Source organism: Turicibacter sp. GALT-G1 (assembly GCF_025594995.1).
In the GTDB taxonomy this organism is placed as follows: domain Bacteria; phylum Bacillota_I; class Bacilli_A; order MOL361; family Turicibacteraceae; genus Turicibacter; species Turicibacter bilis.
In genome coordinates, this window is sequence record NZ_JAMQUS010000044.1 from 57,672 (window position 1) to 108,253 (window position 50,582).

Annotated in this window: 42 protein-coding genes, 1 tRNA gene, 3 other RNA genes and 1 other annotated feature; of the genes, 8 read left to right on the forward strand and 38 right to left on the reverse strand. The window is 33.8% G+C overall.

Going from position 1 to position 50,582, the window contains the following annotated elements; genetic code table 11:
* The first annotated feature begins 432 nt into the window (after positions 1 to 432).
* From ssrS (NEH74_RS08100) to NEH74_RS08125, 6 genes are all read left to right on the forward strand, one after another.
* A non-coding RNA gene (gene ssrS, locus NEH74_RS08100) (6S RNA) lies at positions 433 to 621 on the forward strand.
* Between the two features lie 103 nt (positions 622 to 724).
* A non-coding RNA gene (gene ssrS, locus NEH74_RS08105) (6S RNA) lies at positions 725 to 916 on the forward strand.
* A 378-nt stretch (positions 917 to 1,294) separates the two neighbouring features.
* A non-coding RNA gene (gene ssrS / locus NEH74_RS08110) (6S RNA) lies at positions 1,295 to 1,484 on the forward strand.
* A gap of 159 nt (positions 1,485 to 1,643) precedes the next feature.
* Positions 1,644 to 2,198, forward strand: a complete 555-nt coding sequence (locus tag NEH74_RS08115) for a transposase family protein (RefSeq protein WP_070099790.1) — start codon at positions 1,644 to 1,646, stop codon at positions 2,196 to 2,198.
* Between the two features lie 27 nt (positions 2,199 to 2,225).
* Positions 2,226 to 3,020, forward strand: a complete 795-nt coding sequence (locus NEH74_RS08120) for an ISL3 family transposase (RefSeq protein ID WP_070099789.1) — start codon at positions 2,226 to 2,228, stop codon at positions 3,018 to 3,020.
* A gap of 602 nt (positions 3,021 to 3,622) precedes the next feature.
* Entirely contained in the window at positions 3,623 to 4,396 is a 774-nt protein-coding gene (locus NEH74_RS08125) for a hypothetical protein (protein WP_055274762.1), read from the forward strand.
* Positions 4,397 to 4,790: 394 nt separating this feature from the next.
* On the opposite strand, the gene NEH74_RS08130 is transcribed toward NEH74_RS08125, so the two are convergent.
* The 17 genes from NEH74_RS08130 to recJ form a co-directional block, all read right to left on the reverse strand.
* The gene (locus NEH74_RS08130; RefSeq protein ID WP_055274761.1) at positions 4,791 to 5,645 is read right to left on the reverse strand and encodes a beta-1,6-N-acetylglucosaminyltransferase; all 855 of its coding nucleotides are present in this window, start codon (positions 5,643 to 5,645) and stop codon (positions 4,791 to 4,793) included.
* Positions 5,646 to 5,656: 11 nt separating this feature from the next.
* On the reverse strand, positions 5,657 to 6,127 hold the full coding sequence (gene pssE / locus NEH74_RS08135; RefSeq protein ID WP_055274760.1) for a PssE/Cps14G family polysaccharide biosynthesis glycosyltransferase: 471 nt from the start codon (positions 6,125 to 6,127) through the stop codon (positions 5,657 to 5,659).
* Positions 6,124 to 6,588, reverse strand: a complete 465-nt coding sequence (gene pssD / locus NEH74_RS08140) for a PssD/Cps14F family polysaccharide biosynthesis glycosyltransferase (RefSeq protein WP_055274759.1) — start codon at positions 6,586 to 6,588, stop codon at positions 6,124 to 6,126. The genes pssE and pssD overlap by 4 nt, the downstream gene beginning before the upstream one ends.
* A 14-nt stretch (positions 6,589 to 6,602) precedes the next feature.
* The gene (locus tag NEH74_RS08145; protein WP_055274758.1) at positions 6,603 to 7,577 is read right to left on the reverse strand and encodes a glycosyltransferase family 2 protein; all 975 of its coding nucleotides are present in this window, start codon (positions 7,575 to 7,577) and stop codon (positions 6,603 to 6,605) included.
* Positions 7,577 to 9,160, reverse strand: a complete 1,584-nt coding sequence (locus NEH74_RS08150) for an O-antigen ligase family protein (RefSeq protein ID WP_055305461.1) — start codon at positions 9,158 to 9,160, stop codon at positions 7,577 to 7,579. The genes NEH74_RS08145 and NEH74_RS08150 overlap by 1 nt, the downstream gene beginning before the upstream one ends.
* Positions 9,154 to 10,338 carry a glycosyltransferase gene (locus NEH74_RS08155; protein ID WP_238580535.1) on the reverse strand — a complete coding sequence of 395 codons (1,185 nt, stop codon included), beginning with the start codon at positions 10,336 to 10,338 and terminating at the stop codon, positions 9,154 to 9,156. The genes NEH74_RS08150 and NEH74_RS08155 overlap by 7 nt, the downstream gene beginning before the upstream one ends.
* Before the next feature lie 132 nt (positions 10,339 to 10,470).
* On the reverse strand, positions 10,471 to 11,433 hold the full coding sequence (locus tag NEH74_RS08160) for a glycosyltransferase family 2 protein (RefSeq protein WP_055305460.1): 963 nt from the start codon (positions 11,431 to 11,433) through the stop codon (positions 10,471 to 10,473).
* 14 nt (positions 11,434 to 11,447) lie between these two features.
* Positions 11,448 to 12,455, reverse strand: a complete 1,008-nt coding sequence (locus NEH74_RS08165; RefSeq protein ID WP_055305459.1) for a glycosyltransferase family 2 protein — start codon at positions 12,453 to 12,455, stop codon at positions 11,448 to 11,450.
* Positions 12,456 to 12,523: 68 nt separating this feature from the next.
* Positions 12,524 to 14,056 carry a hypothetical protein gene (locus tag NEH74_RS08170; protein ID WP_055305458.1) on the reverse strand — a complete coding sequence of 511 codons (1,533 nt, stop codon included), beginning with the start codon at positions 14,054 to 14,056 and terminating at the stop codon, positions 12,524 to 12,526.
* A 163-nt stretch (positions 14,057 to 14,219) separates the two neighbouring features.
* Positions 14,220 to 16,181 (reverse strand): LCP family protein, encoded by a 1,962-nt coding sequence (locus NEH74_RS08175; protein WP_055305457.1) that lies wholly within the window; start codon positions 16,179 to 16,181, stop codon positions 14,220 to 14,222.
* A gap of 13 nt (positions 16,182 to 16,194) precedes the next feature.
* Positions 16,195 to 16,881 carry a hypothetical protein gene (locus NEH74_RS08180; RefSeq protein WP_055305456.1) on the reverse strand — a complete coding sequence of 229 codons (687 nt, stop codon included), beginning with the start codon at positions 16,879 to 16,881 and terminating at the stop codon, positions 16,195 to 16,197.
* Between the two features lie 280 nt (positions 16,882 to 17,161).
* Positions 17,162 to 18,919 (reverse strand): aspartate--tRNA ligase, encoded by a 1,758-nt coding sequence (aspS, locus tag NEH74_RS08185; protein WP_055305455.1) that lies wholly within the window; start codon positions 18,917 to 18,919, stop codon positions 17,162 to 17,164.
* Positions 18,920 to 18,934: 15 nt separating this feature from the next.
* Positions 18,935 to 20,338 carry a histidine--tRNA ligase gene (hisS, locus tag NEH74_RS08190; protein WP_055244479.1) on the reverse strand — a complete coding sequence of 468 codons (1,404 nt, stop codon included), beginning with the start codon at positions 20,336 to 20,338 and terminating at the stop codon, positions 18,935 to 18,937.
* A 119-nt stretch (positions 20,339 to 20,457) separates the two neighbouring features.
* Positions 20,458 to 20,672 (reverse strand) — a binding site (T-box leader).
* Between the two features lie 41 nt (positions 20,673 to 20,713).
* Positions 20,714 to 21,154, reverse strand: coding sequence for a D-aminoacyl-tRNA deacylase (gene dtd, locus NEH74_RS08195; RefSeq protein WP_055244477.1), 441 nt, complete (start codon positions 21,152 to 21,154; stop codon positions 20,714 to 20,716).
* Positions 21,155 to 21,168: 14 nt separating this feature from the next.
* Positions 21,169 to 23,361: a RelA/SpoT family protein gene (locus NEH74_RS08200; protein WP_055305454.1), complete on the reverse strand. Its 2,193-nt coding sequence runs from the start codon at positions 23,359 to 23,361 to the stop codon at positions 21,169 to 21,171.
* A 249-nt stretch (positions 23,362 to 23,610) separates the two neighbouring features.
* On the reverse strand, positions 23,611 to 24,123 hold the full coding sequence (locus NEH74_RS08205) for an adenine phosphoribosyltransferase (protein WP_055244473.1): 513 nt from the start codon (positions 24,121 to 24,123) through the stop codon (positions 23,611 to 23,613).
* Positions 24,113 to 26,338: a single-stranded-DNA-specific exonuclease RecJ gene (gene recJ / locus NEH74_RS08210; RefSeq protein ID WP_238581288.1), complete on the reverse strand. Its 2,226-nt coding sequence runs from the start codon at positions 26,336 to 26,338 to the stop codon at positions 24,113 to 24,115. The genes NEH74_RS08205 and recJ overlap by 11 nt, the downstream gene beginning before the upstream one ends.
* A gap of 82 nt (positions 26,339 to 26,420) precedes the next feature.
* On the opposite strand from recJ, the gene spoVB reads away from it, so the two are divergent.
* A complete protein-coding gene (gene spoVB, locus NEH74_RS08215) occupies positions 26,421 to 27,947 on the forward strand; it encodes a stage V sporulation protein B (RefSeq protein ID WP_055305452.1) in 1,527 nt (508 codons plus the stop codon).
* Positions 27,948 to 28,026: 79 nt separating this feature from the next.
* Here spoVB and NEH74_RS08220 read toward each other — a convergent pair whose 3' ends face one another.
* Positions 28,027 to 28,620 (reverse strand): DUF421 domain-containing protein, encoded by a 594-nt coding sequence (locus NEH74_RS08220; RefSeq protein WP_238580533.1) that lies wholly within the window; start codon positions 28,618 to 28,620, stop codon positions 28,027 to 28,029.
* Positions 28,621 to 28,809: 189 nt separating this feature from the next.
* Between NEH74_RS08220 and NEH74_RS08225 the strand changes: the two genes are divergently transcribed.
* The gene (locus NEH74_RS08225; RefSeq protein WP_055244466.1) at positions 28,810 to 29,187 is read left to right on the forward strand and encodes a TIGR04086 family membrane protein; all 378 of its coding nucleotides are present in this window, start codon (positions 28,810 to 28,812) and stop codon (positions 29,185 to 29,187) included.
* A 109-nt stretch (positions 29,188 to 29,296) separates the two neighbouring features.
* Here NEH74_RS08225 and yajC read toward each other — a convergent pair whose 3' ends face one another.
* The 20 genes from yajC to tnpB form a co-directional block, all read right to left on the reverse strand.
* Positions 29,297 to 29,560 carry a preprotein translocase subunit YajC gene (gene yajC / locus NEH74_RS08230; protein ID WP_055244465.1) on the reverse strand — a complete coding sequence of 88 codons (264 nt, stop codon included), beginning with the start codon at positions 29,558 to 29,560 and terminating at the stop codon, positions 29,297 to 29,299.
* A gap of 105 nt (positions 29,561 to 29,665) precedes the next feature.
* Positions 29,666 to 30,802 carry a tRNA guanosine(34) transglycosylase Tgt gene (gene tgt, locus NEH74_RS08235; RefSeq protein WP_055244463.1) on the reverse strand — a complete coding sequence of 379 codons (1,137 nt, stop codon included), beginning with the start codon at positions 30,800 to 30,802 and terminating at the stop codon, positions 29,666 to 29,668.
* 31 nt (positions 30,803 to 30,833) lie between these two features.
* On the reverse strand, positions 30,834 to 31,865 hold the full coding sequence (gene queA / locus NEH74_RS08240) for a tRNA preQ1(34) S-adenosylmethionine ribosyltransferase-isomerase QueA (RefSeq protein WP_055244462.1): 1,032 nt from the start codon (positions 31,863 to 31,865) through the stop codon (positions 30,834 to 30,836).
* A 76-nt stretch (positions 31,866 to 31,941) separates the two neighbouring features.
* Complete coding sequence (gene ruvB, locus NEH74_RS08245; protein WP_055244460.1) at positions 31,942 to 32,943, reverse strand: Holliday junction branch migration DNA helicase RuvB; 1,002 nt, start codon at positions 32,941 to 32,943, stop codon at positions 31,942 to 31,944.
* Positions 32,944 to 32,959: 16 nt separating this feature from the next.
* On the reverse strand, positions 32,960 to 33,151 hold the full coding sequence (locus tag NEH74_RS08250; RefSeq protein ID WP_055244458.1) for a hypothetical protein: 192 nt from the start codon (positions 33,149 to 33,151) through the stop codon (positions 32,960 to 32,962).
* A gap of 18 nt (positions 33,152 to 33,169) precedes the next feature.
* On the reverse strand, positions 33,170 to 33,730 hold the full coding sequence (ruvA, locus tag NEH74_RS08255; RefSeq protein ID WP_055244457.1) for a Holliday junction branch migration protein RuvA: 561 nt from the start codon (positions 33,728 to 33,730) through the stop codon (positions 33,170 to 33,172).
* 147 nt (positions 33,731 to 33,877) lie between these two features.
* Positions 33,878 to 34,672, reverse strand: coding sequence for a formate/nitrite transporter family protein (locus NEH74_RS08260; protein WP_055274747.1), 795 nt, complete (start codon positions 34,670 to 34,672; stop codon positions 33,878 to 33,880).
* A gap of 275 nt (positions 34,673 to 34,947) precedes the next feature.
* Positions 34,948 to 36,330 (reverse strand): transposase, encoded by a 1,383-nt coding sequence (locus NEH74_RS08265; RefSeq protein WP_055305451.1) that lies wholly within the window; start codon positions 36,328 to 36,330, stop codon positions 34,948 to 34,950.
* Positions 36,331 to 37,114: 784 nt separating this feature from the next.
* Complete coding sequence (locus NEH74_RS08270) at positions 37,115 to 37,981, reverse strand: patatin-like phospholipase family protein (protein WP_055245259.1); 867 nt, start codon at positions 37,979 to 37,981, stop codon at positions 37,115 to 37,117.
* A gap of 118 nt (positions 37,982 to 38,099) precedes the next feature.
* The gene (locus NEH74_RS08275) at positions 38,100 to 39,182 is read right to left on the reverse strand and encodes a hypothetical protein (RefSeq protein WP_055305450.1); all 1,083 of its coding nucleotides are present in this window, start codon (positions 39,180 to 39,182) and stop codon (positions 38,100 to 38,102) included.
* 73 nt (positions 39,183 to 39,255) lie between these two features.
* Positions 39,256 to 39,549, reverse strand: coding sequence for a hypothetical protein (locus NEH74_RS08280; protein ID WP_055305449.1), 294 nt, complete (start codon positions 39,547 to 39,549; stop codon positions 39,256 to 39,258).
* A gap of 210 nt (positions 39,550 to 39,759) precedes the next feature.
* Positions 39,760 to 40,707: a carbohydrate kinase family protein gene (locus NEH74_RS08285; RefSeq protein ID WP_055305986.1), complete on the reverse strand. Its 948-nt coding sequence runs from the start codon at positions 40,705 to 40,707 to the stop codon at positions 39,760 to 39,762.
* Positions 40,708 to 40,721: 14 nt separating this feature from the next.
* Positions 40,722 to 42,194: a glycoside hydrolase family 32 protein gene (locus tag NEH74_RS08290; protein WP_055305985.1), complete on the reverse strand. Its 1,473-nt coding sequence runs from the start codon at positions 42,192 to 42,194 to the stop codon at positions 40,722 to 40,724.
* 97 nt (positions 42,195 to 42,291) lie between these two features.
* On the reverse strand, positions 42,292 to 43,731 hold the full coding sequence (locus NEH74_RS08295) for a sucrose-specific PTS transporter subunit IIBC (protein WP_055305984.1): 1,440 nt from the start codon (positions 43,729 to 43,731) through the stop codon (positions 42,292 to 42,294).
* Positions 43,732 to 44,132: 401 nt separating this feature from the next.
* On the reverse strand, positions 44,133 to 45,125 hold the full coding sequence (locus NEH74_RS08300) for a LacI family DNA-binding transcriptional regulator (RefSeq protein ID WP_055274742.1): 993 nt from the start codon (positions 45,123 to 45,125) through the stop codon (positions 44,133 to 44,135).
* A gap of 63 nt (positions 45,126 to 45,188) precedes the next feature.
* Positions 45,189 to 45,279 (reverse strand) — tRNA-Ser (locus NEH74_RS08305).
* Positions 45,280 to 45,363: 84 nt separating this feature from the next.
* Positions 45,364 to 46,638 carry an aspartate aminotransferase family protein gene (locus tag NEH74_RS08310; RefSeq protein WP_055245144.1) on the reverse strand — a complete coding sequence of 425 codons (1,275 nt, stop codon included), beginning with the start codon at positions 46,636 to 46,638 and terminating at the stop codon, positions 45,364 to 45,366.
* A gap of 13 nt (positions 46,639 to 46,651) precedes the next feature.
* Positions 46,652 to 48,577 carry a peptidase U32 family protein gene (locus NEH74_RS08315; protein ID WP_055305983.1) on the reverse strand — a complete coding sequence of 642 codons (1,926 nt, stop codon included), beginning with the start codon at positions 48,575 to 48,577 and terminating at the stop codon, positions 46,652 to 46,654.
* Between the two features lie 247 nt (positions 48,578 to 48,824).
* A complete protein-coding gene (gene tnpC, locus NEH74_RS08320; RefSeq protein WP_262941261.1) occupies positions 48,825 to 50,267 on the reverse strand; it encodes an IS66 family transposase in 1,443 nt (480 codons plus the stop codon).
* Between the two features lie 213 nt (positions 50,268 to 50,480).
* On the reverse strand, positions 50,481 to 50,582 hold a 102-nt coding region (gene tnpB / locus NEH74_RS13700), incomplete at its 5' end, for an IS66 family insertion sequence element accessory protein TnpB (protein ID WP_411040506.1).

Here is a 50,582-nt window from a genome sequence, read left to right on the forward strand (position 1 = left end):
GTTTTTTTATTTTCTAAACTAATTTAAAATCTAAATATATAAGTTCAGATAAGTTTTTTACATGGTAAAAACTTTTACACTCCTAGCAAAGGAAGAATAGATTTCTTTCAGAAATCGACAGGGAACTCTCAACCTACTTCGGTTCGAAATGGCATAGGAAACCAGTATTAAATTTTATTACCAACTAACACTGATGTAGAGTTGTAAAATACATTTCTGTTTCTATGTACAACCACTCCTATCAATCTGTTAGATTCATATTAACTTCCAGATATCACCTGATTGCTTTTAATTCATTCTCGTGTTAAGATAGCTTTCCTGCCTCTGATAGAGAGGATTACTTTCTTTATCAATAAGGATTCGGTTTTCCAAGCATTCCCTTGTTGATTTCAATTCTCTTTCATGTTAAGATAGCTTTCCCCATGAAAAAGGTTATTCCTGAATGGTACGTAAAGTGACTAACTTTTTAAATCCGAACATTTCTAATAAGGGAATCTGATTCTCACATTCAGTGTTGAATGCCTAGCTTTTTCTACCTAGGACTCCTAAAGAATTTGATAAGATACCCACCTGCTACTTAGCGGGTTTATACTCTAGCACTTACGGCCATTTGGGTATCATTCATAACCTGCCCATTAACTAAGACTTTCCAGAACCAATCATATTGATTTTGTTGGCACGACATGTTAGGATATGTATCCGGTCATGAGTGACCCGAATCCAAAACATCCTGGACTGTACGTAAAGTGATTAGTTCTTTAAATCCGAACATTTCTAATAAGGGAATCTGATTCTCAAATTCGGTGTTGAATGCCTAGCTTTTTTTTCACCTAGGACTCCTAAAGAATTTGATAAGATACCCACCTGCTAATTTAGCGGGTTTACATCCTAACACTTACGGCAATTTGGGTCATTATATTCATTTAGATTACCTATAGATTAGATATGATGAAGCCACCAATTAAAAATGAATTTCGCTTAATGATCATACAATTTAGAGAAGTTTTTAAAATATTAAATTAATAGTTGATTAATATTCATGAACATGATAAAATTAAAATCCAAATTGATTGAACTTTATTATTTTTTATGAATAAACACACACACATTTTAAACTAGTTTATCTAATATAACCATTCATCATGTCCCCTAAACATGATAAAAAATGGCCCTAGATAATCTAACAATCTGCAATCAGATTGTCGATCAATTTGGTGCCATGATAAATCAATGAATCATGAGATTTATTATTTCAGGTTATTGTCTTTTTACCAAGAACATGATAAAATCTAATCAAAATCTGAGATATGCGTAAGGTGATTAGTTCTTTAAATCCGAACACTTTTGATAAGGGAATCCGATTCTCTAATACCGTGTTGAATGCCTAGCTTTTTCCACCTAGGACTCCTAACGTATTAGATACGATGCCCACCTGCTAATTTAGCGGGTTTATATCCTAACACCTACGGTATTTTGGAGAAACACAAGCATTTGCTTGTGTTTTTTTTAACTTAAAAGGTTCTATAATATTTGGTGTTGCTGAGTAAGCAGCACTTTTTTCATGGCATCAAAAAAAAGAGACCTCAAGTCTCAATCCTGTTACAATGTTATCGGCTAAAACAATATTGAAAGGATAAGATTTGATGTCTCACTCATATTTTACTAGAAAACTTTTAAATATTAAAGATAAAAACATTACATTTCCGGACGATTATCTTGAAGAAGTGAAATTAAACGGAATTACTAGCTTTATTTTTAAAGGAATCCTCTCGTATCAACCGACTCATTGTCAAAAATGCGGAACTCTATTTGATTCAAAATTTAAGAAACATGGATTTAAAACCTCTCGAATTGTCATTCCAAAAGTCTCACTCCATGATACCTATTTAGAGTTAAAAAAACAGCGTTATTATTGTGGCCATTGCCAATCTACCTTTACACTAAACACTTCAATCGTTGAAAAGAACTGTTATATTTCTTATCACACGAAACATGCCATTGCGTTAGACGCTCAAAATAAGATTTCAGAATGCGATATTGCCCGTCGTCATCAGGTCTCTCATTCAACTGTCAATCGGATCATCCATAGCTTTTATGAGGCTCAAACTTTGAACTTTAATTACCTTCCTGAAAATCTTTGTTTTGATGAGTTTAAGTCCGTTAAGTCTGCCGAGGGTCACCTAGCATGCGAAGCATAAATCCTCCACTGCTAGGGAATGGGTCACATGTCTTTTATCTTTTGCGATGCAGATACCAAACAAATCATTGATATCATTGAAGATCGTCGTTTAAGCTCACTCCCAACCTATTTTCAGCGGTATACCAAAGAAGCACGGGCTCGAGTGAAACATATTGTCATCGATATGTATGCTCCTTACATGAGCTTGATTAAGGAGCTTTTTCCCCATGCCAAAATGATCATTGATAAATTCCATCTAGTTCAACATCTTTCTCGTGCACTCAATAAAACTCGTATTCGAATCATGAAAAAATTTAAGAAACACAGTCGTAAATTCAAACGTTATTGGCGATTATTTTTAAAGTCTCACACGCTACTTAACACCACTAATTATCGAACAGTTTACTGTTTTAAACAACCCATGCGTGAAATAGATATCCTCAACTTCCTACTTGATTTATCACCTGAATTAAAAGCAACTTATGATCTTTATCAAGATTTACTTTTCGCTATTCAAACCAAAAACATCAATCGCTTGAATCACTTACTTGAAACAGAACATCCGCTTATTTCTCCTGAACTTCAAACAGCTTTTCAAACCTTTAAAACGTATCAAGCTTATATCAAAAACACATTAACGACTCCCTATACAAATGGTCCAATCGAAGGAATTAATAATAAAATTAAAGTCATTAAGCGTATTGCCTTTGGATATCGTAATTTCTATCATTGGGTCACCTGCCATGCGAAGCATGTTTCCTCCACTAGTAGGGTAATTAAATCACGTATTCTTATGATTCAAAATTTAACTAAACCTAAAAGAAAAATCCTAGCAGCATAGCCGCTAGGATTTCAATTTAGTCTTTCACTGTAATAGGTCACCATTTAATCAGCAACACTATTTGACAAAGTTCCACTTAAAAAAGCTATACGATAGAACGTCAACAGTTTCAGTTTTGGGGTTGAAAAAATCAAATTACATTAATTTTTGCAAAGAAAAAAGCAGCCATTTTTACAATGGTTGCTTTTATTGTATTATCAATGTTTTTAGACATTTTAAATCAAATAAAATGTTATTTTTTACACCTGTTTTTACATAGCTAAAAATTGTGGTAATAAATTTATGACCGCTATTTTCATGTGTGTAAAACTTAATGTAAAAGCTTTTGTAAATTAAGCTGTAAAACTGATTGTAATTCTTAATATAAAAATGATGATTTCAGAGAGCTCCCCTTTGTTAAGAAATCTCTCCCTGTCTTGTTTTTGTCATTTATTTTTGACAGTTACTATTTTACTATATAACCCTATATTTGTAAATAATTGGTTATAATAGTCTTTTAAAGAGAGAAGCAAAGCCTTAATTAAGCCATAATTTTAATAAATGATATTTAATCCATTTTATAGTATAATATAACAAAGCCAATAATTAAGGGGGGATAGTTAATGAAGAAAACATCTTTTTTTCTGGGAGTCTTCATTTGCTTCATTACATTAGGGTGTTCGAAACAAGGAGCAATGGACCTTCAATCTTTAGAGGATGCGTATTTTGAAGTAGCACAAAACACAGTGGACGAGCCATTAAGCGTTGTTGAGTTAACGGAAATGTTATCAAATTATGCTCCTAAGGAAATGGTAGATGGTAATCAAAAAATCTACACATTTGCTACTGATAACGAAGAGTTAATGGTTTCAGAACCGAAAGACCAAGAGGGGATAACAGACATTTTATATACAAAGCATCATGACTCAAATTCATTATCAGTGGCGTGCCATATCTCTTCTAACGGAGCAGATACATCAGCATCGTCTCTCGTGTTAAATACCGTTGATATGGATTTATTCAAAGTATTTGCTGCTAAACTCAATCAAGAACCATCTAATCTGTTTGATGATTATCTAAGTATGAGCGAGAAAATGTTAGGAGATAAACCAGTGACCCTAACTGAAATACAGAAATCTATTAACTTAGAACCAAACCTTCAAGAAAGAGGTACAGATGTAAAATACTATTCATTTGAAGATACAGATTTAGGTGATGTGTTAGGCTTTTATGTCACTTCTACTTCTGAAACGATTAATCAATTGTTTTATAAAAGTAATGCCACAGGCGTGCTCTATAATACAACGATGGCAAATAATGCTGTCATGTTTAGTCTTTCAACAGAGGAAGCTACGCTTTCTAATCAAAAAGAGGTTATGTCTTTATTTGATAAATAATTAAACATCCATTCTTTAAAGCAACCTATTGGTTGCTTTTTAAATTCATCTTGTTAGGGATATAAACTCTCTTTATGGGAGACATGAACTGTTGGCGATAAAAGGGTAAAAAAAGAGAAGTAGTCTTAACTTAGACTACTTCTCTTTTTGTTGTCTCTATTTGACATAAATATTGGTGATTTAAAGCATTTAAACGACTCGTTTATCATGAAGCCGTTTAAACACGAAGGGATTGCAAATACCTATTGAAAAAATGTTTTGTTTTTTTACGCTTAAAATACTATTTTTTTAGATGATAATGACACTGTATTTTATATAGTAAAAAACAATGTATTTTTGTTTTTTCAACCCCAAAACTGAAACTGTTGATAGAACGTCGTATAGCTTTTTCTTATTATTCTTTTATATACTGATATACTTTTTTAATAATTTCATTATCTACTTCTGAATCAAATTTACGTGCAAATAATGCTTCGCTCTCACAGATTAATTGATAATCTTCAAGTGTGTATGTTTTAGGGTTTGGTCCACCATTCCACTGAATTTCACGTAGTGTATTATGAACTACCGTATTTTTAAATGGAGAATTTAAAATCAAAGTTTGGAAAAAATGTTCGTCTGCACAAATCGTATACTTATAGTCTCTGATATATTCAGGATGCTCTTTTAAATAATTTAATATATATTCAACACAATCTCCAGACAGTGTAAACCAGTTAGCACCTTTATATAATTTATATCCCTTAAAATTAGGGCGAAGAGGATATTTTCTATAAAACTTTGAAAGGAAGTTATTAATGATGTAAACCGGTCGTGTTCGATTATACTTACTATCACTAAATAAATAATAGCCTTTGATTCGCCATAGATTTTCTTCTATGTCTAAAGTTTCAAGAAATTGACGTCCTTTATTCTTTTTTAAAAATGACGATACTTCCTTCTTAGTCTTAATAAATAAATCCTGTCCACTTATTAAATGATAAAAATCATAGCCTCTATTACTCGCCTGTTTTAATAATTGAATTGTTACTAATACTTGAGACAGCCCCCCCCAATTAATGCTCATTCGTTGCTCTAAGAAAAAAACAGTGTTGAAGGATTGGAAATATTGTTTGAGTTGATTAAATAGGCCGTCATTCTTCTGATCAATATGAATATAGACATGGTGATCCTCATCTGCAATAAATTCAATTAATTGCTTTGTTTGTTCAAAATTTTTATGTGCCACAATTAAAAAAGCTTGCTTCATTTTATCTCACCTTATTTTAAATATTTTTCTAAACTCTGATCGATTAAGCCTTCAATATTTCCTTTTTGATTAAAAGGAAGCGGATTAAATGTTTTAGCTTTCTCGTATAAGGAGATAAAATCTTCTCCATCCTGATATGCCAAAATACATCCTAATTGTTCTAATTTAGTCGCTAGCTCAATTTGATGATCATTGACATGTTCATGATATTTCTTTAAACGAGGTACTGCAATAATTTTTTTATGATTTTTAACACCTTGAAGAATAGAACCAGCTCCAGCATGAGTCACAATCAGACTGGCTTGTTGATATAATTTTTCCATTTCATCATTAGGAATAAAACTAAATAATTTCATTTTATCAGTTTCGTAATGATTATGGCCCGCTTGAATAATGACTTCCTCACGATCTGCGACCTGTTCAACAAGACGCATAAGACGTGTAAAATCTTGTTTTTGTGTCCCACATAGAACGAGAATCAAAATAAACACCCTCCTACAATAGCATTTGGGTAAACTTCTAATAGCTCCTCCCATTGAATATAAAACTCATTAGCTATTTTATACATTAATTTCCCACTAACTGATGGCGTATGAACATTTGCAACTGTTTCAATATAAATCACTTTTCTACCAAATAAACGCCCATAAACACACATCGGAATCGTTGAATGAACACCTGTAGAAATAATAACCTTAGGATTATACTTGATAAAATAAATGAACGAAACTAACCATACATAAAGATATTCAAAAATATAGATCCATCCATCATTTTTAGAGCAATACATTAAATACTCTGTTGGAAACTCTGTCTCTTTTGAAATCTTCGTTTTTTCAGTAATAATAACTCCATTATACTTCTTAATAAGATGGCGTAACTGTAATAATTCCGTGTAATGCCCTCCTGCACTAGAGCAAAATAAAACCTTTCCTTTTTTCACGTTTAATCATCACCTTATTTCTTAAGTTTAACTTTCATGATATAAATTGCATTCGCTAATGCATTATAGATTAATTTATTGGTGTATCGATAATATAGATGCTTCTTATCCTTTTGAGATAATAAATATTGATTTTTTCTCCACATTGGAAATCTCTTATTTAATAAGTCCCAACCTTCTTTTAGGATAGCCTTTCGAGTATTCTTATCCTGAATTTGTGCAGCTCGTAAGAAAGAACTTCCTAAAAAATATTTTAATGTTAAATACTCTAATTCACTCTGATATTGATGGTATAAATTATGTTTTTGATAAAATTCAAAAATATCATTAAAGACTGTTAACATATCACCAACTTTGGAGTTTTGAGTATAAGTAATTGAATCTTGACGTTGAACATAATAAACAAGTGGTTCATTTACATAAGCTAATTTTCTAATAAATGGAGCTAATCGAATGGAAAAGGAACTATCCTCATATCTTAAGCCTACTGGAAATTTGATATCTAATGAATCAAACCAACTTTTCTTATATAGCTTATTCCAAACTGTCGGCATCATCTTCGTTAATAACTCTCTCTCATTTGTATAAGGTCCATCAGTTGCTCTTTGTAAACGATTCGGATAAGTCCAATAAAAATCACACGTTGTAACATCAGCCTCTTCCTGAGTTGCCCGTTCGTATAATTTTTCAAACATCGAATATTCAACGTAATCATCACCGTCTACAAATCCAAAATAATCTCCCTTCATCTTACTCATACCATAATTTCTAGCATCAGAGAGCCCCCCATTTGGCTTGATATAACTGAATACCTTATTTGGGTAAAGATTCATATATTTATCAATAATAATTTGTGATTGATCAGGTGTTGAGTCATTAATCACAATAATCTCAATTTCTTGAAGAGTTTGATTGACTAATGAATCAAGACAACGATCTAAATATTTTTCTACATTGTAGACTGGAACAATGACACTAACTTTTGGCATTATTTCACCTTAACTTTCCTATAATCCTTTTTACTTAATGTCGTATTAAGGAACAATGTAACTGTGATAAATCCTAAATATAAGTTCGTAAACAATTCATCTAAGACGTGTCCGCTATAATAAGCAGCTCCTAAACCGACACCAATTGATAATAATAGCATTAGGTTACTAAAATTAACAATAGTTTTAAACTTTCTTAACGCATTAATTGTTGAGGCTAGGACTAAGACAAGATATGGAGTAATAAAAATAATTGCTCCGATAATTCCCATCGTATAGATTTGACGCCATCCATCTTGCTCAATAATTAATTGACCTTCACTTAATGTCGAAAACCCCATACCAAGCATTTTTTCTTTAGTATCCATTAAATCCCACTTATATTCTGAGAATAATTTTTGAAGCTTTCTCCCATCACTACGTTTTTCAAAGGGTTGATTAACAACAAAGTTCCAAAACTCAGGATCAAATTCTATCGGATAAATTTCATCGTAATAAATGGATGGGAATGTTAATAACTGAGCATTTTCTCTTAAAACCGCTATTAATACAGCCTTCTTACCATCGTCATCCTCAATTTTCTGTTGTAGCAACTCTAATTGTGTTGACATCTGATTAACACTATCATTCTTTTCTTCTTCTTCTTTTAAATTTTTAATTAACTGGGTGTTAAACTCTTGATACTTAATGGCTGGAGTATTTGGATAGATTGCCAAGGCTAAGAAAATAATAATCCCCAAATTTAATAGAAAATTAAGATTAAACTTTGTTAAGCGAATGACACTACATCCAATATAAGTTCCAAGTGCTGCTATAGCAATAAGAATGACACCAAAGGTAGCAACTCGTGTTCCAATCATCATCATACATAACGAATGAAGTAAAATCAGTAAGAAGATTGGCCATTTTCTTTTGATCTCATATAACACTTTATATAATAATGGAAGCAACATAAAAAGCAAAGCCCCTAGAACATTTGCTGCATGATATAATCCTTTAGACATCAATAACTTTGGGTCTTGGAACTGTTCATATCCTCCCGTAAACCATGAAAAGAAATTAGCTTGGGTTGTTCCTCCATAACTACCAAATGAGATAGCAAATAGATCAGTAATAAAGATGACACTACATGTAATTACCGAGGTAATTACAATAATTTTATTAAATGTTTCATTACTAAATTGGGCCAGATATGTACAATACATTAAAATAAATGGTAATGTCATGATTAAGATATATTTTAGTTCGATTTTAATATCTGTTCTAAACGTTTCAGGAAGATTTAAATTTAATTGTCTGATTTCAATAAAGTGCAAAATAGAATAAGCCCCTAAGATTAATCCTAAAAATACTATCATCCAAAAAGATTTCCTTTTATTTTTATCAAAAAATAAAAATCCAATAATCGCTAATAATGGAATTCCTAAGAATCTGATAAATGTTGATGGAACAATTAAATGATATTGTTTCAAAAAATCATTTAATAGATAGTCTAAATCAACGATAGGTTGAATAATTAAAAAAACAAAAATTAATAACGTATAAAACTTTGGATTATTAAGTTTTTTAAATTTATCTAGCATAAATCCCCCTCCACTAAATTACTGATTTGAGTAATAATCGTTTCATTTTGATAGTGATAATCCTTTAATTTATCTTTCATCTTTTCTAATTTTTCAGGATGCATAATAATCGTCTTCATCGCTTCATAAAAATCAGATTCATCATTGTTTACAACTAAACCATAGCTACTATCCTTTAACTGTTCTTCAATACCCGCCACTTTTGTTGCTATAACAGGTATTTGACAAATTAAAGATTCAAAGACAACAGTCGGTAATCCTTCATAACGAGAAGGTAATAAAAAACAATCTGCTAATTTAAAATAAGCAAATGGGTTTTCTCGATATCCAATCAGTTTAAAGGTTTCTTGACAGTTATTCTTTTTTATTTCATTTTTTAAGGTTTGCTCATCTTCACCGTTACCGATAATCATAATATTATGTTTAAATCCTTCATCAATCAGGCGACGGTGAATCTTTATTAAACGATCATATCCTTTTTGTTCGACTAATCGTCCTACACTAATAAATGTTAAATCTTTATTTTTAAAGAGTCTTAAATCATCTGAATTAACAGATTGAGCAAACTTCTCTTTTATTAAATCAGATTGAATAATATTATGAATGACTTTAACATCCTCTTTTAAATCAAAAACTTCCTGATAAGATTGTGCTGCCACTTTAGAAACAGCTACATTTACATCAATTAACTCAAGCATCTTCTTCATTAGTGGCATATGATTCGATGAGAAGTTTTGTTTCTTATAATCTAGATGAACCCAATTTACTTTTTTACCACTAGAACCATTAGCAACAAAAATCGTACAAAATCCCTCTTTAAATGCAATTTCAACATCATACGATGAAAGTTTCATTTTTTTACGTTCAGATTTAATTTTTCGTCCAATCCATCCTGTCTTCATTAAACATAACAAATATAATTTATTAATTAATAATGAAATATTTTTACTTTTAATAATTTGACTTAATGGTAAATCAATCACTCTAAAAAACTTTGATCCCTCAATAATATTAACTCCAGATGGAACATCTTTAAGCATTTCACCATGTTTGTGTAATACAAGTAAATCAATCTCATAACTAGTTTGCTTCACTAATTCCTGCAATAAGTTATTTAATACCCGAGAAACGCCCCCCAACGTCATCTCATCGGTTACAAATAAAATTTTCTTTGACACAATCTCACTTCCAATCGTTTCAACATAATATTAAATTCACTATTCAATAGTCATTTAACTTAGAAGACTCTTACTTTTAACGCCTATATTCCCTTCATAATATACCCTATACTAATAAAAATAAATTACTCATTATTTTAATCGTCGTAATGTTTTTTTTAAAGATAATAATTGTCGGACCATGTTGAATTGCTTCTTACTATATAACCATAAAATAAAACGATCTTTAGCTGATAAATTTTTGACATATTCATTTTTTAGCCATGATGAGAAGTGGTTTCTCATAAAGTCTACAGCATGATTAATATAACGATCACCATTTTCAACTGTTAAATTACGAGAACATCCATATAACATTAAATTTTTAATATATAGAAACTCAATCTCTGACTGATAATTTCCTTTAAAATTATCTTCTATTAACTTCAAGGCTTTATAAATATCTAAACTCTTCTCAGAGTAAGTATTCATAATTGATCCTTCTCTTTGAAAATAATTATAAAAAGCTTCATTGACTTTGACAATTTTTTGAGCTTTAGATAGAACAATAGGAATACATCCTAAATCTTCATACCAAATCCCTACCGGGAATTTAACATCATCAAATAATGTTTTCTTAAATAACTTATTACATGCACTATTATCGATGGTCAAAACCGAAGGTAATGTTTCAACATTTCCAACTTTAAAATCGCCGCATGAAATATAAACACTTCGCCCATCTTCATAAACATTTTTAATATCGCAGACGACTAAATCTGCACCTTCTTGATGAACTACCTGATACATCTTTTCACACATGTCTCTTTCAATCCAGTCATCACTATCAATAAAAAGAACATATTCACCTGTGACATAATTTAGACCATAATTTCTTGCATCAGCTAATCCTCCATTTATTTTTTGAACAGAGATTACTTTTCCTGGGTAATCTAGTGTAAACTGATCAATAATCTTTTGTGATTGATCAGGACTCCCATCATTAACACAGATAATTTCAAGATCTTGAAATGTTTGGTTTACTAATGAATACAAGCAGCGCTTAAGGTATTTCTCTACATTATAGATAGGAACAATAATGCTTATCTTTGCCATTTTAACTCACCTTCTTATTTAAGAACTCGTTTCAACTGTCGGATTTGATAATAAATTTTTAAACGATACGGTTGTTCATAAATCCAGACACGATATTTATTCATAAAATTCATTTCTTGATATAATGATTGATAATATTTATTTTTTCTCCAGGTTGGAAAATTATTTTCAATAAACTGATAAAACTCATTTATAATACGAATTGCCAGTTCTTTATCAGTAATATAGATAACTTTATGCAACTCATACTGAATTTGCTTAATAACTAGCATCTCTAATTCTTCTTCAAATAATTGTTTAAGATTGTATGTTTCATAACTAGTTATAATTTCTTGTAGCGCATTAAGTGTATGTAAAACACGTTCATCATTTGCACTTGACACATTATTCATTCGATTCGCTAAATAATAATATAACGGTTGATGAACAATGGCTAACGTTTTACATTGTGCTAATAATTTTAAGGTAAAGACGAGATCTTCACTACGATAATTTAATGGAAACTCAATTTTATGTTCCTTTAAAATAGAAGTCTTAATGAGTTTATTCCAAGGAGCGGGCGTTATTTTAAATATTAAATCTTTTTGCTCCTCAACGACAAGCAAATCTGTTGATTCAACTGGAATGGTCATTAAAGTCTTGTCTGTGCTTTGTTCATAACATTCATAATAGTCACAAACAATGACATTTGCATTTGTTTCAACTGCTTTTTCATATAATGACTTCAACATATCTGGATGTAAACAATCATCTGGATCAATGAAAATAATATAATCACTACTCGCCAATGTCAGACCTAAATTTCGAGTAGCTCCTACTCCTTCGTTTGCTTTATTAATGACACGAATTCTTGAATCACGCGCTTCATAAGCTTTCATTTTCTCTAGTGTATAATCTTGTGAACCATCATTAATAGCAATAACCTCAAACTCTTTGAAAGTTTGATTTAATAAACTTTCAAAACTCTTATCAATATACTTTTCTACATTATAAGCAGGAATAACTACACTTATTTTATTCATTCTCTAACCTTCCTTTAAATCCCTAGACTCTAGCTAATAGTCTAGTCCTCACAGGATACAATGTATTTTTAATGATTTCCTTTCTTACGTTTGAACAACTTCATTGAGCGCTGAACAAAATCTCTAAAATCACTAAATAATAAATAATAAATCATAAGATAAGCTGCTAAGACAATGAGACCTAAACTAGCTGCACCGATAAACCAAATAACTAAGTGACTAACACCCGTTGGGAAAATCAGTCTCCATCCCCAAAGTCCGATAAAAGTAAGTCCAAACATAATTAATGTACGAAGTAGCACAAATTTATAATAATTCCATGATGGTAAACCAAATACTTTAGGATATACTAATTGAACTGACATAAAGAAATCAATAATAAAATGTGTTAAGAACGTTCCTAATAAAATTCCAACAATCCCTAATGGTTTAACTAATAATAATGAAATCCCTAAGTTAGTTAACGCAGATAATAAAGCAATTTTTTTCGTTTCTTTGAATAAGCCATTCACATTACGCACGACTAATAAAGGCTCTCTAGAAACAAGATAATATGTGTTCATCGTAAATAAGAACACTCCAAAATATGATAAAACATACAATTCATCCTTCATCCATAAACGAACAAAATCATTAGCTGTAATAAAGAGAATACTTGATACAATAGAGCTTAAAAAGAACGCAAAGTTAGCATATTGTAAGAAGGTAGAATACTTATGATTTTCATCACTTGAAAATAAGTTCCCAAAACTATCAACGGGTGCTTGAATAACTCCATATAAAACCTTAATTAAGCTCGAACAAATCATATTATAAGCATTATATACATTGGTCATTAACGGAGAAATAAAATAGGTTAATAACACAGGATCTGTATTTGATAAAACAACACCTGAAATCTTATGTACAAAAACATGCTTTGTATTTTCAAGTGCGCTTAAATCACGTGCTTCTTTATTATCTTTTAAATAAGGATATAATTTTAATGCTTTATTACGCGAATAAACATATGAAACAATGGTCAAGATTCCATCAGCTACTAATACTACTTCTAATGAGAATCCCATCATAGCAATCACAATCACTAAAATTGAACGCAATAATGTAATTAATTGAATTCCTAAGTTGATCTTATAATATTGTTGATCGGCCTGAACAACGATATTGGGTCCCATTAAAAAATAAGACACAACCACTGGCGCTAATAATAAGAAATAAATACTATAAATTGAGAAGGTTGAGATGACGCCTCCTTCTTGACTTACAAAGAATGGTTGAACTAATCCCACAATTAATCCTAAAACAAATATAATGAATCCCATTTTTCTAAATAAATAGATTGCTCCATTATATAATTCCGTTACTTTTTTATAATTTTTTTGAGCTAACGGTTGATAAAGAATCTGTTGAAACGCAATTCCAAAACCACCCTCCACTAAATTTAAAAATCCCATAATTTGAATCATTGTCGAGTACAATCCATTAATCGAACCACCATATATATCCGAAAAAAGACTAAACTTTACAAAACCAACAATAGGCAAAATTAAACTTGGTATTGTAGCTACTAACATATTAAGTAGCGAATGTTTCATACGCATAAAATCACCTCTAATTCTATATTCTTTCCTACTAAACTATAATTTATCAATTATTAAACATTATGAAAAGGTGTGTCATAGAAAGACTATGACACACTCTTCTCTTCCAAAGATCTTTGATTTTCTTATATTTATCATTTTACTATAAAAACTAACTTTTTAATTAATTAGTTCCTTCTCCGGTAGATGGCGTTTCCGGTACTGTTGGTGTTTCTGGTACCGTTGGCGTTTCCGGTACTGTTGGCGTTTCCGGTACTGTTGGCGTTTCTGGTTCCGTTGGCGTTTCCGGTACTGTTGGTGTTTCTGGTACCATTGGCGTTTCCGGTACTGTTGGTGTTTCTGGTACCATTGGCGTTTCTGGTTGAGTTATATTTGAACCATTATTTAAATTACTATTGCCTGAATTATGTGTTGGTGGTGTTACTGTGACATTATTATTCATTGATGAGTTATTTTCTTCTTTTATAGGTGCTTTTACTTCCTCCTCATCATCTGTAGTTACATTATTCTCTGTTGCTCCTCCAGGAAGTGGCTCATTATAATACGTTTGTACCCACTGAGTGCCTTCATATTCTTCAAATCCATTAAATGTGAAGCTATAGTTAAATTGAGGCGATTCCTGCTCTAAGTTAATTAACATTTGTTCACGTGCATCTGCGATAGCCCCTTTATATGGGAAAGCATAGCTTAACTTAAAGCTATAATACGGATTATCCATATAACCATATTGAGCACTTACAACCATGCTCTTAATATGAATATAGTCTAATGGATTTTGACCATTAAATGTTGAGACAAGCCCTAATAAATATTGAAGACTTGATGTCATCTGATTGAGTGAGATATTTGTTTCAATGTTATTACCTAAAACATCTAATAAATCTAAAAACTCACCAACTGTGTTCATTTCTGTTAACATTTGATTTACAATTCCCTCAATAACCAATTGTTGATGTTCTGCACGACCTAAATCACCTTTAGCTAACGTCTTACGATGACGAGAAAGTGCTAACGCTTGTTCTCCATTTAAATGTTGATACCCTTCCTCAACAGTAATTAAATGCTCACCAAACTGACGATTACTATCTTGTTCTTCAATTGTCACAGGTACATCAACGTAAATTCCACCGATTGTATCAACTAACTCAACAACCCCTTTAAAGTTAATCTTTACATAATAAGGAATATTTAAATCAAACATTTTCTCAACTGATTCAATGACACACGTTGTTCCACCATTATTTGAATGCGTAATTTTATCTTTTGTATTATTAAAACATGGAATTTCAACATATGAATCACGTGGAATAGATGTCATCGTTACTGATAGATTCTGAGGATTCACAGTCGCTATAATTAATGAATCAGCTAATGAAGCAGCTTCTAATCCTTGTTCAGTTGAATCAACTCCAATTAGTAAAATGGAGAATGGATCGTCAATTAATGACGTATTAGCCATTCCTGGTTTTAATTCTTCTTGCTGAATAACAGTCTCAATATTAGCTAATATTTTAGTTTCATTTTTAATATCTTCAAATCCTAATTGTTCTGAAAATAATGAACCATAGTTATCCCCTACAATAATCGCATCAACTTTTCCATCATATAAATCATGAATCATAGAAATTGGAGAATCATATTTTTCAACTTCTGCTTCATCTGTTAATTCATTTTCTTCTAAAAATTGGTCAATATTATCAATCACTTCTTGCTTAGTTAAATTTAAAGTCCCAATTGTATACCCTTCTAAATCTTTTACTTCAGTGAAAGGACTATCTGCCATTGTAACTAAACTATAACTAATAATTGAGTCTTGCATCGTCATGTTATTTAACGAATGATAAACGCGTGTATTAACATATCCAAAATACGTTCCTGTAAAAAGACCAATCAATGCAACTATTGTTAAAATGATTGTGCCTACTTTGTTCTCTTCTTTAACAACATATAATCCAAACATTAAAATAGCTAAATATAAGAAGATGAAGATTAACGAAAGATTCAAACGCAACAAAGAATCAAATCCTGAATATTGATTGATATAAATAATATTCCATATAATTGGAATAATCGGTAAAATCATGATTATTCTGTAAATCCATTTTAAACCCTTATTATTAAACATGGCTTTCCCCTCCTTACTCCGATAAAATTGCATTTAGGACTAAATGATCTTCTGATTCAGTTAAAATAAATGTTGCTTCACTTTGGAATTGTTCTATCTCAACTGAAGAAGATAATTCATATTGCCAACTCGCCTGAACTGAAATACAATCAATCACTTCATCCTCTGTTTTAAGTGTATCATTTAAATTAACATCTAAAATGGTTACATCATTGACAGTTATTAAAGATGTCGCTTCATAATCATTTAAATAAAAATCTAAATTTTCATAAAATCCATCAATAGCCTGTTTTCTAAAAGTAGATCTCATTTCTTCTGCAATAAATTGTACACCACCTACGTCATTGCGTCCGGTCTTATTAGACCATGTATAGAAATCTGCTATGAAATTTTTCACAACTAAAGTCGCATATTCTTCTTTAGTTAACTCCGTATATTTATCTTTATATGCATGTTGCGCAGTCACTAACTCTTCAAAAACTTCTTTTTGATAAGCTGTCGCTACATCTGATAACTGATACTCATCTGGAACTTTTTCAACAATTGGTGGAGTTGGTTTTATTACATTATCACTACTTTTCCCACCATCAGTAATCCCCTTAACTTGATAAAGAAGAACACCTACCAGCAGTAAGGTTGTAATCAAAAATATACTACCAAAAACCGCTAATGGTTGCCTCATGATCTTTTTCATATTCATGTCTACACCGTCCCTTTCCACTCTGTACTATAATCACACGATTCGTTATCATAACCGCTTCTGAAAATAGTATCAGTACATTTGACTATACTTTCTTTATCCTGCCCCTAATAGTTAAATAACTCTAGACTATTTATGAAGAAAAAACATATAGCACCATTTTACATGATTTAGCCATAATTGAAAACAGTTGGATATTTTTTTACACAAAAAAATACAAATTCATACACTTATTTACACTAAAAAGACCTAGTCTCATTGACTAGGTCTAGCAATTTCATTATTTTCTTAGTTGAATATGTAATTCTTCTAATTGTGCGTCTGTTACTGTTCCAGGAGCTTCAGTCATCGGGCATGATGCTGATGCATTTTTAGGGAAAGCAATAACATCGCGTAAGCTTTGAGATCCTGTTAAGATCATGGCGATACGGTCTAATCCTAACGCTAATCCACCGTGTGGAGGTGTTCCATATTTAAATGCGTTCATTAAGAATCCGAATTGTTCTTCAGCTTCTTCTTTTGTAAATCCTAATGTTTCAAACATACGAGATTGTACATCTGGACGATAAATACGTAATGATCCTCCACCTAATTCGTATCCATTTAAGACAATATCATAAGCCTGTGCTTTTGCATTGTGAGAATCTGTATCAAATGTGTCTAATGTATCTAAGCTTGGCATTGTGAATGGATGGTGAGCAGCAAAGAATCGTCCAGCCTCTTCATCATATTCGAATAGTGGCCAATCAATCACCCATAAGAAATTGAATTTAGATTCATCGATTAATCCTAATTCTTTTCCTAAATGTAAACGTAATGCTCCTAAGCTATCTGCAACGACTGATTTTTTATCAGCAACAAATAATAATAAGTCTCCCACTTCAGCATTTGTTGCTTCTTTAATATTTGCAACTTCTTCTTCATTGAAGAATTTAGCAATTGGACCGTTGAATCCTTCTTCCACTACTTTAATCCATGCTAAACCTTTAGCTTTATATTTTTTAACAAAGTCTGTTAATTTATCAATGTCTTTACGAGAAAAACGTTCTGCTGATCCTTTAACACATAATGCTTTAACTTCATTTCCAGCTTCAACTGCCTGTGCAAATACTGAGAAGCCACAATTAGCAACAACGTCATTTAAAGCAATTAATTCCATTTCAAAACGTGTATCTGGCTTATCTGAACCAAAGCGTTCCATCGCCTCTTCATAGCTTAAACGTGGGAACGGACGAGCAACATCTAATCCTTTAACGTCTTTCATCATTTTAACTAGCATCTCTTCAATCATATTCATGATTTCTTCTTGAGTTAAGAATGATGTCTCAATGTCAATTTGAGTGAATTCAGGCTGACGATCCGCACGTAAATCTTCATCACGGAAGCAACGAGCGATTTGATAATAGCGTTCAAATCCCGAAACCATTAATAACTGTTTGAAGATTTGTGGTGATTGAGGTAAAGCATAGAAATGACCTTCATGGACACGACTTGGAACTAAATAGTCGCGTGCTCCTTCTGGTGTTGATTTATTTAAATACGGCGTTTCTACTTCAATAAAATCATTTCCATCTAAATAGCTACGAATTGATTTTAAGATGTTGTGACGTAAAATGAAGTTCTTTTGCATCACAGGACGACGTAAATCTAAATAACGATATTTTAAACGTGTATCTTCTAACGCATCAGTTTCATCAGCAATAATTAAAGGTGTCATTTCTGCTTCAGAGATAATTGTTAGTTCATCTAAGATAATTTCAATATCTCCTGTTGCCATATTAGGGTTTTTACTTTGACGCTCAGCCACTGTTCCTTTAACAGCGATTACATACTCATTACGTACTTTGTTTGCCGCTTCTAAAACTTCATGACTTACGTTTTCTGGATTAGCTACTAACTGAGTAATTCCATAACGGTCGCGTAAATCAATGAAAACTAATCCACCTAAGTTACGAGTTTTAGCAACCCAACCTTTTAATTCAACAACTTGACCTACATGTTCAAGTCTTAATTCTCCATTATTATGTGTACGATTCATACTACTCACCTCTTCTTAATGTTGGCATCCACAGCCGTGTCCATTTCCTCCACAGCATTCATGGTCATCATCATGTCCATGTCCACCGCAGCATCCATGGTCTTCATCGTGTCCATGACCACCACAGCATCCTCCACCATGTTGGTGATTACGCTGTTGGTCTTGAATAATGTAGTCAATAATAAATCCAACTGGAATGGTTTCTTGAGTTCCTGTTTGATTATTTTTAATATTAATCATGCCGTGTTTTAATTCTTCATCTCCAAGAATTGCTGTATAACGAGCATTGTAGCGATCTGCTTGTTTAAATTGACCTTTTAAGTTTTTCCCTAAATAGTCCGTTTCACAGGCTAATCCGCGTGAACGTAAATCAAATAATAAACGTGATCCAAAGATCTTAGCATCTTCTCCTAATGCGATTAAGAAGAAGTCCACAGCATCTTCTCCAGCAACTTGAATTCCTTCAGCTTCTAATGCTAATAATAAACGTTCAAGTCCCATACCGAATCCGATAGCTGGAACTGTTGGTCCACCTAATTCAGACACTAACTTGTTATAACGCCCTCCACCACATAATGTGTTTTGAGCTCCAAATCCTTCAATGTCTGCTTGGATTTCAAAGATTGTATGTGTATAGTAATCAAATCCACGAACTAATGTCGCATCATACTCATATTCGATTCCCATCGCTTTTAAATATTTTTGAACATTTAAGAAGTATGCACGATCTTCGTCTGTTAGGTGATCAATCATTTGAGGAGCGTTTTGCATAATCTCTTTATTGCGGTCAACTTTACAATCTAACACGCGTAATGGATTTTTTTCTAAACGCACTTGGCAATCTGAACATAACTCTTCTTTATGCCCTTCAAAGTGTGCAAGTAAGGCTGCACGATAGTTTTCACGACTTTGTGTATCCCCTAATGAGTTTAATTTAACTTTAATGTTACGAAGTCCTAAAACTTGATATAACGTAACAGCTAATGAGATAACTTCTGCATCGATAGCAGGATCTGCACTTCCAAATACTTCTGTCCCGAATTGAACGTGTTGACGATAACGTCCTTTTTGTTGACGCTCATAGCGGAACATTGGTCCAATATAGAATAATTTTTGAACCATTTGATCTGCATATAATTTATTTTCAATGTAACTACGCACGACTCCAGCTGTTCCTTCCGGACGTAATGTCATTGAACGATCTCCACGATCTTTGAAGTCATATGTTTCTTTTGAAACAACATCTGATGTTTCACCAGCAGAACGGTGATATAATTGTGTACTTTCAAACATTGGTGTACGGATTTCTTTATAGTTGAAAATTGAACAGATTTCACGAATTAAACTTTCAACATTTTGCCAACGTGCACTTTCTTTAGGTAGAACATCGTATGTTCCTTTTGGTTTACTGAAATTCATGTTAGAGCTCCTTTCATAGTCATGATTGTTGAGGCTTTCCTCTCATTCAGGATGATTGGGTTATTTCATCGTGTTTAGTAAAGCCTTTTTTCGAGTATAAAAAAAGTCCTTAGATTAAATCTAAGGACGTAGTATACGCGGTGCCACCTTACTTGTAATAGTCTAAAACTATTACCACTTTAAAACGTTAACGCCGTCAACGAATATTCCTACTAGCAGTTCAGAATATTTTCTCACGAGTGTCTATCTATAATTTATCCGTCGAAGCTTCCAGCCAAGGCTTCGTTCTCTGTCACGTATTATTTTTATAGAATCTCTCGATCTTCGAATTTATAAGTATTATTGACTATTTTCTTTATTATAATACATTTCTTTTTAAGATTCAACGATTAAAGTAACAGGACCATTATTTGTAAAGGAGACATCCATCATTGCACCAAATATTCCTGTTTCTACTTGTATCTCATAAGTCTCTCTTAAAATTTGATTAAATTGATGGTATAAAGGCTCTGCGACCTCTGGACGTGCTGCCTCGATAAAACTTGGTCGATTCCCTTTTTTAGTTTCCCCGTATAAGGTGAATTGAGAAATAGAAAGAATCGATCCGCCTACCTCTTTGATTGATAAATTCATTTTTCCTTGTTCATCTTCGAAGATTCGTAAATTAGCGACTTTCTTTGCACAATACTCTAAATCTTTCACTGTATCTTCGTGCGTGATCCCAACTAATAGCATTAATCCATGTTCAATAGCACCTGTTACCTTACCATCAACCGTTACTTTTGCTTGTCTTGCTCGTTGAACAACGACTCTCATCTGTTTTCACCTCACTATTGAATGATACGCTCGACACTAAAGACATCTTTGACCCGTTTAATCGTATTCACAACACTTACTAATTGATCAATATTACGAACAGATAACGATAAGTTAATAATAATCGTATCATTTGAAGTCAATGCATTTAATTCTGTAATATTTGCATTAATAACCGTTAATTTTTGAATGATATCGCCTAACACATTTTTACGATCAAGGACTGTCACTTTAATCTTAGCATTAAATGAATTTGAATGCTCATCATCCCATTCAACTGGAACAATACGACCATCTATTTTAGCATTATGACACTCAGCATGATGGATCGTAATCCCGCTTCCTTTTGTAATATAACCAACAATTGGATCACCCGGAACCGGGTGACAACATTTACCAATGCGTAAATCAACATTATCTAACCCATCTACAATAATTCCGAAACGATTTTTTGCTTTTTTACGATGTTCTTCTTTGATTTTTGCTGCATCATTAATTTGTTGAATTAACTCTGTATCATCAACTTCTTTCCCATCCGCAAAATATCGCTCAAGAATCGTCTTAGCTACTAAGCGTCCGCGCCCAATTTGATAATATAATTCATCTAATTTCTCAATACTTTGTTTTTTATACGCTCCAAGTAATTTTTGCATATCAATTGAACTCAATGATAAGTCTTTTGAGGCTAGTTCTTTTAAGAACATTTCCTCTCCTTTATGCGTATACTCCTCACGTTTAGTACGGTTAAAGTATTGACGAATTTTATGGCGTGCTTGTGATGTTTTAACAATATTTAACCAATCTTCACTCGGACCAAACGAATTACGAGAGGATTTAATTTCAACAATATCGCCCGTTTTTAATTGATAATTTAAGGTCACGATTTTACCATTAACTATTGCACCCGTTGTTTTATGTCCTAAATTGGTATGAATACGATAAGCAAAATCAATTGGTGTTGATCCTGGAGGGAAGTCAAAGACATCACCATTAGGTGTAAACACATAAACATTGGCATTAAAAATGTCATCTTTAACAAGCTTCATTAATTTTTCAGCATCGTTCACTTCTTCTTGGTACGCAATTAATGTTTCATACCATTTTAATTTATCTTGAATTTCTTGTTGTTCTTGTTTAGCCGTAATTTGACGATTTTCTTTATATGCCCAGTGTGCTGCAACCCCTTGTTCAGCAATTTCATCCATCTCTTTTGTACGAATTTGTACTTCAAATATATTTCCATTTGGACCAATAATGGTCGTATGTAATGACTGATACATATTTGGCTTTGGCATGGCAATATAATCTTTAAAACGATTTGGGATAGGTTTAAAGTGCGCATGAATCACTCCAAGAGCTGAATAACATTCTGGAACTGAATTAACAATTAAGCGAATTGCTAATAAATCATAGATTTCTTCAAAGTCTTTTTCGCGCGTCATCATTTTTTTGTACACGCTATAAATATTTTTAATACGACCTTTGATTTCAAACGGAATATGATATTCCGCTAAAGCGGCCGTAATTTCGTCTTCCATTTCTTGAATTTGTTGCTCACGCTCATGTTTTTTTTGCTTAATTAATTGGGCAATACGATAAAAATCTTCTGGCTTCAAAAAGCGAAGTGAGGTATCCTCAAGCTCAGCTTTCACACGATACATCCCTAAACGATGGGCAATCGGAACATAAATCTCCATCGTTTCATGAGCAATGGAACATTGCTTTTCAGGCGGTAAAAATTTAAGTGTTCGGATGTTGTGTAAACGATCCGCTAATTTAACTAGGATTACACGAATATCTTTACTCATGGCTAGTAACATTTTACGGTGATTTTCTGCTTGTTGTTTTTCTTTTGATTTATATTTAAGCTTCGTTAGCTTCGTTACACCGTCAACAATTTCTGCAATTTCATCATCAAATAATTCTGCAATTTCTTCTTTTGTAATCTCTGTGTCTTCGATAATATCATGTAATAGTCCTGAGGCAATCGTACGAGGCCCTGTTTGCCATTTAGCTAAAATATAAGCAACCTCAATCGGATGAATAATATAAGGTTCACCTGATTTTCGCAATTGGTCTTTATGTTTTTGAAAGGCAAGTTCAAAAGCACGTTCGATGACCGCAATACTATCTGGATTTTTAATATACGTTTTAGCTTGCTCTAAAACATGATCAATTGATATTTCATACCCGTTTAATTGGTACATAAGCATTACTCCTATTGTCTAATCTACTTATTTTATTATAAAGCTAAAACTACGATTTGTTTCAAGAAAACTTAGAAATTTTAATCTTTCCTAAGATGAAAAAAAAGGATGATATTTCATCAACCATTTAACCTTTTGTCATATTTACAATATGCTATATTGTTACTTTTTTAAAATTTTAACATAAAAAAAAGTAGAAATGCAACAATAAATGCTTCATCTCTACTCAATCTTTTATATTTCGCAGCCTTAGTATTTCATTAACGATAAAACTTCATAATTTTCTAATGTTTTGCGACCATTTAACTCTTCTAATTCAATTAAGAATGCACATCCAACAACAACACCACCAAGTTGTTCAATTAACTTAACTGTTGCTTCAACTGTTCCACCTGTTGCTAATAAATCATCTACAATTAAAACGCGTTGTCCTGGTTTAATGGCATCTTTGTGCATGCATAATGTATTTGAACCATATTCTAAATCATAATTGAATGATACTGTTTCACGAGGTAATTTTCCTGGTTTACGAACTGGCGCAAATCCGATTTTTAATTCATGTGCAACAGGGCATCCAAAAATAAATCCACGAGCTTCTGGACCTACAATCACTTCAGCGTTTTGTTGCTTTGCAAATTCAACCATTTGATTTGTCGCATAGCTATAAGCTTGTCCATCCGCCATTAACGGTGTAATATCTTTAAATTGAATACCCTCTTTTGGAAAGTTAGGTACATTTGCTACATAATCTTTAAGATTCATGAGTCATTTCCTCCCTAGCTGTTTTAAAGGTTGTTTTTAATTCTGACCACGTCGTTAACTCAAAAAACTCAAGCATCTCAAGTTTTGCCTTTTGAGATTGATACGTTGGTGCTTCTGCTAAATCACGCTTGGTCACACTATCAGTTGGAAAAACAGAGCCATTCTTTATTATAACAAGTTCTACTTCAAAAAACACCTGTAAAATAAATAATAATTCATTTTTACTAATCCCTAAACGCATAAAATAATTAATCATTTGGTGATTCAACGTAATAGGCCCATGTTGTTTCACAACTTTATATACGCTGACAAACTTCTCACGTGGAGCAAACGTGACATTTGATTCAAGTGGCGCTATTACAATATTTCCTGGCTTCTTTCTTGTAATCAAAGTCATTAACTCTTCTTTTGAACTTGGAAGCTGATTAATGACCAATGTCTCAATATCATCAATCTCTGCTGCATTCGTATACGTCGTTGCTAGCTGAAGTTGATCTTTTCGTTGTTCATACGCTTGTCGATTACGAAGATCGATTAATTGAAACTCATTGCACAAAACATCAATAAAATGAAATTGCACACTACGATTTCCATTCCATTCGTTTATTTTAGCCTCTCCCACAAAACTAAATAATGTATCAGGCGTCAAATACATAGCAAGTGGGGCTTGATTGAAAGCTATTACATCAACTGAGTGTTTTTCTTGATATAGCGTAAATTTCAAATGCTGTAGCTTATTTCCAATTGGTTTAACATTTTTGACATAAACATTTTTAAGCTCAATAACAGGTGGACGATTTCCTTCACCAAATGGAGCTAATATTGAAAGCTGTTCAACAAACGAAATATTTAAATCCGCTAAAGGTAAACTTAGATCAACTTGAAGACTCGGTGTCACTTCAACCTCTTGTAATAATTCATTCATCTTGTCTTCCAAGGCTTGTAAATTTTCAGGAGCAAACGTAATCCCCGCTGCTAAAGCATGACCACCGAAACGTTCGATTAAATCTTGACATTTATTCAATAGTTCAAATAAGTGATACCCTTCTACCGCACGAGCCGATCCTTTAAGGAATCCCTCATGATCATCTGTGACGACAAAAACAGCTTTTTGCCATTGCTTCGCTAAGCGTCCTGCGACAATTCCTAAAATACCTTCATGCCAATTCGGTGAGTATAAAATAACGACTTTTTTCTTAGCTAATGTTTTCGCATCCACTAACTTTGTCGCTTCCTCCAACACTTTTTGTGTTACCTTTTGCCGCTCGCTATTAAAACTTTCAATTTGATCGGCAATGAGTTTAGCCTCTTCTTCACTTTCTGCAATTAAACACTCGACTGATAAAGCGGCCTCATCCATTCGACCAGGTGCATTCAAACGGGGACATAGTTCAAAACCGACATTAACTTCTGTTACCTCAGACTTTTCGGTTCCAGCTAGGTCCATCATTGCATTTAATCCTTCAATTTCTGTTTCACGTAAAGCAGCTAGTCCGCGTTTAACAATCGAACGATTTTCATCAATTAATGGAACGACATCCCCAATCGTTCCAAGCATTGCAATGGCATAAAAATCTTCAGGAATCACTTCTTGTAATAAAGCTTCTGCTACTTTTAAGGCTACCCCTGCCCCTGATAAATGATGGAATGGATAATTTTCATCGAGTTCAGGGTGCAAGATGGCGTAGGCACGTGGAAGTGTTTCTTTTACCTGGTGATGATCCGTAATAATCAAATCAACCCCATGTTCAAGTAGAATTTCTGCCTCATCAACTCCAGCAATCCCATTATCTACGGTGATGACTAACTGATAACCATCAGCAATTGCCTGCATAAACGCATCTTCATTCGGTCCATACCCTTCATAAAAGCGATTTGGAATATAATAATCAACTAGGGCCCCAAGCTCACGTAAACAACGAACTAAAATCGATGTTCCTGTTACACCATCTGCATCATAATCCCCATAAATTAAAATCGGCTCTCCTTGATCAATTGCCTCATTAATACGCGTAATAATTTTTGACATTTCTGAAAACAAAAAAGGATCATGATGAATGGTTTCCTCTTTTGCAAATGTATCCAAACTCTCAGCCGTAGCCAGTTGACGTGCTAACACTAGTTGCTCAATCGCAGGATTTAGCACTGTGGTTTGTGAGTCATAGTCCTCACGAAATATGTCAGATATTTTCCAATTCATTCTTGATTTAAACAAAAGTATCTCCTCACCTTCATATTTTAAACTTCATACTCATAGACTTAAGCAAAATCATAACTAAAGTATAGGTGGAAAAATTATGAAAAAACAAAGCGTAGCACAAGGAACATTTATTCTCGTTATAGCCGGTTTAATCACTAAAATCTTAGGTATGGTTAACCGAGTTATTGTCACACGACTACTTGGCGAAGACGGAATTGGAATTTACATGTTAATTGCACCTACCCTCATGCTTTTAACAACCTTCGCAAGCATAGGACTTCCAATTGCCATCCCAACATTAATTTCGAGAGCCAATGAACGTCAGAAAAAAGTCTTATCCGTCTCACTCATTATTGCAATGGTATCAAGTTTGCTAGTGAGTATCTTACTCTTCTTTATTGCCAAACCTTTAGCAATCTATTTACTGAAAGATGAACGAACTTATTTACCATTAATCTCAATTGGTCCACTACTCTTTTTCGTTTCTCTATCGACTATTTTAAAAGCATACTTCCAAGGGGAACAAAATATGTTCCCATCAGCTATTTCAACACTCGTTGAACAAATTGTTCGAATTGTCATCTCTATCTTATTTATTAACTGGTCATTACCTTATGGAATTATTTACGGTGTAGTAGGAACGATGTGGGCATCGATTGCCGGAGAATTTGCATCAATTTTAATTCTCTTATTCCTATTCTTCAAACATATCCATCATAATCATTACGGGGCTACCCTAAAGCCTATTCATTTAAGTCCACAAAATTTTAAAGATGTCTTGGCCATCTCTCTGCCTGCCACAGGTAGTCGCCTTATTGGTTCATTCTCCCACTTTCTAGAACCAATTATTGTGGTGCAATGCTTATTCAAGATTGGTTACAGTAGTGAACTCAGTGCAAAACTTTATGGTGCAGTTTCTGGGTTTGCTTTACCATTAGTTCTAATGCCATCATTTATTACTAATGCTATCACACAAGCCATTGTCCCACCTATTAGCCAAGCTTATGCTAGCAAACGATTTGATCGTATTCATTCACACCTAGACAATGCATTCCAACTCTCATTCTTACCAAGTGGAATTTATACCGTCCTATTAATGCTATTTCCTGTTGAGCTCATGAATCTATTATTTGATTCTTCAACAGGAGCCAATTATTTAATTGTCATGGCACCAGTATTTCTATTACTTTATTTCCAAGCACCACTAACTTCTACTTTGCAAGCCATTGATGAGGCAACACAAGCCATGAGCACAACCTTAATCTCTTCAGTTATTAAAATTATTATGATGATTATTCTCCTTCAAATTCCAAGCCTCAATATTTACGGACTAGTCATTGCCGTATTATTTAACGTTGTTTTTGTTACTGCATGGCACTATTTGCTTGTTAGAAAACATATTGCTTATCATATGAATATGCGCTCAGTTATTAATGCCATTTTAATCATCGCTGTAACCTTTATGCTAGGATCCTATTTAAAATTAGCGGTTGTCTTTAGTACAGACTCCTTTTTAAATATGATTATGATTAGCTTTATTGTTGGAATCGCTTATTTATTCTTATTATTTATTTGTGGGCTATTTCCTACAGAAAAAATGGCAGACACCCTACGTTCCAAATAACAACCATATTATAACATAAAAGAACAACATTCACGGAATAATTCAAATGACAATCTCATTCTTTAAAACGTCACTACGACTAGTGACGTTTTTTTTCTTTCATATTTAATGATTCACGGGTTAAAAAATGAAGTTCTTTCCCATCATACGCTGCATAATAAACCTCTTTAATTTCAAAAATTCCCTGTTTCTCTAATTCTTCTTCCACCCATTCCTTCGTTTTTTGAATTTTTAATAAATTTTCTTTTTCTAAACCACCAGATGTAATAATAGGTAATGGACAGAAGCTCATATCATCTCGTTTAAAGGAAGATAATTGACCATTCGACTCTAAAATGGCGTATTCAACTTCAAAAATAGAAGAAATATTATTAGCTCGCAATTGTAGCATTAAATCGTCAAAGGTATAGCGCTGTCTTCTCATCTCATCTAAATCAATTCGACCTTGATGAATTAAAATAGACGGTTTTCCATCAATAATTTCACGAACTTTCTTAAACCGTAAGGTAATAAAGGCTGAAGTAAACTGCAAGGCTCCAAGTAACCCAATGGCTAACAATACCTCATGAATAGGACGGTTTAAGTTATCAATCGCCATAGCTGCAATTTCAGCCATTAATACTGAAACTACTAAGTCAAGCAACGTTAATTGACCAATTTCCCTTTTTCCCATTAATTTAAACACGATTAATAGGATAATATAAAAAAGTGTGGTTCTATATATCACAACATAACAATTTGAATCCATAAATTCTCCTTTTTCGCTTAATCTACTTAATTGTTTTATGTATAAAGCCGCATAAACTTTAATTTTTTCTCATACAGTTACTATTGAATACATACTGTAATGGGAGTTGAGAATATGTCAGAAAAACTAGGAAAAGCCTTACTACATGGCATTGCATTCATTGTTATTAGTATCCTCATCCTTGGACTTCTTATAACAACATTTGCTTATTTTGAATGGATTTCAGTAGGCGTGCTTGACAAATTAATCTATGCCTCATTCGTTGCAATTTTCTTTATCGGTACAACTTTAATTTCTAAAAAATTTGCACAAAAAGGTTGGTTAATTGGAATCGGTGTAGCAACAACGATGGTCTTATTAAGTCTAATGTTCTATACTATTGGAATTGATAGTCCATTAACCTTAAAGTTTTTCATTCGAAGCTTAATCACCTTTGTTGTTTGTATTACAGGAGGAATGATTGGGGTAAACTTACCAAGTGCTAAAAGATAATCCTCAATCGGTCACTTAAACTATTTCCAAAAAAGCATCTCATTCATTAATTGAATAGATGCTTTTTAAATGGATAAAAAAAGAGCACATTAATGTGCTCTTTTTATGATTATTTTTCTACCTTACGAGAAATAGCATTACGTTCAAAAATCCATTTTTGACCTTCATCATTAATTAACGTCACTGTTTCCTGTTCTAATGCATGAATACGTCCATGGATCCCACCAATTGTTACGACACGATCCCCTTTTTCTAAACTACTTTGCATCGTAGCGATAGCTTTACGACGCTTGTTTTCTGGACGAATCATGAAGAAGTAAAAGATAACCCCTAATAATACTAATTGTAACACTAATAATACTGTTTGATTCATTTTTAATCTCTCCGTTTCCTTTATTGATCAAGCTCATATATTGAGTTCATCCAATCATTTTATACTTATCAACCAACGACTTAATGGTTGATTCCGCATCCATTATTAAAATCCACGTGATCCTGGTAAATTAATTCCGTATTGTTCAAAGAATTCTTCACGGAAATCTAATAAGCGGTCATTACGAATTGCCTCACGAATTTGTTCCATTAAATTAATTAAGAAGTGTAAATTATGATATGATACTAAACGTTGACCAAATGACTCATTGGCCTTAATTAAGTGGCGGATATATGAACGTGTATAGTTTTTACATGTATAGCAATCACAGTTTGGATCTAGTGGCGTGAAATCACGTTCATACACTTTATTTTTAATGACAACACGACCAACTGATGTCATCGCTGTTCCATGACGAGCGATACGTGTTGGTAATACACAGTCAAACATATCAATTCCACGAATTGCTCCATCAATTAAATCATCTGGTGATCCAACTCCCATTAAGTAACGTGGCTTATCTTTTGGTAAATAAGGTACTGTATACTCAATCATTTTGCGAGCAACATCTTTAGGCTCACCCACTGATACCCCACCAATTGAATATCCTGGGAAGTCCATTTCAACTAATTTTTCAGCACAGTATTTACGTAACTCTGGGAATTCTCCTCCCTGTACAATTCCGAATAAAGCTTGTGTTTCAGGGTTTTTATGAGCCTTTTTCCCACGTTCCGCCCAGCGGATGGTACGATCAACTGAGTTTTTCATATATTCAAATGTTGCTGGATATGGTGGACATTCATCAAATGACATAATGATATCAGCCCCTAATGAATTTTGTACACCGATTGAAATTTCAGGTGACATAAATAATGGAGCTCCATTACGATGATCACGGAACGTAACCCCTTCTTCTGTAATTTCACGTAATTTACTTAAACTGAAAACTTGGAATCCACCAGAGTCTGTTAAAATCGCTCCACCCCAGTTTTCAAATTTATGTAATCCACCTGCTTCTTCAACGATTTTCTCACCTGGTTGTAACCATAAATGATACGTATTCGCTAAAATGATTTTAGCTCCCATTTGATCTAATTCTTCTGGTGATAAAGTTTTGACTGTGGCTAACGTTCCAACAGGCATGAAAACAGGTGTTTCAAAAGTTCCATGTGGCGTATGAAGTTTTCCATAGCGCGCACCTGATTGTTTACATTCATGTATTAATTCGTACTTAATCGCCAAGATCGGCACCTCACTTTTACTATCTTAGTTGCTACTCTTCAATAATTAACATCGCATCTCCAAAACTAAAGAAACGATATTTTTCTTCAACAGCAATACGGTAAGCATTCATCACTGATTCTTGTCCCGCTAAAGCTGAGATTAACATAATTAAGGTTGATTTAGGTAAATGGAAGTTTGTAATCATTCCATCAATCCCTTTAAATTGATAGGGTGGATAAATAAAAATATCTGTCCATCCTTCACATGCAATAAATTTCCCATGATCACGTGCAATCGTTTCAAGGGTACGTGTTGATGTCGTCCCAACTGTAATAATACGTCCACCTTTTTCATGTGTCGCATTTAAAACATCAGCAGTCTCTTGAGACATTTGATAGAACTCAGCATGCATATCATGTTCTTCAACACTATCAACTGAAACAGGTCTGAATGTTCCAAGACCAACGTGTAAAGTGACATAAGTAATATTAATCCCTTTAGCCTTAATTTGATCTAATAATTCCGTCGTAAAATGTAACCCTGCTGTTGGAGCTGCTGCTGATCCAATTTCTTTCGCGAAAACCGTTTGATAACGATCACGATCATCTAATTTCTCTGTGATATATGGAGGTAAAGGCATTTCGCCTAATGAATCTAATACTTCGTAGAAAATCCCTTCATAAACGAATTTAAAAATACGTTTCCCCATATCACCTGTTCCGATACACTCGGCTTTTAAACGACCATCACCAAATTCAACAATCGTTCCAATTTTCACACGTTTTGCCGGTTTCACGAGCGTTTCCCAACAATCTTGCTCTTCTTGTTTTAAAAGCAATACTTCAATACTAGCTCCTGTATCAGGCTTCTGTCCAATTAAACGAGCCGGCATGACTTTCGTATTATTTAAAACTAACGTATCATTTGGGCGCAAATGATTGATGATATCATGAAAAACTTCATGGTTAACTTCACCCGTTTTTTTATTTAAAACCATTAAGCGCGATGTATCGCGATCTTTTAACGGAGTCTGTGCGATTAATTCTTCAGGTAATTCAAAATCGAATTGTTCTACTCGCATAACACACCAACTTTCTATGTTGCAAAATTTAAAGCTCTTTATAAATTATCTACCAAATATCCTCATTTTTCAATCTTTATTTTAACGGATATGGTACCTTTAAATGTTCACAGGCTTGTGGTGTGATAACACGACCACGTGGTGTTCGCTTAATAAATCCTAATTGAAGTAAATAGGGTTCATAAACATCTTCAAGCGTTTGTGGCTCTTCCCCAATTGACGCAGCAATCGCTTCAATTCCACAAGGCCCTCCACCAAAGCGTTCAATAATCCCCATTAGATATTTATGATCGACATAATCAAGACCTAATGAATCAATGTCCAAACGATCTAGGGCTAACTGGGCAATATCATGCGTAATCACTCCATCTCCCATCACTTGCGCATAATCACGCACACGACGGAATAATCGATTCGCAATACGTGGTGTTCCACGTGAACGGCGCGCTAGCTCAAGTGATGCTTGATCATCAATTGGAGTTTCATAAACGATTCCTGTTCGCTTAACAATTGATTGTAACTGTTCTTCATTATAGTATTCAAGACGATTAATCACACCAAAGCGATCACGAAGTGGAGCTGATAAATCTCCTGCACGTGTCGTCGCTCCAACTAACGTAAATGGTGCTAAGTCTACACGAATCGAACGTGCTGACTCATCTTTTCCTACCACAATATCTAGTACATAATCTTCCATCGCCGGATATAAAACCTCTTCAATACTTTTTGGTAAACGATGAATCTCATCAATAAATAAAACATCACCTGGTTCTAGAACCGATAAAATGGCAGCTAAATCCCCGCTACGTTCAATCATTGGACCTGAAGTTGTTTTAATATTAACCCCCATCTCATTCGCGATAATTGTTGCTAAAGTTGTTTTCCCAAGTCCAGGAGGTCCAAATAATAAAACATGATCTAATGATTCATTACGATTTTTAGCAGCTTCAATAAAAATACGCAAATTTTCTTTAACAGCTGTTTGACCAATATACTGATTTAATCGTTCTGGACGTAAACTTAACTCTGACTCATCCTCCATCATTTCATCAGGTGTCACTAAGCGTTCTTCTGTCATGCTCCTACCTACTTTCTCATTCATTTATTTTTGCACAAGATGTTAAAACAATACCAAACTGACTTTCTAATGTTTGTTCACCCTTTTCAGTGAGATAATATTTAATGTCATTTCCTAAAATTTCGACCTCTAAAATATGATGATCGATGCAATACTGAACAAAAGCTCCTCCAATTGCAAATGGATTAACTCGTTGTTTATCCCCCATTCTAAATCCCTACCTTAATTATTTAACAAGTAATTGTAAACCTTTTTTAATAATCTCATCTACTGAAGCATCAATATCTTTAAATGCAGTCTTAACTTTTGTTAACTCTTTATCACCATACCCTAATGCTTGTAATGCTTCAAGAGCTTCTGCTAAGCTGTTATTCATAAATAAAGCAGCATCAGGAACAACTAATTTTCCTTTTAAATCTAAAATAATTTGCTGAGCTGTCTTCGGCCCAATTTTAGGGAACTTACATAAATATTTTGCATCCCCATTCTCAATAGCCTGACGTAAACCACTCATATCCTTCATCGCCAAAATTGCACATGCTGTTTTTGGCCCAATTCCACGGGCACTAATTAAATTAATAAATAAATCATGCTCTTCCATTGTTTTAAATCCATATAAGCTCATATCATTTTCTGATACGACTTGATGCGTAAATACTTGAACCTCTTCTTCCTTTCTAAACTCATATGGATTAGCTGTATAAACTTTATACCCTATACCATTCACATCAATCACCACAAAATCTTTTCCACTATAAGCAACATATCCTTTTAAATATGCAAACATCGACATCACCTCTTTATCGCTTCATTATAACATAAAAACAGCTGTCTAAAAAGAGGACAAAAACAAACGTTAGTTCTATTTATAAACTTAAAAAAAGGTATTAATCCAAATCTTTATTTGAATTAATACCTTACAAACTATTTTAAATTAGTGTTGTCTATTTTTGTAACTATGGATGAAGTTATAGTAATAAGGAACAACAATGACAAATCCACCAATAATGTTACCGATTGTTGCAATGAATATGTTCCATGCCATACCTGCATAAGAAATATCAGCACCTAATACTTTAGCCATTGATAAGACAAACATATTCGCGATACAGTGTTCTACACCCATAATTGCGAATACTGCAACAACGATAATATTTAAAATACATTTACCAGCAACATCTTTAGCAGCATAAGCAACATATACCCCACCTGCAATTAAGATATTACATAGAATTGCACGGAAAAAGACTTCTGAAGTTGATAAAGTATTGATTTTTACTTCAGCAATATGACGAATACTATCTGCTACTCCTGGATCAACACCATTAGTAAATAAATGTGCACCTGTTAATAAGGCAACTCCTAATAAAGTCCCTAATAAGTTTCCAATCCAAACTAAAGCTAAGTTTTTAATAAACGCTGATAGTTTTACTTCTTTTTTGAAATACGCCTTACCGATTAATGTATTACCAGTAAATAAGTCTGCTCCTGTTAATAAAATTAAAATTAAAGCAACTGGGAATAAGAATGCTCCAATAAGCTTCCCGACAAAATGGTTTTCCATTTGTCCATATACTAATAAATATACTGTGTACCCTAAGGCGATGAATAATCCAGCTAACATCCCTGAGATGATAACGACACTATTCTTACGTGATACTTTATACTTACCAACTTCAACTACTTCATTTGCAATCTCTTTAGCTGATAACATACGTGGCTGTTGCATATACTTTCCTCCATTTTTGTATCCTAGTATTTTTCTAACTTTCATTTGAGATAAAATTCCCTTAATAAAATAACATTTTTTCATACTTTTTTCAAACATATTTTCTACAAATCTCTTTACGAAAACGATTTTATTTCATATTAAGAATAGAATAGTAGAATCAATTACCTTTTTTGTTAAAATTATTGATTTTATAGGGATTTTAACTCATTCTACTATTAGATTACAACAAGTAAGGAAAACTATTTATCTACACCAAGCGATTTCTTATTACCTCAACTTTCGCACAACGAAAAACCCAATAACCCCTTGATGTAATTAGGTAAAGTCATCATCCAATTGTCTAGTTGTTTTTTTACTACTTCTGTGTTAATTGTAATTTCTCTTTCTCCTAGGTCGATGATTTCTTGAACCATCGTTAAAAGTCCTTTTAATGCTGTTTCTAAATCCACATCTTTGACTTCTGAACAGTAGTCATAAAATATCATTCCTAATGTTTTAGGATCATTCGTTTTGCGATTCTCCCACGCTAAAAAGATATAACGTGTAAAAACAATCGTTGTATGTCCAATCATTGAGTCATATGAACGACATTGAAATTCTTTATTCAATTTTAAGTGAGATTTATTGCACTTAAAAAACACTTCAATGTCCCAACGGTAACCATAGATTCTAATGATTTCTTCATCACTTAAACTTGTGTTTGTACTTAAAATCGCTAACCACTCTGTTTTATATTTTTGATGACGAATGAAGACGATTTTAACTGGAATGCCGTTATTTAATTTAACTTGAATGGATCCTAGACTTCCCTCTTGATGAGAAAATATCTTTTGATTGACGTTACAGTGTGTTATCAATGTTTGAAGTGGGAATTTCTTTCCTTTATACTGATAAAATCGTTTAGAAGTCTTTTTAACCATCCCAATGACATCAAGCCCCTCATTCATCACTTCTTTAATTAAGGGAGCTTCTGTGAACCACGAATCCATTAAGAGGTAATCAGCTGCTATACCTTGAGATAACGTTTGTTTCACCAAGTTTAGCGTAGCAGTGGGTTTATCTACTAGTGCTTCTATACGACGCTTATATCCACTACTGCGTTTATCGATCTCTGATGAAAGATTGACTAGTAACTTCTTCGCACTTACCATTAATGAAAAGTTACAGGGGATAAATGAATAACCATCTGACCACCCAAGTGTTAACAGTTGAAATCCCTTTAGGTACTTATGACTGACATGATCATAAACCGTTGAAAGTAGCTCTACTTTTTTACTACGATGACGTTCAAATAAAGAGTCATCTACAATTAAAACATTAACACGATCATCCGTTGTGAGTTTCGTACAAAGTGAAATCACGTAAGGGCTTAAAGAAAGCAAGAATCGACGCCAATTGTAAGTAGAGGTACTTAAAAAGCGGTAGACCACATCTTTTCCTGGTAAATCAGAAGCTTTACGATCACAGAATTTTGATTGAAACCACGTTCTATGATGAAAAGTTAATAGAAAAATCAACGTAAAGAGGTAAAGACAAGAGAACCCCTTAGATTTTTTAATGTTCGCTTGGCGTAAATGGGAACTGATTTTTAGTTCAGAAAAAGTTGCTTGCATTTCTTTGGGTAAAAGCATAAATTCTTTAAATGGTGGTAACATAATGATGACATCCTTTCTATTGGCTGGTTACCATTAGTATTTCCAGAAAGGATGTCTTTTTTTATGTTATCCAGTAAAAAGAATAAATTGTCAAGAGCGATACTCGATAGATGCCCTCCTTTAGAAGATTAAGGAGTTATGATTATTTTTCAACTGAGAAAGTTGAGTTATTACTTTAAAAAAATGAATTTAATCCTTTTCTTTATACAGTTAGCAGATATTTATTCCAAGATTACACATTTAAATTGGACTTCGTTTTTAACATAGAGTTTAATTTCAAAAAAATTCTTTTTATCCTTCATACAATCAATCCAAAATATAAATTTAATTTTACCTATATAGACACATAAATGTATTTTACAATTCTCCATCAGTCCTAGTTGGTTATCCACTTTAATACTGAGTTCCCTGACAGATTGTCAAAGACAATCTCATTCTTCATTGCTAGGGCCTTAAAAGTTTTTTGCCATGTAAAAAACTTATCTGGACTAATATATTGAAAAAATCATACAAAAGTTGTGGGCGCTCTGTAAATCGATAAAATAAAATTGCAGCAATAATGAATATAAAAATATATTTCATGCTCTGTTTCGTCATACCTTATCCCGCTTCTTCAAATTTATCATTTACTATATTATAGGCGAGTTGAAAGTATTTAAATCAACTGAGACAGCAATGAATTCACCATTTATACTGAGCACATTAAATTAACATTTTAAAACATCATACGTAGGCTATCTATCGATTTTACGATGTACAAAAAAAGACTGCTTCTTATATAAAGTCAGTTATTTGTAATCTTCACTCGATGTGGAGCTTTTGGATTTTTCCTTAAGACACGATATAAGATACGGTAAGCATCCTCACTCCCTAATTCCATGTAATACTTCAATACAGAGGGTCTAAAATCAAAAGAACCATAGATTCCATTACCGAGCTCTTTAGTTGGGAAAATCTCAATAATTCGTTTCCCCTCAATCATTGGTTGATTAATTCGTGAGCGTGAATCTAAATATACAATAATAATCGTTTCACAATCGGTTGACAGTAAAGGTCGCACCGGTGCACGTTCATACTTCATTGGATCGACGTAATAACTTCCCTCTATATAAACAGGTTCATACAAACCCGGAACGGCCGTTGTCGCAAGCAAGGCATCTTTCATTTCCCTTGAACTTAAATCATTCAGCTTAAAAAATCGTCGCTCCGTCGTTTTCATTCGCCCACAAGAGACATATAAATCAATGTCACTGCTTTGAATTAAACTTGGATTTAAATAATAACGAAAGGCTTTCTCAAATCCTGTTCGTTTAAGAGGTAAGTCAACGGTATTGGCTACACCTACTAAATTCATCATTCCAAAAAAGGGGGATAGCTGGCGTCTATTCATGGAATCAATAATCTGATTCATTCGTTTCATATTTTCTTTACTCACGGAAAATACAGATGACCATGGGCAACGGAGCCAAAACTCTTCAATTTCATCAGGTGTATATTGTAAAAACAAAGCACCATTTATCCCACCGATAGAGGCCCCTGCTACTGCTTGCACTTCATCAAGTAATCCAAACTCTTCAAGAACACGTATCACCCCGACTTGATATGCTCCTTTTGCCCCTCCACCACATAAAACCAATCCTATATTTCTCATCGTCTAATCCCTCCTTTCTATCTAACATAAGTTATGAAATTTGACTAAGCTATGTGCTTAAATTGACTTTTTCTCAACAAAAAAAGTTAGTGCTATTCATAATATAGCACTAACTTTTTTACAAACGTTGATTAATGATAAAAGCATTTGCTTGTTGATCCGCTGATACTTTCGCATCTAGTGTACAAAAGCGATTCGGATGTTCACCAATATGAGTAGCAGTCTGATAACCGACACTTTCATCTTGTAAGTTGGCAGCTAATCTTTGTCCAAGCTCCCCAGTTGCTAACTTCATTACGAACACACAATTACTTTGCCAAGAATATGATTTTTGATCAGCTAATTTTATATACGCCTCCATCTCATCATAACATCCACTACACCCTCGACACTGCATGGCTTTATTCCCATTTAGCTTTCTTGCAATGCAAGGTGTTGGCGTTAAGGCCACCAATTGATTTTTACGCCATTGATGTTTGCAAAAAAAGACAAAATCATTAATTGCTCGCATTGAGACTTGTTGATCACATTTATGGTTCGAAACAGGGCTTGCATCCTCTAAAATAACAGCTAATCGATCAGGTAATAACCAGTCATTAATCCAAGTGTATAAATCATAAAAGCGTAATCGTCCTCGAATCGATTGCTCATTCATCCACTTAAAACTTTGAATTAAATCAAATTTTTGTACGCCGTAAGCTTTAAAACAGCGCTTTTTCAATTCAGTCATCACCTGAACAAAACCAGGTTCAATCACAACTGGAATCGGAATTAGATTAATGTCATTTTCTACTAAGTTTAATTGAATATGTTGCCGAAATAAATTGATTTGGCTTCGTAACGCATCTTTATTTCCTTCTACTGTAAAAATATTGATTCGTTTTCCCCTCAGAAAAGATTCACAGGCATGAATAAAACCAAAGACATCCCCACCAGAACCCGTTGCTAAAGCTAACACATTAATCTCTTCTAGCTCATCATAAATTGAAAAAATATCAATTTGACTAAATAAATCCTGATAAACTTCATAAGCCTCACGATAACTTTTTGGAAATTGCTCTACTAAACAAGCAATAATCGCCTCTTGAGTATTTTTTAAATTATCATGAGTATTTCCTTCTTTTTTAGCTTCATAATCCATAGGTAATTGATGAAACCAATCATAAATAACTTCATATAACGTCGGATTTAAATGTCTCATTCACCTCATCCCCCATTAGTTCACTCTTGCTTGCTACATTATATGAGAATCCGACGAGAAATATGTAATACGGCTATAAATCTACGACTTGTAAACGATCGACCTCAAAATACATCGAGACTTGAACAAAACCTGATTGATTCGATGGATTAATTTCGTTATATGGAAAATATGCCGTCATTTCATTATATAAAGCGGTCCGTTCCATCGCGAACTCAACCTCTTGTGGGTAATTAATTTTCGCCAGTTTACAAAAGTAATTAAACTTATCCATGGCTACTAATGGATCAGTATAATATCGATCAAAATAAACTTGCTCATCAGGCTGAACAACAACAATTCTAATACGTTTAAAATTTCTTTCCATAGTGTCTCCTCCTACTTCATTCAATACGACTTCACTACATCCTATTTCAATGAAAGAGAAATATGCCTTGAAAACATGCACACTTTTCTTAAACGTATCAAAAGGCATAAAAAAGAGAAGTAATCTTTAACTTAGATTACTTCTCTTACTATTAAATTTTATCTACTATTAAGTCTCGCGATTCCTTCTTTTTTGACATCATCTATAATACTAGGCTGTAATTTCATCCCATGATGGAATGGAATCTAAAGCGCCTAATTTAGTCGTTGTTAAGGCCCCAACTTTATTCGCATTTTTCGTAAAGTCAACTAACATTGCTTCATCAGTTAGAATACTTTTTGGTTGCTCTAAATTCGCAATTTGAGATAATAATGCTCCAATAAACGCATCTCCTGCTCCAGTCGAATCAATCATCTTAACTGGCATACTTTCAACCTTATATGTTTTTTCAATTGAAACTAATGATCCTTCTTTACCTAATGTTAAGGTAACAATTTTTGCTCCTAATGCATGTAGGGCAGCAATCATTTTCTCGTGATTTTCTTCGCCTGTAATAATTTGTCCTTCTTCTTCAGACACTTTAATTAAGTCTACATGTTTAATGACTTCTTTACAATGTTTCACGAATAACGCTTGCTTATCATGATATAAGGCATCACGATAGTTTGGATCAAATGAGATAAATTTATCATTTTTAGTTGCAAAATCAATAAAGGCTTGATAAACCTCATATAATTGAGCTCCAAGTAAAGCTGTCGCACTACCTAAGTGAACAATTTTGCAATCATTAAATGCTTCGAAATTAATTTGTTGAGGTGAAATATTTCCATCTGCACCACGCATAAACTCGAAATCACGCTCTCCGTCTTCATCAATTGAAACATAAGCAATCGTTGTTCCTAAATTAGGATCTTCAATCACATGTGACGTTCCAACTTTATAATGTTCTAATGTTTCAATTAAAAATTTTCCGAATGAATCTTTTCCAACAGCTCCTACAAATTCAGCTGATGCCCCTAATTTCACAAGAGCAGTTGCAACGTTTGCTGGCGCCCCCCCAGCTTTTTTTTGGAATTTTTCAACATCAACTAACTTTTTTCCATTTTCAAGTGAAATAAAATCAATTAATACTTCACCAGGACAGATTACTTTTGCCATATTTACACCTCTTCTTACTTATTTAGTTCCCAGATTTTTGCCTCTAATTTTGCTGTTCCATCTGTAAAGAATTCAATTCCTGTACTTTCCTCTTTCGTGAAAATTCGTGTCGAGAAGACTTCCTGTCCATCATTAACGAAAATTTCAACTGATGATGTATCAACAAAAATTTGTAGCGTTAACTTGTCTGTCTCGAATTCACATTTACGTTGTGATCCAAATTCGTCTCCGCAAGTACGACCTGATTTCGAACGATCTAAGACTAGCTTTTTATTCTGTGTATCATAATAGAAGAGCGTTTCTTCTTCTTGGCTCGTACGAAGCTTAACCCCTAGTTCCTGAGCTTCAAATTCACTAAACTCACAGAATAATTCATAGACTTGTCCATTAAATCCGATAAATGACTTCACTTCATTTTGTAAGTGAGTACTCACCTCAACACGATTCCCTCGTAGCTGTTGTAATTCCTTTACTGGCCTTTGTAACAATTTATCACCTACTACTTCTAGCTCACGAGGTAGTGTTAAACAGTGCGCCCAACCAGATTCATCACTCACACAATCAATACCTGGGAGTCCAAACCAACCAACTAAAATGCGTCTACCTTTTGGATCAAGCATTGTCTGAGGAGCATAAAATTCAAATCCGCGATCTAACTCTGTAAATGATCCATGGTTAAATACGCCATTTTCCCAATTAATTTCTTCACCAATTAAATACCCTGATTGGAAAATATTTTGATATTTATCTCCTTCCGGTTCCATTCCCTGAGGCGATATAATCATAACACCTTTACCATTTTGTGTAAAGTAGTCTGGGCATTCCCACATAAAGCCGTTCCCTTTAAACTGGGTCTTAACTTCTCCTTTATAATTCCAATGAATCAGGTCTTTTGACTCATAGTAAACGACTGTTCCCTGATGATCATCTATTTCAGCTCCAACTAAGCAATAAAATGATTCATCAATCTTGAAAACTTTAGGGTCTCTAAAATGCTCGGTTACATTTTCAGGCGCAGCCTTAATCACAGGCTTTGGATATTTTTCAATATGCCCTTCTTTATCCATAATTGCTAAACATTGTGTTGGATAACGAACCCACTCTTCATCACGCGCATTCCCTGTATACATTAAATATAATTTTTCATCATGTTCAATCGCTGTCCCGGAAAATACACCATGACTATCAAAAGAACGATCGGGTTCTAAAGCAATCCCACAATCTTTCCAATGAACTAAATCCGTTGATGTCGTATGATACCAATACTTCACCCCATGTACAGGACCTAATGGGAACCATTGATAGAACATGTGATATTCCCCGTTAAAGTAACTAAATCCATTCGGATCATTTAATAAACCTGTAATTGGTTGATTATGATATGTTTGTCGGTAACAACACTGACTAACCTGCTGTTTTAATGCATCATACTCTTCTTTTGATACCTCTTCGATGCGTCGATAACGCTGTTCTCTCGTCCACTCCATCTTCTGCACACTCCTTAAAAAAGTAATCGTTTTATTTTATTCTTACTAATATAAACTGCTTTAATCTCCAAAGAAATTAAAGCAGTCATTTTGTTAATTAAACATTTTGTTTTTTGTTAAATAATTTGGCTAAAATCACTGTCGCAATGAATCCAATCACAAATGCGATTACTAAAGTCACCATGTATTGGATCATTGATTCTGGACGAATCACAATAACTCCAGGAATTCCTGCTGGTCCAGGAGAAACTGATAAAACCTGCATAAACGTACAGTAAGCAGAGGCAACAGCCGAACCAATTAAAGCTCCAATAAACGGATATTTAAACTTTAAGTTAACCCCAAACACCGCTGGTTCTGTAATTCCAAGTAAAGCAGATACTCCAGCTGCTGAAGCCAAGCTCTTCATCTTTGCATTACGCTTCATGAGATACATCACGGCTAAAGCAGCCGCTCCCTGCGCCACATTTGATGCTGCAACAACCGCAAAGGTTGGTGACCCGCCTAATGTTCCGATATTGGCCAAAATTTGCGTCTCAGCAGTTACTAATGAGTGATGCATCCCTGTAATTACTAATAATGGATAAGCTACACCATAGATTGCTCCCCCGACTGGGCCTAAGCTAAAGAATAACCACATTACAGCTTCTGTTAGTCCATCTCCTACCACGCGCATTGCAGGTCCAATGATGATAAATGTTAAAGCTGCCGTTAATAACACTGAAACTAATGGTGTAATGATGTTATCAAACATTGCTGGTACAATTTTACGTGATCGTTGTTCAATCTTAGCTAAAACAAATGATGATACGATAACTGGTAATACCGTTCCTTGATAACCTACTTTTGCAATCTCAAAACCAAAAATATTCCATGCTGGAACTGTACCATCTAATAAGGCTTGTCCATAATCATATCCATTTAATAAATCTGGATGAATCATGATTGCCCCAATAACAGCCCCAAGAACGGGTGTTCCTCCAAAAATTTTAGTCGCTGAGAATCCAATTAACACTGGTAAGAACGTAAAGGCTGCATTTGAGAATAAGTTAATCATCTCAGCTAAATCGGCCGTTTGCGGATAAGCTTCAACTAAAGACTTCCCTTCAATGAATAACCCTTGTGCCGTTAAGACGTTATTTAATCCCATTAATAAACCAGCAGCAACTAAAGCTGGTAAAATAGGAACAAACACATCAGCTAACGATTTTAGCATACGTTGGAAGACATTTAACTTTGATCCAGCTGCTTCTTTTAATTCTTCTTTACTAACTTCTTGAATATTAGTTACTTGCACAAACTCACGATAAACTTGATCCACAATCCCCGTTCCTAAAATAACTTGAAATTGCCCTCCATTATTAAATGTTCCTTTAACAAGATCCATTGCTTCAATTTGATCAACATCAATTTTTTTATCATCTTTTACAACAACTCGTAAACGTGTGGCACAACTTGCAACACGAATGACGTTGTTTTCCCCACCTACAAAAGCAACAATTTGTTTTGCAGCTTCAAGGTATTGATTATTTGCCATACTGATTCCTCCTTATATAAAAATGAAACGTTTCATTTTTATTCCTAAAAAAAGAAACTACTCATTCACTTAAAAATGAAACGTTTCACTTTCTATGGTATAATCATAATATATTTTTTTGTAACCGTCAACATTTTTTTAACGTTTTCAAAAAATATTTTCATTTAGTCTAAGTTCTATCCGTTCTTACTTTTTTCATAGTATCTTTCACTTTAATGACGATTAATTCTATAAGAAGCGATCTGATTGAAACATGTTTAATGATACTAAGTCTGATATTCTATAAATCTATTTGTATATATTAAGCAACCGTCATTCAAAAATCATCAATAACACGCTCACTATGTATAGGAAAGTTACTCAGAATCTAATCCATAAAAAAAGACAGCCTCTTTTTTCGATTAGCTGTCTTTTTGTCGTTTCGTTGTATTCCCTTGGATAAAGTGTACAGGTAAAAGAATTTCTTTTTCAATCGTTTCTTTATTAATCAAATGAATGATTGCTGCAACACTCTCTTTAGCTATCTCTTCAATCGGTTGACGAATCGTTGAAATTTCAATTTGATCATGTTTAGAGGATTTCACCCCATCAAAACCAATAATCTGTACGTCATCTGGAATTGAAATTTGATGTTTTTCTAAAAAATTAATCACTTCTAAAGCATAGGCATCTGTTACGGCAAAGATTCCATCAATTGAATGTTCTTTAATAATTTTTTCTAGTAAAAACTGCTCCATTTTCTCATGAAACTCAGATTGACTGCCAATTAAATCAAAGATCTCATAGGTCTTTTGATATTTTTCGCAGTAATCAATAAATCCTTTTTTTCGATTCCTTGTTGTATTTTCTTTCTTAGAACCAGCTCCGATAAAACACAGTGATTGACATCCCGCTTCATCTAAATGTTTTGCGGCTAACTGGCCACCTAAGAAGTTATCACTACTCACATAAGGCACTTCATCATTAAAAAAGCGGTCAATGCTAATCAATGGGAGATTAGATGAAACATAATGTTCAATATCACTGTATGTAATCGCAATAATCCCATCCACTTGATTTTGTTTTGCCATCGTCAGATAAGATAATTCAGTCAAATAGTCGCCTTCGGAATTACAAAGAATCATTTTATACTGATGTTGTCTTAAATTTTTTTCAATGTTATAAGCCAATTCACCAAAGAAAGGATGCCAGACGGTTGGTAAAATGAGTGCTACCGTATGCGTACGGCTGACTTTCAAACCACGTGCGTAGACATTCGGTTGATAATTTAGTTCTTTGATGGCTAATTCAACCGCTTGTTTCGTTTTTGGCTTTACTTCAATATTATTAATTACTTTCGAGACAGTTCCAACCGAGACACCAGCTCGTTTGGCTACCTCTTTTATCGTTGACACGTTTCAATCACACCTTTATTTATCCTAATGATCGATTATGAACCTCTCATATTATTTTCATACTGGCGGAAAGGAAGGGATTCGAACCCTCGCGACGATTTCTCGTCCTAATGCCGTTCCAAGACATCCTCTTGAGCCACTTGAGTACCTTTCCATCTTTAAATTATATCATGCCATTATCTTTTAGAATAGGTTGTTAGAAAAAAGAGTACTCAGTTTAAGAGTACTCTCTATCCTTTTATTGAAGTTCTGCTAATACCTCATCTAACTCATGAAGTAATGTTTGAACATTTGCTTCCGTAATGACTAGTGGCGGTTGGAAGGCTAATACATTTCGATTTAATCCATTCTTTCCAACGATAATCCCACGATCCTTTAACTTTTCTAAAATGACATCCGTTTCCTCTGAAGCGGGTTGTCCGTCTTCTTTAACTAGCTCCGCCCCTAACATTAATCCGATGCCACGAACATCTTTAATTAATGAATATTTAGCTTGAAGAGCAATGAGTCCCTCTTTTAACATCTCTCCTAAATGAGCGGCTGTCTCACATAACTCATATTTTTCAATATAATCAAGCACGGCAAGCGCAGTCGCAGATGAAACAGGATTTCCCCCTAATGTCGATGCCGATGGTTTAGTAAAAGCCTTTGCTACTTCATCCGTCGTACAGAATGCTGAAATTGGCATCCCATTTCCTAACGCTTTAGCCACTGTCATAATATCAGGCACCACATCGTAATGCTCAATCGCAAACATTTTACCAGTTCGTGCAAATCCAGTTTGAACTTCATCAATAATTAATAAAATTCCATGCTCTTCTAATAATTGTTTTAACTCTTTAAAGTACCAAGCAGGTGGAGTAATAATTCCCCCATTCCCTTGAATCGGTTCTGCGATTAGCGCTGCCATATGATTAGCACCACGTGTTTGAATAATTTCTTTGATGCTTTCAATTGACGCTTTTGCAGCTTGTTCTAAATCAGTGTTACTATCCCACACCGTTTTTGCAAAGTGAACCTTAGGTGATAAATCTGGATCTGCTCGCCACATTGGTATTCCTGTTGCACTCATCGTTAAGTAGGTACGTCCATGTAGGCCATTCTCTAACGCGATAAACTCATTTTTTCCTGTATATAAACGTGCAAGTAACATTGCCCCTTCATTTGCTTCAGAACCTGTACAACAGAAAAATGAACGTCGTAAATCACCCGGTAAGACCGAAGCAAGTTTCTCAGCTAACTGAACCATTTCCTCTGTTAAATAAATAATCGTCGTATGCTGTAAGGTTTGCATTTGTTGAATCGTCTTTTCTAAAATTTCTGGATTACAATGCCCACAGTTCATCACCGAAACACCCGCAAAGAAATCTAAATATTCTTTTCCTTGATCATCATATAAAAATTGCATACTTCCTTTTACGATTTGGGGAGCATTCGCATAAAAGTGATTACGATGAGATGACGGAAGTAAGAATTCTTTCTTTTTCTCAATTATTTGATTAGCACCAATCATTAATGACCTCTCCTTAATTAAAATTTAATGCTCCAAGCGTAAACCCTAAATGATCATAGTTTAATGATTCAAATAGATTCTGACACTCTTCTAAATTTGTAATTGCTTTTTTATACGTTTGAACAATCATTCTTAACGTCTCTAATTCATAATGACATCCTTCAATTCTAAATGTCTTTACACCTAATTCATGAAGTGATTTTAATAATGGTAAATAACACAATTCTTTTGATAATAACATGTGATTATTTCCTTTATTATCGCGATAAACAGGATGTTCATTATTTTTATCATCAATTAAAAGTAATGGTCTGGCATCTTGATACTGACGCCCTTTCTGTTCACTTGGTGCCATAACTTTTGTATTTTCATATAAATCATGACTCATATACATGACAACTGGTGAACCATGAACAACCATTTCCATCGGTAATTGAGTTTGAGTCACTAATTCTTTTGTATTTTTAACTGGTGACTCATTTGAAATAGTTCCTGTGCTTAAACCTAATTGCTGATAAAAGTTAGCTGCAATTGCATTATAGATATTTAAGCCATGGTCCCCTCGCATTGAATATCCTAATGACCCAAACTTATGCATGCTTCCTAAGTTTGTCACGAGTAGTCCATCAATTCCTAAATCTTGATCCGTCAATAAATGTTGATATCTTGCAAAATCATCCTCATACATCATGGTCGGTAATCCTAAATATATTTTTGATTGTCCTTTTTGTGAAGTTAAATCTTTAATTTCCTTTTTACTAAACGGTAAATTAGGTTGGAAAACCTCTCCGGATAAATAAATATAATCGACGCCCTCTTCAATGGCCATTAAAGCAGCAGCGTAGTTATTTACTTTTACACTTAATATTGGTTGATGATGCGAGACTTCCTCAATAGTGAATGCCCCTTGAATTTCTTCGACACGCTTCTGTGTTAGATCAAGCTCATTGACTGGTTTACTAAAGACTTTCCCCGTACTATAAAACTTCCCAGTTCCCTCATAACGTTCATTAATATTACTTAAACCTGGTTTTCCAAACGCATAAGCTGTCGAAAAATCACGTTTGCGATTATTAAATAATGTCTGAGATTCTTTTTTACGGTCATAGAAGATAGGATCATCAATGTATCGATCAATCGCATCTCGATAACTATTAATAATCCCAATTAAATACTCAGCATCTCTCATACGCCCTTCAATCTTAAATGAAACAACTCCCGCATCAATTAATTCTGGAATATGCTCGTACATATACATATCTTTCACTGCCATTGGGAAAGTTGTATTATATTGTAAATTCCCGTGATTAATTTTATATCCCCAACGACAAGGCTTCATACATCGTCCACGATTACTACTATTTCCAAACAAAATCCCACTATATGTACATTGTGCACCATGTGCTACACACATATCACCATGAACAAAGTACTCAAACTCCATATCTGTTTGGGCGGAGAATAATTTGACAGTATTTAAGTCAATATCTCGTGATGTTACTACACGCGTCACACCTAGTTCACGTAACTTTTTAATCGTCTCTAAGTTATGAACATTCATCATGACTGATGCATGAATATTTAAGTTTAACTTTAACTTCTGAACGAGCGCAATAATACTCATATCTTGTACAATAATCGCATCTGGAGCTGCTGATTCTAAGAAACGTAAATAATGCTCTGTTTCTAGCAGATCTTCAGAGCTTAATAAATTATTTACTGTGACATAAACTTTCTTTCCAAGTTCATGTGCCATCTGAATTGCTTCGACAATCTCATCATTTGAAAAATTAAAATCTTTACGGTGCAAACGCATATTTAAAATTTTTCCACCTAAATAGAACGCATCTGCTCCACTATGAAGAATCTGCTTGAAAATTTCAAAATTTCCTGCCGGCGCAAGTAATTCGACTTCTTGCTGATTAAAATATCGACTCATATAGCTCCCCTTATACTTTAATAAAATATCTCCTCTATTATATCATTTTTTCGACTTAATTCGTAAGCGGGTAATAATAACACGTATAGAAAAAAGGAGACCTCACCTGTATACTGGAATTACAGATGAGGTCTCTTTTCTTTTAGATTCCTTTACAATGTTCTTGAACCTTTTTTGCCCATGGTAAAAAGTCCTCCAAGAGCTTTGGTTTCATTAAAAACTCAACATTTGGTAGGTGTTCAAATAATTAAGTTAAATATTTATAAACATTTAAGCCGTGCTCTTTCGCTGTTTCAATCACACTATAGATAATCGCATTGGCTTCAGCCCCTGCTAAGCTTGTTGAAAATAAGTAATTTTTCCGTCCAATAACCACGGTTTTGATGGCGCGTTCGGCACGATTATTCGATGCTTCTAATCGTCCATCTTTCAAAAAGGCCATCAGTTCTTTCTTTTGATTCAAAACATAGTGAACCGCAGTTTGCAACTTACCTTTCATTGGGATGAAGCTACCTAGAAAGTCATAAAAAGCTTCTATCACTGGCTTGACCTGTAACTGACGTTGCTCATAACGCTCCTCAGGCGATAATTCCTGAAGTTCTCGTTCAATCTTAAAAAGTTGGTTACAGTAGTCAATAGCTTGTTTAGCTTTTCCATTCTTCCCTGGTACATCCTTAAATTTGCGGCGTGCATGAGCCCAACACCCCACTAATTCAATATTCGGTAAGTTCTTATATCCGGAATACCCATCACAATGCAGGTAGCCTTTAAATCCATCGAGTAATTGTTCAGCGACGACTCTTGCACGAGTTAAATCTGCGTGATAATAAACGATGGGTGTTTCGCATTCTTTACCTGTTTGAATTAACCAGATTCGTGCCTGAGATGTTGCGTCACGTCCATCCATTCGATTTAACACTTGATAGTGCGTTTCATCGGCATGAAGAACTTCTTCTTTTACCAAGATTTTGGCGAAATAATCGTAAAGTGGGCGCAACCAATCCTTCGCCACCGTTATCATCCAATTCGCCATCGTGCGTCGACTTAATTGTAATCCGTACGTCTTCCATTCCTTTTCTTGGCGATAAAGCGGAAGACTTAATTCGTATTTTTGATGAATCATCCAGGCAAGAACACTAGGTCCTGCTAAGCTTCTTTGGATCGGTCCTTTAGGGACTTCAGCACATTGAATCGGCTGTGTTTCATAGGAGTCATCATGACAATCACACTTATAAGCGTGTGAATAGTAAACTTTTTTAAATAGTTTCGCTGGGATAAAGCAGACCTCTTCGCGAATGAGTTTCTTTCCCATCGGTTTCATCTTTTGACCACACTGGTCACATGTACAATCTTCACCATGTAACTCACAGTGAATTTCTTCAACGGGTAAATCTTTTGTTAGCTCGGCTTTACGACCAGATGCCTTACGGCGGCGATACGTGATTTCTTCTGTTGGTTCAATCTTTGTTTGGTGGTTTTCTAAATGAGGATCCTCAAAAAGTGAGAGTTGATTGGGATCAACTTTAGTTTTCTCGCTTGAGGATCCATAAAGCTTTTTTGTTAAAAACTCAACCTGTTCAGTTAATTGTTTAATTTGTTGATCTTGTTCAGTGATTCGTTGAGTTTGTTGATCCAATTTTTTTAATAGGTTCTGATTTTCTTTGATTAGTTTCGATTCAAACGTACTCAACGGTGCCACCTCTTTTTCTAAATGATTCATGTTAGGCTTAGTATGCCCAAAATCAAATAGAAAATACAGGTTTTATTACCATTTTATAATGATTTAAATCAGACATCCTGTTTGAGCTGGTTTGATAGCTTTAGGTTGTTGAATAGATAAGCCTTCAAGTAGCCAACGAAGCTCCTGATGGGTTAAATTTTTGACTTCTTCTTGGTTTCTTGGCTATTGAAGGTTACCCTTCTCAATCCGTTTATATAATAAGATAAAACCGTCTTTATCCCAATAAAGGGCTTTGAATCGGTCCTTTTTTCGTCCACAAAATAG

Coding starts and splice junctions, on each gene's coding strand:
- NEH74_RS08315 (WP_055305983.1), bottom strand. CDS start 48,577: ATGAGTCGATATTTTAATCAGCAAGAAGTCGAATTACTTGCGCCGGCA.
- NEH74_RS08165 (WP_055305459.1), bottom strand. CDS start 12,455: ATGAATAAAATAAGTGTAGTTATTCCTGCTTATAATGTAGAAAAGTAT.
- NEH74_RS08270 (WP_055245259.1), bottom strand. CDS start 37,981: ATGAGAAATATAGGATTGGTTTTATGTGGTGGAGGGGCAAAAGGAGCA.
- NEH74_RS08160 (WP_055305460.1), bottom strand. CDS start 11,433: ATGGCAAAGATAAGCATTATTGTTCCTATCTATAATGTAGAGAAATAC.
- NEH74_RS08145 (WP_055274758.1), bottom strand. CDS start 7,577: ATGCCAAAAGTTAGTGTCATTGTTCCAGTCTACAATGTAGAAAAATAT.
- NEH74_RS08275 (WP_055305450.1), bottom strand. CDS start 39,182: ATGAGACATTTAAATCCGACGTTATATGAAGTTATTTATGATTGGTTT.
- NEH74_RS08120 (WP_070099789.1), top strand. CDS start 2,226: ATGTCTTTTATCTTTTGCGATGCAGATACCAAACAAATCATTGATATC.
- NEH74_RS08225 (WP_055244466.1), top strand. CDS start 28,810: ATGTCAGAAAAACTAGGAAAAGCCTTACTACATGGCATTGCATTCATT.
- NEH74_RS08200 (WP_055305454.1), bottom strand. CDS start 23,361: ATGTACCAATTAAACGGGTATGAAATATCAATTGATCATGTTTTAGAG.
- yajC (WP_055244465.1), bottom strand. CDS start 29,560: ATGAATCAAACAGTATTATTAGTGTTACAATTAGTATTATTAGGGGTT.
- ruvA (WP_055244457.1), bottom strand. CDS start 33,730: ATGTTTGCATATTTAAAAGGATATGTTGCTTATAGTGGAAAAGATTTT.
- hisS (WP_055244479.1), bottom strand. CDS start 20,338: ATGAATTTCAGTAAACCAAAAGGAACATACGATGTTCTACCTAAAGAA.
- NEH74_RS08180 (WP_055305456.1), bottom strand. CDS start 16,881: ATGAATATGAAAAAGATCATGAGGCAACCATTAGCGGTTTTTGGTAGT.
- NEH74_RS08205 (WP_055244473.1), bottom strand. CDS start 24,123: ATGAATCTTAAAGATTATGTAGCAAATGTACCTAACTTTCCAAAAGAG.
- NEH74_RS08290 (WP_055305985.1), bottom strand. CDS start 42,194: ATGGAGTGGACGAGAGAACAGCGTTATCGACGCATCGAAGAGGTATCA.
- dtd (WP_055244477.1), bottom strand. CDS start 21,154: ATGAGAGTCGTTGTTCAACGAGCAAGACAAGCAAAAGTAACGGTTGAT.
- NEH74_RS08310 (WP_055245144.1), bottom strand. CDS start 46,638: ATGATTGGTGCTAATCAAATAATTGAGAAAAAGAAAGAATTCTTACTT.
- NEH74_RS08130 (WP_055274761.1), bottom strand. CDS start 5,645: ATGAAGCAAGCTTTTTTAATTGTGGCACATAAAAATTTTGAACAAACA.
- NEH74_RS08250 (WP_055244458.1), bottom strand. CDS start 33,151: ATGGGGGATAAACAACGAGTTAATCCATTTGCAATTGGAGGAGCTTTT.
- NEH74_RS08115 (WP_070099790.1), top strand. CDS start 1,644: ATGTCTCACTCATATTTTACTAGAAAACTTTTAAATATTAAAGATAAA.
- NEH74_RS08295 (WP_055305984.1), bottom strand. CDS start 43,731: ATGGCAAATAATCAATACCTTGAAGCTGCAAAACAAATTGTTGCTTTT.
- NEH74_RS08260 (WP_055274747.1), bottom strand. CDS start 34,672: ATGCAACAGCCACGTATGTTATCAGCTAAAGAGATTGCAAATGAAGTA.
- ruvB (WP_055244460.1), bottom strand. CDS start 32,943: ATGACAGAAGAACGCTTAGTGACACCTGATGAAATGATGGAGGATGAG.
- aspS (WP_055305455.1), bottom strand. CDS start 18,919: ATGAATCGTACACATAATAATGGAGAATTAAGACTTGAACATGTAGGT.
- NEH74_RS08220 (WP_238580533.1), bottom strand. CDS start 28,620: ATGGGAAAAAGGGAAATTGGTCAATTAACGTTGCTTGACTTAGTAGTT.
- queA (WP_055244462.1), bottom strand. CDS start 31,865: ATGCGAGTAGAACAATTCGATTTTGAATTACCTGAAGAATTAATCGCA.
- NEH74_RS08125 (WP_055274762.1), top strand. CDS start 3,623: ATGAAGAAAACATCTTTTTTTCTGGGAGTCTTCATTTGCTTCATTACA.
- NEH74_RS08285 (WP_055305986.1), bottom strand. CDS start 40,707: ATGGCAAAAGTAATCTGTCCTGGTGAAGTATTAATTGATTTTATTTCA.
- NEH74_RS08280 (WP_055305449.1), bottom strand. CDS start 39,549: ATGGAAAGAAATTTTAAACGTATTAGAATTGTTGTTGTTCAGCCTGAT.
- NEH74_RS08150 (WP_055305461.1), bottom strand. CDS start 9,160: ATGCTAGATAAATTTAAAAAACTTAATAATCCAAAGTTTTATACGTTA.
- NEH74_RS08175 (WP_055305457.1), bottom strand. CDS start 16,181: ATGTTTAATAATAAGGGTTTAAAATGGATTTACAGAATAATCATGATT.
- spoVB (WP_055305452.1), top strand. CDS start 26,421: ATGAAAAAACAAAGCGTAGCACAAGGAACATTTATTCTCGTTATAGCC.
- NEH74_RS08265 (WP_055305451.1), bottom strand. CDS start 36,330: ATGTTACCACCATTTAAAGAATTTATGCTTTTACCCAAAGAAATGCAA.
- NEH74_RS08170 (WP_055305458.1), bottom strand. CDS start 14,056: ATGCGTATGAAACATTCGCTACTTAATATGTTAGTAGCTACAATACCA.